Source organism: Desulfonatronovibrio hydrogenovorans DSM 9292 (genome assembly GCF_000686525.1).
In the GTDB taxonomy this organism is placed as follows: Bacteria; Desulfobacterota; Desulfovibrionia; order Desulfovibrionales; family Desulfonatronovibrionaceae; genus Desulfonatronovibrio; species Desulfonatronovibrio hydrogenovorans.
In genome coordinates, this window is record NZ_JMKT01000011.1 from 1 (window position 1) to 57,671 (window position 57,671).

The following is a 57,671-nucleotide window of genomic DNA, read 5'->3' on the forward strand; positions in this document are numbered from 1 at the left end:
CCCCATGTGTCAGGATAGATGTCGTCTTGGATGAAATTTGAGGGAGGGCCAAGAGGAGCCCCCGGGGGGCTCCTCTTGGAACAAAAATCCCTTTCATCCTATCATGTTCAACATAACAAGGGGCAGGAGCTGGTTATAATGTCTTACCCTTTGCAATTTAAAGAAAACGTGGTCAAAATGGTACTTACAGGGACTGACTCTCAAGCCCAGATCGCCAAGGACATGGGAGTTCCAGGTTCAACCATGCGATACTGGCTTAAAAAAGCACAAAGCACTGGAGATACCATTATGGCCAAACATGAGAAACGTCCACAGGACTGGTCCTCAAAAGAAAAGCTCGATGCCCTGCTTGAATCTGCCAAGCTTACAGACGAACAGCTGGGAGCCTGGTGCAGACAAAAAGGAATACATACTCATCATCTGGAGAAATGGAAAAAAGAATTCTCCAAGGATCAATCAAGGAACAAAGGCAATAATGTCCGTCAGCTTAAAAAAGAAGTCAAAGATCTTCAAAAAGAGCTTAACCGCAAGGACAAGGCTTTAGCTGAAACAACGGCCCTTCTGGTGCTCAAAAAAAAAGTGGATGCCCTCTGGGGGGGCAACAGGGACGACTGATCCCGACCCAGAAGAAAAAGCGCATCCTGACACTTATAGACGAAGCCTGCAGTTCAGGAGCCAGGCTGAAAAAAGCTTGTGCCATTACCGGCTTAAGTCCCAGGACCATCCAAAGGTGGAGAAGTCCTGAGAAACTTGAAGACAGACGTAAAGAGTCAAGCCAAACACCAGCCAACAAACTGAGTGAAATGGAACGACAGAAGATTCTGAAGACCATCAACAGTCCTGCATACAGGAACCTGAGTCCGCATCAAATAGTTGCGGATCTGGCTGATCAGGAAACATACCTGGCGTCCGAGGCAACCATGTACCGCATCCTTCGGGAAGAAGGTCAAAACACCCACAGGCAGCCTTCAAAGCCTAAGAGACACAACAGGCCTGAAGAACTGACAGCTGCTGAGCCCAATCAGGTCTGGACCTGGGACATTACATATCTGCCGGGCCCGGTTAGAGGAGTGTTCTTTTATCTGTACATGATCATTGATCTCTACAGCAGAAAGATCATCACCTGGCAGATACACACCCGTGAAGGATCCACTCTGGCCGGAGGCTTGATCAGCGAAGGATGCTATCTGGAAAACATAACCAGAGACCAACTGGTCCTACACTCTGACAACGGTGCTCCCATGAAGGGAGCAACCATGCTGGCCACTTTGCAGCAGCTGGGTGTAATGCCGTCCTTCTCAAGGCCTGGCGTAAGCAATGACAATGCCCATTCAGAAGCCTTATACAAGACTCTGAAATATCGCCCCTGGTATCCTCAAAAGCCTTTTAAAAGCTTAAGTGATGCCAGAACCTGGGTCGAGGGTTTTGTACAGTGGTATAATCATGAGCATCGTCACAGCAGCCTGGCGTATGTAACCCCCAATGATCGGCACACAGGCAGGGACAAAGAAATCCTGGCCAGACGACGAGTTGTTTATCAAAGAGCAAAAATGAAAAACCCGGAACGGTGGTCAGGTCAGATCAGGAAATGGTCTGCACCTTCTGAAGTCACACTGAATAAAAAAAGAACCTCTAATACAGAAAAAATTGCGGCCTAAAGGCGACATCTTTCTTGAAACTTACCGGAACCGTGCAGGAAACCCTTGCTTTTCTCCAGCAGGCGCGTGCAGGCGCAGTCTAACAAGACACTGGTGCGGACACAAAGGTCGCGCCGCTGGGCTTAAACGTTAATAGAAGGAATTGATTATGGCTATCTCAAGAGCGGCTATTGCTTCTGGCAACCTTGTCTGGATCGTGCTGCTGGCCTTGCTTTTCCTCAAACCGTTCATGGTAAGTGCTGATGATTCAAAGCCCATCGAGTGGCGCGAAGCCTTTGTTACTGTTGATGTGGATATTCGAGAAATTGAAGGTCATAAAGGACATGCGGTCGGGCTTATGCAACAGCGAGGTTTCGCCTTCTTCGAAGACTATGAGGTGGCAACAGTAAACGCCTGGATTACGTTCGAGCGATCCGGTGCAGAGACCAGTTATCAAGGATATGCGGTCTACACATTTCCCGATGGCGACACCAAGATCGGCCGCTTTACTGGCACCGGGGATCCACGAGGCGAGCAATCAGGTCAGTTTACTCTGGAGGGTGGAACAGGGCGCTACAAAGGCATCACCGGCCAAGGTCGCTTTTCCGGCCAGGGCTTCCCGCCCCACGGGGATATCTACCTGGATGTCAGCGGAACCTACTCACTGCAATAGTGCGGATTTGCCCAACAATTCCACCTCCTGGTTCTTGACAAACAGCATGCCTGTTGTACAATTGTCATATTAACAAGTGCTGGGGAAAAGCAGTGGACATCGTAATAGACTCTTCTGCATTGATTGCGGTAATTGTCGGTGAGCCGGAACGCAAAAGGATCATCGAAATTACTACAGGAAACACGCTCATAGGGCCGGGCTCTATCCCATGGGAAATTGGCAACGCCTTTTCAGCAATGTTTAAACAAAAAAGGCTGACACTAACAGAGGCTGAAAAAGGAATATCGATTTTTAAAGGAATCCCCATCCGGTATGTTGATCCAGATTTTATCAAGGCATTAAAATTATCAAAGCAGGCCAATATTTACGCATATGATGCCTATTTTTTGGATTGTGCCATCAGATATAAGGCTCCGTTATTGACACTGGACCGAAAGCTGATCGCATCCGCCCAAATTCTCAACGTCGAAACCCTGGGGGTTTAAAATGCAGGTTTATACATATTCTGAAGCACGCCAAAAACTGGCCATGCTTCTTGACCAGGCGGAAAATACAGGCAAAGTGATAATCCGGAGAAAAGACGGCAGGACCTTTGCTCTGGTTCCGGAAAAAGTTGTCTCCTCCCCCTTGGATGTGCCTTCAATTAAAGCAAAAATCACCACACAAGAAATAATGGATATTATTCGGGAAGGAAGGGAGCGGTAGACCCACTCGAAACCATCTGGCGACTGTGTTTTTGGTCTATATGGAATTACGGCTTTTCATCGCTGTACGTTTCCCGCTGGTGAGCTTTTCGTTAAAAGGAGTCCTTGACAATGCGTACGCTATGGCGTACGGTGGAGAAAACTTGAGGTGAAACATGCCTACATTATCAGCAACAGAGGCGCGAACCAAACTGTACCGCCTTATTGATCAAACATCCCAATCTCACGAACCTATTGTTATAACAGGAAAAAGGGGCAACGCAGTTCTTATTTCGGAAGACGACTGGCGCTCAATTCAAGAAACAATATTCCTTTTGAATATTCCGGGCATGCGTAAGTCCATTCGTGAAGGATTAGCGACCCCCATTGAGGATTGTACCGAGGAAATTGATTGGTGAGTTGGCGAATCGTATTTGCGAAGCAGGCTCAAAAAGATGCAAAAAAGTTATCAGCATCTGGACTTAGATCCAAAGCTGAGAAACTGATCAAGATCCTTCGCGATAACCCTTTTCAAGCCCCGCCTTCATATGAAAAGCTTGTCGGTGATTTGGCCGGCGCGTATTCACGGCGGATAAATATTCAACATAGGTTAGTTTACCAGATCATTGAAGATGAAAAAACGGTAAAGATCATTCGCATGTGGACCCATTACGAATAGCTGTGCAGATCCATCGTTTTCAGCGGATCGCGAGGACCATGCGCCCGCTGAAACGCAACGTTGAACTGAAACACCCTGCCCTAGAACACTGCCTCAGCAGCCAGGATAAAGGAGACAGTCCATGCAAACCATATTTTCTCCTGCAGCATCAAGGAAATACCAGGATCATCCCAAATTTGCCGGGGTGGGGATGGCCATGCTGGTGGCCCGGGGCAAGTCAGATCTGGTCAGTGTATCCGAGCTGGTCATTGACCCTGGGGTGGCTGTGCCGGTCCACACCCACGAGATCCAGGCTGATTCCATCTACATAGTATCAGGTCAGGGAGAGGCCCTGGTCAACCAGGACTGGACTGCTGTGGGTCCGGGTGATCATATCCTTGTGCTGCCCGGAATGGAGCATGGCATCCGCAACACTGGAACCAGTCCTTTGAAGTTGTTTATCCATCACACTCCGCCCTTATACTGATGCCTTTTTTAAGGAATCTCATTTATCCGTAACCTTTCAGACAGGACAAATCCTGAGTGAATAAGAATACTCCAGTTATTGAGGCCAGGGGGCTGGTCAAGAAGTTCGGCGCTTTTACTGCTGTGGATGATGTCAGTTTCCAGGTGGAAAAGGGTGAGTTCTTTGGCCTGCTTGGTCCCAACGGCGCAGGCAAGACTTCAGTCATCCGGATGATGTACGGGTTTTCTCCCCTGACTGCCGGGAGCATGAAGGTCTTTGGCCAGGATATACAGACCGGGTGGAGGCAGATCCGCTCCCGGACCGGGGTCTGCCAGCAGGAAAACACCCTGGACCCGGATTTGACAGTTGAACAGAATCTTCTTGTCTTTGCCGGTTATTACCGGATGCCAGGGAAAAGGGCAGTTGAACGGACCAGGGAACTCCTGGACTTTTTTGCCCTCAAGCACAAGAAAAACGCCCAGGTCAGTCAGCTTTCCGGGGGCATGGCCAGGCGGCTCATGCTGGCCAGGTCATTGATCAATGACCCGGGCCTGATCATCCTGGACGAGCCCACCACCGGTCTGGACCCCCAGTCAAGGCACCAGGTCTGGGACAAGCTGCGGGACCTCCAGGCCAGGGGCCTGACCCTGGTCTTGACCACCCATTACATGGAAGAGGCTGCCAGTCTCTGCCACAGACTGGTCATTGTGGACAAAGGAAAAATCCTGGTCCAGGGAACTCCGGAAGCCTTGATCCGGGAACATGCCGGAACAGCAGTCATTGAAGTGGACAATCCCGGTCAGGACCTGCTGGGATTTGTTGAGCAGAATAAACTCCGCCACGAAGTCTTGCCGGACCGGCTGGTTGTTTATACCGACGATCTCAACGGGCTGGGCCAGGCCATCAGGCAGCAGTTCTGTCCGGAAAAGTGTCTGTTTCGCAGCGCCACCCTGGAAGACGTGTTTCTGCGCCTGACCGGCAGGGAGCTCCGGGAATGAAAAGATCAGATCTGACCCTTTTGTTTGTGCCGGTCTGGAAGAGAAATCTTATTGTCTACCGCCGGATCTGGAAGGTCAACTTCATGGTCCCCTTATTCGAGCCCCTTTTTTATCTGGCAGCCTTTGGCGTGGGCTTGAGCGGTCTGATCGGTGATGTCAGCTATGCCGGGCAGGAGTTCAGCTATATCCGGTTCATTGCTCCGGCCCTTCTGGCCACAGCCATGATGTTCAACGCCTTTTTTGAAACAACCTATGCCTCTTTTGTGCGCATGTACTATCAGAAGACCTTTGATGCCATGCTGGCCACGCCTCTGTCCCTGGAAGAGGTCATTACCGCCGAGATAGTCTGGGGAGCCACCAAGTCCATGCTGGCTGCGACCATAATCCTGGGGGTCATTTCAGCCTTTGGCTATGCTGTCTATCCCTGGGCCCTGCTGGTTATTCCCCTGGCATTTCTGGGAGGGATGGCCTTTGGCTCGGTGGGCATGTACTGTACCGGCATCACCCCGAGCATTGACATGTTCAACCTGCCCATGTTCCTGTTTGTAACACCGCTTTTTCTGTTCAGCGGGACATTTTTCCCGGTCTCGGGCCTGCCGGCCTGGGGTCAGTACCTGGCCCTGGTCTCACCTTTGTATCACCTGGTGGAGCTGACCAGATTTGTAACCACCGGTTCCATGGAATCCAGCATTGTGCTCAGCCTGTCCTATCTGGTGGCCTTTGCGGTCCTGTTTTATTTTCTGAGCATCAGGGCCATGCGCCGCAGACTGATTAAATAGGCCGGGAGATGCAGAACCGGTCCAGCCTGGCAGATCAGGTTCTGAGCAGGCTGTGCAGGGTCTCCAGGTTCTGCCGGTCCCATTGGCCGGCTTTGTCCTTGGGGGTCTCCAGGACCATGGGGGTGTTGGCCAGGGCCGGATCATTGAGAACCAGCCTGAATGCTTCCAGGCCCAGTTCTCCTTTTCCAATATGCTCATGCCTGTCCCTGCTGCTGCCCAGGGGAGTCCTGGTGTCGTTTAAATGGACAGCCCGGACCCGGTCCAGCCCCACTGTCCTGTCCAGACTGGCCATGACCTGGAAATAGCTTTTTTCTGTCCGCAGGTCATATCCAGCTGCAAACATGTGGCAGGTATCAAGGCACACCCCCAGGCGGTCCGGGAAGGTGCAGGCCTGAATAATTGCGGCCAGTTCATTGAAGTCCCGGCCCAGGACCGTGCCCTGTCCGGAAGTTGTCTCCAGAAGGACCATGACCCTGGAAGTGTCCGGATGAAGCTCAAGGGCTGTGGCTAATGATTCATCCAGGCTCCGGACATAGGTTTTGATTCCTTTATCCACGCCCTGTCCTTTGTGGGCGCCGGGATGGGTAACGAGCAGATCAATGCCCAAAAGGGCGCAGCGTTCCAGCTCCCTGGCCTGGGCCTTTATGGACCGGGAGCGCATCTGCTCATCTGGATTGGCCAGGTTGATCAGGTAGCTGTCATGGGCCATAACCGGATAGCTGCCCCATAGTTGTCTGGCCTGTTTGAACAGGTCTGTTTCCTGGTCATTCAAAGGTCTGGGGTTCCACTGGCGCTGATTGCGGGTGAAGATCTGCAGGGCCTGGCCGCCCAGGTCCATGATCCGCTGAACAGCCAGGTTCAGGCCGCCGGCTGTGGAGCAGTGGGCTCCTAAAAGGGGTTGTCCGGGCATGCTGTCCTGAAATAGTCCATTGTTCAATAAAAGGGTTTGAGCCAGGCGGGTGCCTGGTCCGAAGCTTGATCCACTTTACAGCATCAGGGGGCCGGATACAACTCCGGGCAGGGGGCCAGAAAGGGTGGGGGCCGGGGTATTTTGCCGGAAAAACGAAAGTTTTCAAGAGCATGGTTGCTTTTCAAGCCTTAAAAGGATATTTCCGGATGAACAGAAAAGACCGGGTTTCCATGTTTACCTGAACCGAGAAAAACCCCCGGTTCAGGGTTCAGTTTAAAGACATCTTTAATCAGCACTTCAGGTGTGCAGAGAGGATCAAGGGAAAAATGGACATCACATGCACCAGAACCGACAAGGCACTGATCATTGAGGTCAGCGGCAGGCTGGATACAACCACAGCTTCGGATTTTGAAGCCAGGAGCCTGGAAGAGATGGCTGACGCCAAGAATATCATTATTGATCTCAAACAGGTGGAATACGTGAGCAGTGCAGGGCTGAGGGGTATTCTGTCTGTAGGCAAGAAGGTCAGGGCTGAAGGCGGGACCCTGGTTTTCTGCAACCTCCAGGGCATGGTCCGGGAGGTTTTTGAGATTTCCGGATTCTCCTCCATATTCACCCTGCACGAGACCAGAGAGAAGGCCCTTGAAGGGTTCTGACGAGCTTGATTTCTCCTGGATCGAGCTTCCTGGAACTGGAGATAATCTGTCCGGATTTCAGGAGTTTGTCCTTGAGCAGGCCTCCCTGGGCAGGATGTCTGCAGGGGTTATCCAGAAAATCGAGCTGGTTGCTGAAGAAATCCTGCTGAATATCATCAGACATGCCTATGGCCGGGAGGGGAGGGCCACAGTCAGGATTGGCTGCGCCGCCTCTGGCAGCGGATCTTTTCACATCAGGTTCATGGACTGGGGTGAGCCTTTCAACCCTCTGGAGCGAACAGACCCGGACACCACCCTGTCGGCTGAAGACCGTCAGGTGGGTGGACTGGGCATTCTGCTGATCAAAAAGATGTCCGATCATGTCAAGTACACCAGGCAAGACAGCACAAATATCCTTGATGTCAGTTTCAGCTGATGTTTTTCAATCAGCAACAAGGGCCTTGCTCAAGTCTTTTAGCCCGGGATAAAAAGAGCCCGGTTTGGGATGGAATTCTGGGATGAGTTTTATTTTGAAGTATACACTGATCTTTATTCTCCTGATACTGGTTTCTGGAATGCAGGTCCAGGCCGGGACCTTGGATGACAATGGTCTGCAGCAGGTCAGGTTTATTCCCCACTGGGTTCCCCAGGCCCAGTTTGCCGGGTATTATGTGGCCAAAGACAAGGGATTTTATGCCAGGCGCGGCCTTGATGTGGAAATCCTGCGGGGCGGACCGGACAGTCCGGCAAGTGAATTCCTGGCCCAGGGCCGGGCTGATTTTGCCTCCATGTTTCTGATCAACGGCCTGATTCTTCGCTCCCAGGGAGTGCCAGTGGTCAATGTCGGGCAGATGGTCCAGCGCTCAGCCCTGATGCTGGTGGCCAAAAAAGATTCAGGCATCCATTCGCCCATTGACCTCCAAGGCAGAAAAATATCTGTCTGGCCGGAGTTTGCAGCCCAGCCCCTGGCGTTTTTCAGCCGCTACCACCTCAATGTCACTACTGTGCATCAGGGCTATACCCTGAACCTGTTGCTCATGGATGGAGTCGATGCTGCCACAGCCATGTGGTATAATGAATACTATGCCCTGATCAATTCCGGTATCAATGCCAATGAACTGACCACATTTTTTTTGGCTGACTATGGCCTGAACTTTCCAGAAGACGGCCTTTACTGCCACGAATCACTGGTCCGAAATGAACCTGACCTGGTCCGGAACTTTGTCCAGGCCTCAATTGAAGGCTGGGAATACGCTTTTAATAATCCTGAACAGGCCCTGGACATGGTCATGGAACGGGTCAATCAGGCCAATCTTCCCACCAACAGGGTCCATCAGAGGTGGATGCTGGACCGGATGAAAGATATCATCCAGCCGGCCGGATCCGACCGTCCTGCAGGATGGCTGGATGAGAGGGATTACGAGCTGGTTGCAGCCGAGCTTTTTGAGAATGAGGTCATCACCCATATAGCGCCCTTCAGGAAATTTTATGTCCCGGATTTCAGCTCACCATAGAAAGCAGCGTCTTTCATTCAGACTGGCTCTTTTTGTCCTGTCCAGTACGGCCCTGTTTTTTCTGGGGGCCTTTGGCTATAATTATCTGTACTCCAAAAAGGTGGTCCTGAAAAACGTCCAGGAAAGCGCTTCCAATCTGACCCACTCCCTGGTGAATCGCCTTGAAGTCAAGGTTCAGGGTGTTGAGCAGATTCCGCGGTATCTGTCCCTGCGCATTGCCCAGTCCCGTCCCCCTGCCCAGGAGCTGGAAGACATGATCAAATCCATGCTTAAGGCCAATCCGGAAATATTCGGAGCAACAGTGGCTTTTGAGCCCTATGCAATGGATCCGGATCAGCATTATTTTGCCCCGTACCTGTTCAGGGACAATGAAGGAGATATTGCTGTTTCAGAACTTGGGGGAGAAGAATACCATTATTTCCACTGGGACTGGTACAGCATTCCCAGACACCTGGAAATTCCGGTCTGGAGCGAGCCCTACTTTGATGAAGGCGGAGGGGGCATTCTCATGTCCACCTATTCAGTACCGTTTTACCGGGAAAACCGGGGCATCAGTCAGTTTCAGGGCGTGGTAACGGCTGATATCTGCCTGGAAGCCCTGGTCCGGCATTTTGCCGATGTACAGCTGTATGACACCGGGTATGCCTTTTTGATCAGCCGCAACGGCACGTTTGTGGCCCATCCGGATCCGGACAGGGTGATGCGCCAGGGCATATTCAGTGTGGCTGAGGAAATGGGCATGCCTGAACTGCGGATCATTGGCCGGGACATGATCCGGGGAGCAAGGGGGTTTGCCCATGTCACCAGCGTTCACACCGGCCAGGACTCCCTGCTTTACTATGACCATGTCAAGTCCACAGGCTGGTCTGTCGGGGTGATGATCCCCAAGGATGAAATATACTCGGACATTGTTGCCCTGAACCACACAGTGGTCCTGATCGGAATGGCCGGGTTTGCCATTCTTTTTCTGGTAATTGTTGCAATTTCCAAGAGTATTACCAGGCCTCTGCACTCCCTGGTCAGCACCACCAGGGAAATCGCCAGGGGTAATCTGGATGTTGACCTGCCCCGGGTCAGGGTAAATGACGAGGTTGGGCAGCTTTCCCGGTCCGTTGACCAGATGCGTCTGGCCTTGAAGGAGTATATTTCAGACCTGACAGAAACCACCCGGGCCAAGGAGCGGATCGAAAGCGAGCTTAAGATCGCCCGGAATATTCAGATGAATTTTTTGCCCAAAAAGTTTCCGCCCTTTCCAAACAGACATGAATTCGACATCTATGCCATGCTGGAGCCGGCCAAGGAGGTGGGGGGGGATCTGTACGACTTTTTCTTCCTGGATGAAGATCATTTGTTTTTTTCAGTGGGCGATGTATCGGACAAGGGAGTGCCTGCAGCCTTGTTCATGGCTGTGACCAAGACCCTGATCAAAGGCATTGCCGAGCAGGGCCTTGAGCCTTCGGACATCCTGGCCCGGGTTAATAATGAACTCTGCCAGGGCAACGATTCATGCATGTTTGTGACTCTGTTCTGCGGAATTCTGGATCTGAGGACCGGAGAGCTGAAATATTCCAGTGCAGGCCATAATCCTCCGCTTTTGCTCAAAAAGGGGCAGGATCCAAAGTGGCTGCCCCTGCCTCAGGGCATGGTCCTTGGAGGCATGGAGGATATGGTGTTTAAAACCATGAAAACCAGTCTTGCCCCTGGAGACAAGCTTCTCATGTATACCGACGGGGTGACTGAGGCCATGGACTCGGATCAGAAGCTGTATTCAGAAAACAGGCTTAAAAGTGAGGCCAGGGCAATGATCCGGGATGAGTCCCAGGATCTGGTCAAGGGCATCCTGAATTCTGTGCACAGATTTGCCAGGAATGTACCCCAGTCTGATGATATCACCCTGATGGTCCTGGCATACAAGGGCAGTTCAGGATCTGCTTCCTGATATTCCCAGCCCCGGGCAGGCTATGATGGTTCAGCCACCAGGACCATTCTGGTGAGCCGCTCCACCAGAAGTCCCTGGGGACGGATCAGAAAGAACATCTCCTGGCCGGGCTCCAGGGAAGTGATCACGGTCCGGCCAATGACCCACCTGCCCGGATCCCGGAAAGGCCTCCAGGTCCTTAAACCCCACATGGAATGATAAGCTGCTATCCGGCCGGTTTCCCGGTCCTGCCCGATGTAAAGCATGACATGCCCGGGCATGTACAGGATGGTCAGCCAGGGTTGACCCTGCTCAGCAATCAGTTCTTTTTTTTGGGCTGGATCAAGTCCGTCCAGTTCAATCACCTGCCCGGCCTCAGCCTGTCCCCTTGAATTCCGGGGCAGAAAAAGGCCGAATCCAGCCAGAAAATCCTTGAGCAGGGCTGAACAGTCCCGGTTTTCATAAAGTCCCCCCCAGCCGTAGGCCTGGCCCATCATGGCATTGGCAATCCTGGAAAAATTGGCCTGAGTTGGCTTGAAAGGCATCCTGTGCAGAGCATGTCTGGGTACGGATGCTGGAATGATTCGGGCGCTGCCGGTATGGTGACGGACTGGGACCAGGACCTGGAAAGAATCTGGGCAGGGCTGGTCCGGGGCCAGGGGCAGGGCCATGCCCACCCGGCCGGAGACAAGGAATGATCCGTTACTGCTGAGCATGGGGATGTCATCAGCTGTGAAACCGGCCAAAGAACCGCTTTGATAGGAACTGATAAAATCGGCATCAACCAGGGCCAGTTCATGCCACCTGATCCAGCCGGCGGCAAAGTCGGTTTCAGCCAGGGCCCATTGCTGATCCCTGCTCACATGGGTGATGAGTACAGGGGTTCCAGCCGGGACCAGGGTGTTCTGCATGTAATCAAAGGGAAAGCCCTGTCCTGGCCGGGATGGATCAAAAAAGACCGGCCGGCTGGTGGGCAATACCCGCATGGATGCATGGACCACGGTGATCCCTGGCTGGTGGGTTGAAGGGTATCCGTCCTGATCAGCTCTGCGTTCCATCTCCTGGATCCAGGTCCGGGGCAGGGGCAGGTTATTTGGACCAAAGAGATCCCTGGATGCGTAGCTGCGCAGTCCCCAGAAGACCTCATGCCCGGAAAATCTTGGATTATCCCGGTGCCAGGGCCGGTAAAACCTGTCCAGAAAATCATGGTAGAACCGGTCCTGGGCCTCCGGGCTGATGAGCAGGCTGTCCGGATGGGACACATACTGGGCTGCATCCTGGGGCAGGACCTCCAGGTCCCGGATCATACCGGGCTGCCTGGCAGCACAGGCCCCTAAAATAAGGCACAGGAGGAGCAGCACTGTTTTGGCCGTGGATGGTAAAATAGCCATGCCTCTGGTCCATTTGATCTGGTTGTGAATCATTTTAACTTATGGCGGCTGCAAGCATGAAGGACTTAATTATTAGCGGTCCTGTCTGGATTGAGCTATTGTGAAACAGTTACAGGCTCATCCAGGATTCCGGCGTAGAATACGATTATTCTGGCGGGTTCCTGGCCCTGACTCAGCCCGTAATGCCATTTGTCCACCACTTCGACAATGGCATCCCCGGGTTCAAGGATCAGGACCTCACCCTGTTCTGTAATAACAGCCAGTTCTCCCTGGAGCAGGACTCCTGCATTGATGACCGGGTGTAAATGCATGGGCAACTCTGTCCCTGCAGGGATGGATATTTCCAGAATGGTTATTTCAGGCTGACCCTTAGGGTATGTTGGCAGGAGCTGTCCGTCCCAGCTTTTGCTGGTCCGGGCCAGGACCCGGACTTGAGGATCTGAGGACTCTGCCCGGGCTGAAAACGGAACAAGTATGATCAGGGCCAGAACCAGACACCAGTATTTCATGAAGATCGGTCTCCTTTTTCTTGAAGGTCCTTTTTGAGTTTGATGATCCGGGCAAAGGACTCGTTAATTCTTTTTTCAGGAATTCTTCCCTGTTTGACCAGCTCCAGGATCACTCCCCCGGCTCGGGCAGCAATATCCTGTTCATAAACCAGGTTGTTTCCAAAAATGATCATGTCGGCACCAGCCATGATGGTCTGTTCCAGGGCGGTTTCCAGGCCGAAATGGTCTGTAATGGCCTTCATCTGCATGTCATCAGAGATGATCACTCCGTCATAACCCATCCTGGTCCGCAACAGGCCGGTCAGGGTGGCATGGGACAGGGTGGCCGGCCATTCAGGGTCCAGATGAGCATTAAACACATGGGCGGTCATGACCATGTCTGCACCGGGTGATTCAAAAAGCAGGGCATAGGGCTCAAGTTCAACTGCAGACCAGGTCTCAGTGACATCAGTAAAGCCCAGATGGGAATCCCGGGTTGAACTGCCGTGACCTGGAAAGTGTTTCAGGGCAGTTAATACCCCCAACTCACGGTGGCTGGCAACAACCCGGTCCGCATGCCGGGCAACCAGGCCTGGATCAGAGGAAAAGCTCCGCTCTAAAAGACCGATGACCGGGTTGTCCGGATTGGTATTAACGTCCACCACCGGGGCCAGATTCAGATTGATGCCCAGGTCCTGCAGGGTGGAAGCGGTTTGAGAAGCATACCTTGAAGTCAGATCCGGGTCATTTTGCAGGCCGAGCCAGGCCTGGGACACTGATTCTGGAAAACCCCGGTCCTGCTTCAGCCTTGCTACTCTCCCCCCTTCCTGGTCCACAGCAATGAACAAGGGGGTGGGGCTGGCCGACTGCAGGGCATTTGTCAGCTCTCTGAGCTGGTCCGGTGAAAGGATGTTTCGGTCCGGACTGCGCTGGGCAACATCGTAATCAAACAGGATCACTCCCCCCACCAGGCCTTGCTGGATATCCCTGATTATGGGGCTTTTTTCATCCACATGAGTACCCCGGAACCCGACCATGAGCATCTGCCCGATCTGCATGGCCAGTTCTTTGTCCTGATCTGGGCCGGCCTGGCAGCTGGCAGCAAATCCAAATGAAACCGCCAGCCAGACCAGGAGGACCGGGATTATTTTTCTGGACTGGAAATGGATCATCTGCACACCCCCATGGAACCAAAGGCGCAGACCCGGCCGTCTGTCCAGATGGCCCTGCTCAGGTCGGCATTGGTCAAGGCTGCTCCTTCCATTCTGGCCCCATACAGATAGGCATGAATAAGCCTGGCATTGGTCAGGTTGGCATTTCTTAGATCTGCGTTTTTGAGATAAGCGCCCTGCAGGTTGATTCCTGCAAGGTTTGCTCCCTGCAGACAGACCCCGGGGCATCTGGTGTAAGGCTGAAGGACGCAGCTGTCCATGACCTGCTGGGCCGGGGCAGGTCCGGATAGAAAAAGCACTGCCAGAAAGAGCATTGATCCAGCAGTGATAAGCATGGTTCTTGAGAGTCTGAACATGTCCATCTCCTTCAGGGTATCAGCCTGATAAGGGCTTTTTCAACACTACTGTCAGGGTCTCCTGGTCATTATCAGGACAAGTTAATGATTTGTCAGGTACATGAGCACAGCCAGGCGTTCCTCCTGGTTCAGCAGGCCATGGCGCTTGGCCTTCATCCGATCCACTGTTCTTTCCCAGAAGGCCAGATTCTGTCCGGTTCGACGGTTAATGCGCTCCAATCCATGGCAACTGCTGCAGCGGTTCTGGACCAGGATTTCTCCCTGTTTCTGCAAAGATCCTGCCTCAATGCTCACAACAGGGTCCAGACCATAAAGGATGGCAACGCAAAAACAGATCCCGATGAAAGTAAAGATTTTTGGCATAGTCAGGGCTCCTGTAAAGAGATTTTTTATTTCAAGGCCTGGAAACTACCAGGAACAGGTCAGGCTGATCCGGGTATCTTTCCTGTCCTTCAATTATTGTGCCTCACTAAGATATTGGCTGCAGACAAGGTTTTTGGCCGGTCATGAGCTAAGGCAGGAAGGGTTGTCTGCCCAAAAAGTCTGCATCATGGCCAACTATGTTGGCCATGGCCAGAGCCCCAGGTAAGTCAATGCAGGGTTCTCCTGGTGTGGTTCAGATTAACAGGTCTGACTATCTTCCAGCCGGTTCACGGATCAGGCTCATTCCGAGCGCAAAGCCTGGATGGGGGTCAGGTTGGCTGCCTGTCTGGCCGGATAATAGCCGAAAAATACCCCCACTGCCGCAGAGACCCCCACACCGATGAACAGGGCTCCGTAGATGATCTGAAATTCCCAGCCGGAAAACCAGGATATGCCGTAAGAAACACCCAGTCCGATGACTATGCCGATAAGTCCGCCCAGAAGGGACAGGATTATGGACTCCATGAGGAACTGCCCCTGGATGTCCATTTTCTGGGCTCCCAGGGCCCGGCGGATTCCGATTTCCTTTCTGCGTTCAGCCACTGAAACCAGCATGACATTCATGACTCCGACTCCGCCCACAATCAGGGAGATACTGCCTATTGCGCCCAGAAGCAGGGTGAACATGCGCATCTGTCTTTCCATATGTTCGATTATCTGCTCTGCACTGCGGACCAGGACCTGCATGGGTCTGGGCAGGTCTGCAAAATAGTCCTGAATGACTGTTTCAGCCTGTTCATGGGATATGCCCCCGGCCTTGACCGCCAGGATGTTGTTGATCCTGTTCTGGGTGTTCATGCGCCCGGCAGTGGAAATGGGAATCAGCAGCCCTTCCGAAGCCTCATAGGGTCGCATTCCGCCCAGGGAGGCAGGGGCAAGTTCGCCGACAATGGTGAATCTGCGGTCCTCAAAGTAGAGGTCCTGGCCCACAAAATCATGGAATCCCTGTTCCCTCATCTTTCTGGCCAGTCCGCCGCTGACAACAGCCTGGTACATGAGGTAGTCAAGGTCGGAAATGAACCTTCCCTCCACCAGACCCAGCTGGTTAATGTGCATAAAGGACCCGGTCACGCCAATGCCCGGAATGGCCATCCTCTCGCCCTGAAAACGCAGGTCCCCATAGACTGAAATATATGGTGCAACATCGGTCACTGCCTGGCCTGCATGGGCCAGGGCCATGACCTCTTCCAGTCTGAAGCCCTGCTCCTGTCCGGAATCTCTTCTGGACCAGCCCAGCTGAATATTCAGGACATCAGTGCCCATTTCCATGAACTGTTTCATGCTTTCGCGCTGGACAATGGTCCCTGTGGAGACCAGGGCGATGACCGAGCCGATCCCAATGACAATGCCCAGCAGGGCCAGGACAGTTCTTTGTTTTGAAGAAGCCAGGCTGCGCAGGGCTTCCCTGATATTGGCCCTGAGCATCATGCTGCACTTCCTGCCCGGTCTTTGACAGTCCCGTCCTGCATGTGCACCTTTCGCTGGCACTGGGCCGCAATTTTGGGATCATGGGTGATGATGACCATGGTGACCTTTTTTTGTCTGTTCAGCTGGAGAAAGAGATCCATGATGTCCTGACCGACCCTGGTATCCAGGGCCCCGGTAGGTTCATCAGCCAGAATGATGGCCGGCTGGCCGCACAGGGCTCTGGCTATGGCCACCCGTTGCTGCTGTCCTCCGGAAAGTTCAGAGGGTTTATGGTGTCTGCGGTCATCCATGTCCACCAGGGCCAGGTTCTCCCTGGCCTTTTCCACCTGTTCTTTTTCCCGGACTCCCCGGTAGATCAGGGGCAGACAGACATTTTCCAGGGCTGTAAGCTTGGGCAGGAGGTTGAACTGCTGAAACACAAAGCCGATCTTCTGGTTGCGGATGGTGGACAGTTCACGGTCGGACAGAGCTGAAGTCTCCTGGCCGTTCAGAAGGTAGCGGCCGGAATCCGGGAGGTCCAGAAAGCCCATGATGTTCATCAGAGTGGATTTGCCGCAGCCTGAAGTACCGACAATGGCCAGAAGTTCTCCAGCCCTGACCTCAAGGTCTACTCCGTTCAGGACGCTGACCTTGACCGGTCCCATCTGATAGGACTTGAAGATCTGTTTCATTGCAATCAGACTCATACTCACCAGCCTGCCAGCCTGTCTCCGGGGTTGACTCCGGACAGGACTTCAACTGAGCGCAGAGTGGTCATTCCTGTTTGGACCCTTTGTTCGGCTATGGAGTTGTCAGGCCCAACCATTCTGACCATGGGAGTTCCCTGGAAGGTGCGTACAAAGGAAATGGGAACCAGCAGGGCATCTTTTTTTTCATAGACCACCACTTCAAGATCAGCTGACATGCCCACCCGGATCAGATCCAGGACCCTTTCCTCTACCTGGGGAAATGTGATCCGGACATCAAATTCAGCTCCATGCCTGCCTGAGCCGGACACGGCCTGGGCTGAAATGTGGGTGACCACACCTTCAAGGGTGATGCCCGGAAAAGCATCGCCCCTGGCCTGGACAGGCTGACCCAGAGAAATTTTATGAACATCTATCTCATCTACCCTGGTGCTGACAGTAACCCCGCTCAGATCACCTACAGCAAGCAGGCTTGCTCCGGAATTTACCATGGAGCCTTTTTCCAGGGATATCTTCTTGTCATCTGCTGCTACCGGCTGGATGACCACCCCGGAGACCGGAGCAGTGATATTTCTGCCTGCCAGTTGTCTTTCCAGGTTTTCCAGATTGACTTTGGCGTTTTCCCTGTCCATTTGAGCCAGCTCAATATTCTCAGGGCCGGCTTTTTCCCGGACTGATTCAAGTTCCTCCAGGGCAGACTGGACATCCTCCTGGGAGCTTTCTTTCTGGCGCCTGGCGCTTTCAAGCTCCTGAGCCGGAATCACACCGCTCTGGTAGAGCAGTTCCGCCTCTTCCAGTTTCCTTTCATTAAGGGCCAGGGTATCTCTGGCCCTGGCCAGGCTTCTGCGGGCCCTGGTCATTTCAGTTCCCGTGTCCCAGTTCAGAAGATTCTGGAGGTGCTGGTTGGCCTTGATAAAGTCACTCCTGGCGTTGCGCAGTTTTATTTCCAGGCCAGAGGGGTCAAGGGCCAGGAGCAGATCGCCCTGTTCAACCATCTGGCCAAAGGAAAAGTTACGCTGGGTGATCATGGCCTCAAAGGGCGCAGTTACAACGATTTCCTCCAGAGGCTCCAGCTGCCCGGACAGGGAGACCGAGGCTGAAAGGGGAGCTGGCTGGACAGTGTGATAAGTTGATTCAGCCTGTCCCGGAGAGGATGTCCGGGCAGATGATTCCTGGATTCTTTTGACCAGGGTGTTGCCCTGGAAGTAGTACAGGCCTATGCCCAGAAAAAGGCAGATGATCAGTATGCTTGAGACTACCCGGACCACCTGGACTTTTTTCAACGCCCGCTGCAAAAGTTCGTTTTTGGCCTCCAGGTCCTGGTAAGCCCGGCCCAGTTTGCGGGCGTCCTCTTCCTGTTTTTTCTGAAGACCCTTGATCTCGGTGATGTCGGAAAAAACCAGGATGACTCCGCTTTTATCCTGGTGCCCGTCTTCCCGGCCCAGGTAGGAGGAGGTTATGGACAGGATGGCGGTTGAGCTGTCAGGCCTGGCAAAGTCCACAGTGGAGGTCAGACCGATGCCCTGCTGATATACGGCATCCAGAACCACCTGATTGAACTGGTCGTTGGTTTCAGCCTGGTCCAGGAAAATCATAGCGAACGGTTTTCCCATGGCCTGCTCAGGATCAAGGCCCAGGATCCGGCCTGCAGCTGAGTTGAACATGATGATCCGGCCCTTGAAATCCAGGGCCATGACCCCGTCAGCCATGTTTTCCAGAATGTTCTGATAAAATGATTCAGCTGGCATTCATCCTGCTCCAGGTGATTTGGTTATATCCTGGGGTTGTTTTCAAGGGCATCCAGACCGGAAGGTTCCTGAATAGCTACGGTTAAATCCGGGTCCAGGCTGCCCTGTTCCAGGGGGCTGATGGATGAAAACACCCCGGCAGCCTCAAAAGCTGCCCAAGTTAATTCCCCAGCATCCAGGTCCTGCGGCCAAGGAGTTCCTCTTCCAGATCGGCCCGGTGGGGAGTGAATTCAATCTCCCAGGTATCAAGGCTGGTGGCCAGCAGCCTGTCAAGATCGGTTAAAACATTTTCATAGGAAATGATGGCCTGGATTTCAGCCAGGCGGTCATCACGCAGTTTATCCTGTTCCCTGATAAAGTCCACGTTGGATATCCTGCCCAGCCTGAATTCCAATTCGCTGACCTCAAAGCTCTGTTCAGAGAGCTGTCTGGTCCGCCTGGCCATCTCCACCTGCCTGTGGGCGGACTGGACCCTGCGCACTTCGTTTCTGACCTGGTTTTCCAGATTTTCTTCGGTGGTCAGGATGTTCATGGCAGCTTTGCGCAAGGCTATCCTGGCCTGGAGCAGAGGGCTTTCACGCTGGTACTTGGCATTCCCGTACAAAGGCAGAGGAATGTTCAGGGACAGGCCCACATTCCATTCATCCCTTCGGTAATCAGGGTCAGGTCCGTGCCGGTCCCGGTTCCAGCCCTGGCTGTATCCTGCGTCCAGGGACAAATCCCACATCTTCTGATTTTCAGCTTCCAGAATGCTCAGCCGGGCCACTTCCTTCTGATTTAATGCGTTCAGATAGCCTGAATTACGGGCAAAAGCGATTTCAAGGCATTGTTCAAGGTCAGGCTCCACGGTCCGGTAGGCTATTTCTTCTGTGGGGATAATGGTGATGTCCCGGCCGATATTCAGGCTGTTCAAAAGGGCCAGATGGGCGTTGTCCAGACTGGACCTGGCGTTTTCCAGGGCGAATTCCTGCCGGGCCACATTGGCCTCGGACTGCAGGATCTCGTTGGCTGCTCTGCGTCCGGTGGTGATGAGCACCCGGGTTAGTTCCATCTGCTGCCTGGCCTGATGCAGGGATTCCTGCTGGACCTTCAGGTCCTGGTAAGCACGCAGCAGATCTCGATAATTCTTAATGACCAGGGTCACGGTATCAATGACAGCATCGCGCATGGAACGGACGGCATTTTCCTCATTAAGCCTGGCCTTGGTCACCGAGGCAGTGCTGTAGGCCCATCCTCCGTCCTTGAGCAGGGGCTGGCTGAATTCAACTCCCCAGCCTGTATCCATGGGCTGTCTTCTGGCTGAAGCGTCACGGGTGGAGGTCCTGGTAGTTCTGGCCCGGTTGTCCCAGACAAAAGACAGCTCAGCCCCGGTGGGTATGTTCTGACTGATCCTGGTGGTGGCATAGGTCCCGGTGCTGCGGGTGGTCACTCTGGAGTCAGGGCGATCATCTCCCTGATAGGTAGTGGACTCTTCTGTGATATCGGTTTCAGCTCCCAGGTCGATCTCCAGGTCCGGATGGAACTTTGTCAGGTCCCGGCGCAGATTGAATCTGGCCAGGACCCTGTCCAGGTAGGCGCTTTCCAGAGAGCGGTTGTGGCGCAGGGCCATGAACACCGCATCAGTCAGGGACAGTTCCATGACCAGTGGGTAGCCTGATGAAGCCGGGGTTTCCCAGGCCTGAGACTGGCCGGGTACAATCAGGATCAGGTAGAGCACAGCGATGGCCGGCAGGAGCCAAGTCTTGTTCAGGACCCTGAGTGTCATAGATTATCTGGGGGGATGAAGTGATGTCATGGGATTATTACCTGATCCAGTTAGAAAAAAAGAAGTTTTTTGTCAACGGATTATTCTGGACACTGCTCCGGGTCAGCCCGGACATGGGTTTTGACCAAAGATGAGGGCTTTACATTTATTATCAGAGTGGGTTAACCGCTCTTGGTCGTAATTTTTTAAAAAAGAATGGATGAACGTGCTATGGACAAGGAAAAAGTATTGACTCCTGAAGTGGACCGGCTGCTGAAAAAAATGGAACAGATCTGTCATGATCTGGCCTGGAACAAATTTGAGCAGGCAGATGATCTTTTTGAGTTGACCAGACAGAAGAGATACCCGGAACGTATTGCCAAACTGGCTGAATCTTTTGGCATGATGCTGGTCAAGGTGGAAGCCAGGGAATACCGCATGGAGGAAATGCTCAAGGAACTGCAGCAGGCCAGAAAGCAGCTGCTCAAAGAGAATGCCGGTCTGAAAAAAGGCCTGCAGGAACGTTTTTCCAGCAAGAAAATCATCGGCCGGAATCCTGAAATGCGAAAAATACTGGATCAGGTGGAACGCATAGCCGACACTTCAGTCAACGTACTCATCACCGGAGAGACCGGGACTGGAAAGGAGCTGATCGCCAAAGCCCTGCATTATAATTCTCTGCGGGGACCTAGTCCGTTTGTGGCGGTCAATTGTTCGGCTGTTCCGGAAACTCTGTTTGAAAGTGAGCTGTTCGGGATTGAAAAGGGGGTGGCCACAGGAGTGGCCATGCGCAAGGGCCTGCTGGAACAGGCCCACAAGGGCACGCTCTTTCTTGACGAAATCGGAGACATGCCCCTGTCCAGCCAGGCCAAGATCCTCCGGGTCCTGGAAGAGCGGGTGATAACCAGGGTCGGCGGCAAAGAGCCTATACCTGTGGACATCCGGGTGGTGGCGGCCACCAACAGGGACCTTAAGGCTGAAACAGCAGCAGCAAGGTTTCGGAGCGATCTTTTTTTCAGGCTGAATGTTGTTTCCCTGTGCCTTCCTCCCCTGGCTGAACGGCCGGAAGATCTGCCCCTGCTGGTGAAAAGATTCATGGATGTCCATTGCCGGAGCATGAACCGGGCATCCATGAAGGTCAGTCCTGAGGCCATGAGGGCTCTTTTCAGCTATTCCTGGCCGGGTAATGTCCGTGAACTGGAAAACGAGGTGGAGCGCTTGGTTGCTTTGGCGTATTCTTCAGTTATCAGGCTGGAGGATCTTTCCTTGAGTATCCGGGAGTCAGCCCGGGCCAGCCGGAAAAGTCCTGCAATCAGCACTGCTCCAGAGACTGGAACAGGAAAAGACCAGGACCTCAAAGACCTTCAGGACAGACCAGAAGCAGAAGTTCAGAGCCTGGCCAAAGCAGAAAAAAAACTTGTGCAAAGGGCCCTGGAGGTCTCTCAGGGCAACAAGACCCAGGCTGCCAGACTTCTGGGCATCAGCCGGGAAGGGCTGCGCAAGAAAATGAAAAGGCTTTTCTGATCAAGCCCTGCAGCAGGCCAGCCAGACTGGGGCCGGATCTGGAAGGAGCAGGCTCAGTCCTGGTCATTGATCCTGCACAGGGGCATAAGATGGCAATACCTGCAGGTTTTATCCCCTGGACGGGGCAGCGGGTCAACCAAAGCCAGCCCGTCCTTTAATTCACCGGCTATGAGCCCGAGTCTTTCTTGCCAGGTGGCCAGGGCCTGTTCCAGGTCTGCCTGGTCCAGTCGGTGTTTTCTGGCCTGGGAATCGTTTTCAAGGATGGGACTGGCATTGTCAACAAGTCCGTGCAGCTTCATTGCTCCGGCATTGATCTGGGCCAGGACTACAGCTGCAGGAGTGGTTTGAGCGGCCTGGGCATAAATGGGCAGCTGGGGTTCAATGATCCGCTCCTGCATCCACATGGCCTCGATCTTTTCCATGGCTGCCCCGGTCTTATAGTCGATGATCACCGGGCGGCCGTTATCCAGTTTGTCCATCCGGTCCAGCCTGGTTTTGATCCGGATCCCGTTTATAACTGCTTCTTCGTTTTTCTCCAGAGCCAGGATTTGAAAGTCTTTCCGTTCCAGCTCAAGATCAAGCCAGTTCTTCAAGTGTGTTTTCAGTCTGAGGACTTCGATATCCATGAATTCAGCTGTAAACAGGACATGTCCATTTCGGGCGAATTCATGCACAGCAATCTCAGCCACCCTGTCCAGGAGGGGCTCAAGGGTGTTCAGCTCTTTTAGTTCCCTGAGTTCCTCCAGAGAATATATCTCCTGCCAGGTGAGCATCAGAGCCCGGTGGATCAGGTTTCCCCGGTCAACCGGTCCCAGGGCGAACAATGGTTCTTCAACAGGCAGGGCACCCAGCCGGTGTATTGCGTATCCTTTAAACGGACACAGGGCCTGGTCCTGAAAGGCCCTGGTCCCTCCGGTCAGCTGGTGGCCCCTGAGGGTCAGTCCGTGGTCGTCAATTATCTCTTCAAGCCGGGAATGCTGCCGGAATAGCCCGGAAACATCCAGGGCCGGCCGGATATCCACTTTTTCCGGCTCAATCAATATGAATTTCTTGATAAAAGGACTTTCCAGAAGGTCCTGGTCATCCTTTTTTACCGAATAGCTGAAGGTTATGTTTGGACATGACTGAAGGATGGAATCCATCAGTTTTTGGGCCAGCTCCAGTTCCCGGGCCGGAGAAGAACCAGGAGTGAAGTTTTTCCGCTGGAGGTCCACCGGCAGAAACGGGTTGGGTTTGCTTGGAGCAGGCAGGACATCTGCGTTCATATTCATGACCCACAGATGGTCAAATTCCAGGCCGGGAATTTCCAGCAGCCCCAGGATCTGGACTGGAACCTGGCCTGATTCGGGCTGAAATATTTCAGTATGGGCCAGGCTGGTCAGCTTGGACAGTGCTTTTGAATAACTGATTTTTTGCAGCACCTTTTCCAGGCCGGACAGTTTGGTGAGCTGGCTGTTAAAGGCTTGAACGGTCTGGAATTCCGGGCTGTTTAAAGCTCTGGCATCAGGCCAGCCAGCCAGTTTCAGGAGCCGGGAAAAGACAGCTGCCCATCTGGCCGGACTTTGAAAGGGGTCCTGGTCCTGAACAAGCTCTTGGGCCTGATGAAATATCCGGACAAGTTCTGGGCAGTGCCACGGTCCAGACTGGTCCGAGGCCAGCTCCAGGACCAGGTCCGGGGTCCTCCAGGGCTGGCCCCCCTGGCGGATCTTTGTATCCAGGGCCGATCTGGCTGGAAATTCATCAGAACCCCCGAAGATAAAGGGAGAATTCAAAAGGACACTCAGTTCCTGAATATCCCACTGGTCACGGACTAAGAAGTCCAGGAACAGAAGTCCGCAGCGGACCAGGGGCCGGGTGGACAGGGGTTCACCCAGGGACAGGTTGAATACCCTGTTTTCCGGTTCAGTCGGAACAGTAAGCTGATCCGGATGAAAAATCCGGTCAAAGGTCCGGACCAGCCGGTTTCGATAATTCTCAAGACCCGGGACCAGGATCCCGATGCTGATTCCGGGATCATTCAGGATCAGGTTCAAGGCCCAGCAGGCGGCAGTTTCTGCTTCCTGGCTGAATTCATTAAAAGCGACCTTATCAATATTCGGAGCAGCAGATTTTTTTTTCAGGACAAACAGGCTGGTCCCCTGCCGGCTGAGGACCCGGAGAAGATCGTTCAGAGCCGGGTCAAATTCATAAAATCCGGCCAGGACCAGTTGTTTGGGGATTTCCAGCCGGTTTTTCTCCCACAGCCGGCTGATAAAATCAGACAGCCCTGCCCGGTACAGAAATTTTTCCTGGGAGCAGACATTCATGAAAGCCCTGGCCCACCCTGCAAAAACTCTGACCTCGCTTTCCAGACAGGTTTCAAGTTCTTCAAGGGAAAACCTGTAGCGGATCATGGTGTCAAAGGCCCTGCCTGCGGCGGCAGCCATTTCTGAATAGCCTGAAAGAGCCAGGTCATGACCGGATTCGGCAATTATTTCCTGCCAGATGGTCTTTTCCTGTTCCGGGGTGAGCAGGCTGGGGTAAGACCGGTCCTTTTGAGCTGAAAAAAAGGCTTTTTCCTGCCAGGAACTCAATGGAAGCAGGGTGGGAGTTTCCCAGACCAGCTGGTTTTTCTGCTGCTGGTACCGGGCAAAGGCCATGTTCAGATGCCTGGAAAGACGCCTGGTGGAAGTGACCAGCTCGCCTTGGGCTTCAAGAATTTTAAATACTTCGCTTTTTTCAGCAGGCTGAAAGTTCATGAATAATCACCGCGTCTTTTTCCGGGATCTGCAGGGCAAGGTCCACCAGGTGCCGGTGGTGGGTGAAAAAAAGGACCTGTGTTTTCCGGGACAGTTCAGCCAGCACGGCCAGGGTGTTCAGGGATCGCTGGTCATCAAAGTGGACCAGGATGTCGTCCACCATAAAGGGAAAGGGAGGATTGTTTTCAAGGTATCTGTATATTCCTCCCAGTCTGAGGGCCAGAAAGAGCTGGTCCCTTGACCCGTCGCTCAAGTCATTCACTCCCAGCTTTTCTCCCTGGACCCTGGCAGCCATGATGACCGGCTCACCTTTTTCATTGAAATCGGTAATGATGGTCTTAAAAGCCCCTGAAGTGATGGTCTGGAAGATATCCCCGGCTGTTCTGAGGACCGGCCCCTGGTTGGCTGATCTGTACCTTTCCACTTCTGCAGCCAGGATGTCAGCGGCCAGACGGAACCGGATGTACTGCTGGACGTTTTCTTCAAGGGAGGCTTTCTGATCCTGGATGGCCTGCTCCACTTCCAGGGCCCTGGAAGTGCCGTCCATATGTTTCAGTTTGAGCTGGAATTCACGCTTTTCTTCAATAATGGCGTCCCGTTCAGTGTTCAGCTCCAGCTTCTGGTTCTTAAGGCTGGAGATTTCTGCCTGGAGCTGGTCCGGATCTGATTGACCTGCCGTGGCCACGAACTGATCCAGGTTCTCTCCAGCAGCAATGCTCTGCAGCTTATCCTGGAGGTGTTCGAATTTTGTCTGGAGCTGGTTTTTTCTTCTGAACTGCTCAATGATATCCGGCAGGAGATCCGGCTCTGCAGCATCTGCTTCCCTGCACAGGTAAGCCAGATCCTTTTCAAGGATTTCAAGTTCGGTTCTGTTTAAATCGATCTTTTCCCTGGTCTCAACAAGGCGCTGCTCAATGCGGTCCTTTTGGTCGGCCTTTTTCTGTTCATCCCTGAGGCGGGCATGGAGTCTGGCAATAATGTCCTCGGGCCGGTCCTGTCCGGTCCGGGTATAATCAAGGCTGGACATAAGATTGATCACCTGGCTTGTGAATTCCCGGCATTTCTTTTCCAAGCTGTTCTTCTGGCCAGCCAGCTTTTCTGCCTGAGCCCGGCTTGAAAGGATATCCTTGATGATCCGGATTTCCTCCAGGGTATCTTCAGGCCTCTGCTCGGGGCTGAGGCCGGTTTCAGCCAGGGCCCTGGTCCATTCAGACTTTGTGCTCTGCAGATCCTGGTTCAGGTCGTTTATTTTCAGTTGGATTTTCTCCAGGACAGATGCGGTCTTTTCCTGCTCAAACTCTAAGCTGGTCCTGGCTTTCAAGAGTTCCGAAGCCTTGTTCAGGGCCTGATCAGTCAGGCTGGAAAGGGTGATCAGGTCTGCATCTCCGGGCAAGGAAAAGCCCTCCCGGGTCAGGATATCCCGGGCTGCAGCCTTTAACTGAGCTGTTTTTTTCCGGATCAGGTCAAGGTCCTGGCTTTCTTGGTCCAGGTTGTCTTCCAGCCGCCGGATTTCATTGACCTTGGCTGTCCAGGCCGACATCTCCCTTGGTGACAGGGGAGATGAATCCAGGCCCGGCCAGAGATGGGCCCACTTTTGGAGGATGGCTGTGTGCTGTCCGGTTCTGGACTCAAGCTCTGCTTCCAGTTCTTCTGTTTTGAGTTCAAGCCCGGCAATCTCCCTGACCAGTCCTGAACTGGCAGCCACCCTTTCAGCATTGGCCAGAAGGTCATCTGCAGCTGCATCAACCTGAGACAAGCTCTTTTCAAAGCCAAGGGCAAGGCTGTCTGATGAAGTCTGAACCAGGAAGGTGCTAATCTGAGATTGATCCTCCTGGTGATCCAGCCAGGCGGTTTTGACCAGAGACCATCCGTGATCTCTCAGGGCCCTGGCCTTTATCAGGTCGTCCGGAGAAGGCAGGGACCGGTCCGGATCAATCCCGTTGAGTTCCCTTTTCCTGGAAGAGATAAGGTTCTGCAGATCCTGGATCTCCTTTTGGATCAAATCAACTCCGTGCCGGGATTCCTGAATTTTCCGGTCAAAGAGGTCAATGGTTTCCTGCAGAGGCAAAACAAGGCTGGAAAGCTCTTTTCTGGAACCCTTCCACAGTCCCAGGGACTGGATCTGCTTGTTGATTTTTGAGGACAGTTCACTGACTTTTCCGGCTGCAGTGCTTTCCTGTTCCATGAGTTCAGGAGACTGGGCCAGCCTTCTTGATAAAATCTCCAGGTTTTTCCGGTCTGGAACCTTTTCAAATTTTGCCAGCCGGTCCTGGGTGGTTGTCAGGTCTTTTTGGGTTTCCCAGAGGTCCCTTTGGGCCTGGGTGATGCTGCTCTGCAATGAATTCAGTTCCCTGGCCAGGGATTCAAGTTTTCTGGTCTGCAGGGTATTCAGCTGGATCTGATCCAGATCCGCCGGGGTGAGGTGGCTGGGAAGCATTTCAGTCTTTTGTTTTATAGAGCCTTGAATCTCCCTGATATCCTGTTCCAGGGCCAGGATATTCTCCCTGGCCTGGGCAACAGCTGAAGCCTTCAAATGAAGCCGGTCGATTTCAGGGGCAAAATCCAGGGCCTTTCCAGAGACAGGGATATCTTTCAGTGCATGGACCAGCTTTGACTCCAGCTGGGACAAGCTGCTTAATTCAGACTTAAGGCGGTTTAAACCGGCCAGGATCTTTTCCCTTTTTTCTGGAAAGTCCGGACTCAGGACCGGTACCTGGCCCAGGGCCTTTAACTGGGATTTGAGTTCCAGGTAGCCCGATATCAGGGGAATGGCCTGGTGAAACCTTGACTTGCGACTGATTTCAGATTCCAAGGATCTGATTTTTCCTTCGATTTCATCCTTGTTCTGAACTGCCTTTTCCAGGCCCTGTCTGAGGGTTTTCCACTGTTCAGGCTTCAGGGCGATTTGCTGAAGCTCTCTGCCCAGCCGGGATATTTCCTGGATATTCTGCCATACAGGCTTGGAATAAGCCCTGGGGGTGAATAATTCATCAGCTCCCTTTCTCAGGTCTTCCAGAGTCAGGCGCAAACTGGTTATTCCGGATGCTGCTGCAAACAGGGTTTCCCCCAGGTGGCCGCCGCCTTCCAGGATTTCCTTTGCACCAAGCCGAAGGCTCTGGTGTCCCAGGCTGAACATATTGGTATACATATCCCTGGTCAGGCCGGTCATGAGCCCATTGAGCACTGCCGGGTCAATTGCCTGCCCAGCCTGATTTACCAGGTCGTTTTTAGCCCGCTTGAACCTGGTCAGGTCCAGGGTCGGACCGGTCTCTGTCTCCAGTTCAGCACCTACAGCCAGGTCCTTGTAGCTGTGCAGGAAGGCATCAGGAGTGGTGTGCCCGAAACCGAAAAAAAACGAGTCCAGGGCCCGCATGGTGGTGCTCTTGCCGGCTTCGTTGGGCCCAAAGATGATCTGCAGTCCGGATTTGGGGCTGGAAAAGTCCAGTGTCTGGTCTGTGAAACAGCCAAAGGCCTTTAAATGAAGTTTTCTGATTTTCATGGCACGGGTCCTGGGTCACCCTGAGTTGATTGTCTTGGACAGGGCAGGGATGATGATTCGGCGTGCTTCTTGAATAAGCTCTCTGCGGACCCGGGCATTGTTCAGATCCGGCAGTTTAAAGCCGGTCCCGGACAGCTTTCCAGCCAGATCATCCAGATTGAAGCCGATTTGTTCAAGGTTCTCAGGGCATTTTTCCAGTTCGTCCAGAAATCTGGCCAGGTCTCCCTGGGGAGACGGGCTTTTTTTGAGTTCTTCGAAATCAATGGCCGGGAAGGTGTTGAGGATTATTTTTTCCACCCAGATCTGCTGTCTTGAAACATCTGTGGCAATCCTGCGGATGGAGGCCTTGAGAAGTTCCCGGTCCTTTTGCAGCTGATCATGGACCGGCCCTGTTCCGGTGAGGACTATTCTGAAGGCCATGGGCCTGCCCTGGGATTCACTGGAAAAGCTCTGCTCGATTTTTATTGCAGCAAGATCCAGGACCCTGGAAAGGGTATCTGACTGAGAGATGTCTATTTCCAGGGTCTTCCAGCGGAATACATCCAGGGCAATGGATTCAGTCCGGACTGAACCGGAATTGTCCACATCCACCCGGACGCAGCCCTTGGGTCCGGGCTCTCTGATGTGCCGGCCCTGAATGCATCCGGAAAAGATCACCGGCGGGTGGCTGTGAACTGTTTCAGGGCGATGGATATGACCCAGGGCCCAGTAATCATAGTTTTTGGCCAGGAGATGGTCCAGGTCGCATGGCGCGTAACCGCTGTGGCCGGGACGGCCGGACAGGGAGGTGTGCAGCAGCCCTATGTTGAAAAGGCCGGGCACAGGTCCGGGAAAGTCAGGCACAAGGTTGTCCAGGACCTCCTGGGATCTGAAGCTCTGCCCATGGACTGCAGTTCCCAGGTCCTTGATGATCCAGGTCTCGGCCCGGGACCAGGAGAAAGTCCTGACGTTGTCCGGCAGCCTCAGGGATCTGGTCATGGAATTGCCTGCGTCGTGGTTGCCGTGGATAAGGGCGACCCTGGTTCCGGCATGCTTGAGTCTGTCCATCTGCATGGAAAAGTGGAGAAGGGTCTGGAAATCAGGACAGTCAGCATCATAAAGATCACCGGCAATGAGCAGCAGGGGAATCTGGTTGTCCAGAATGTACTCAACAAGATTGGCCAGAGCCCGTCGGCCGGCCTGCCTGATTTCCCGGGCCGGGGCTCCTTCGTAACGGTCCAGACCGCGCAGCGGGCTGTCCAGGTGAAAGTCAGCAGCATGAATAAAGGTCAGCATTTATAAAGAATACCAGCTTTAGTCTCAGGCCTCAATAAAGATTTATGCAGACAGTTAATTGAAGATGGATCATTACCAAACCGGCAGTTTAGGTCCAGAGGGACTTGTCAGCGGGTTGTTCTTGATTTTCCCTGGAAAGAAAATTAGGGTTTATTTCTAATCAACAATTCTTGTGTCTCCAGTTATGATGCTGGTTTCAGGATATCAAAGATGACTTCTTCCAAGCCGCTCAGTCCAGGAGAAATGGACACCCTCCTTAAAAGAGCCCCGGTGGGGATTTTCCAGAGCACTCCTGATGGTCGCTACCTCTGGATGAATCAGACTACAGCCAGGATTCACGGCTATGAATCCCCCCAGGAGATGATGGATTCGGTTACGGACATAGCCCGGCAGATATTTGCTGATCCCGGGACCAGGGACCGGCTTCTGGATCTTTTGGAGAAACACGGGGAAGTTCTTGACTTTGAAAGCCGTCAACTCAAGAAGGACGGGACAGTGATCTGGATTTCGGAAAATATCCGGGCTGTCCGGGATGATGAAGGTAGAATCCTGCACTATGAAGGATTTATTACGGATACAACTGAAAAGAAAAACATCCAGTGTTTTCTGCAGGAGAGCGAGTCCAAGGTTCGGAAAAAGCTGAAGACCATTCTTGAACCTGAGGGCGATATTTCGGGTCTGGAACTGACCGACATAATCGACCATCAGGATCTCCAGGCCCTGGTGGACAATCTGTATGGACTGGTCCGGATCGGGATGGCCATTCTGGACTTGAAGGGCAATGTTCTGGTTTCCACCGGCTGGCAGGACATCTGTTCCAAGTTTCACCGAGTGCATCCTGAAACCCTGAATAATTGCAAGGAAAGCGATTTATGCCAGAAAGAAAACCCGGCTCCCGGCCAGTTCAGGCTATACAGGTGCGGCAATGGATTATGGGACATGTCCACCCCCATAATTGTCGGAGGGAAGCATTTGGGGACCCTTTATTCAGGCCAGTGTTTTTTTGAAGATGAAAAGGTTGACCGGGAGTGGTTCAGAGCCAGGGCCCACCGGTTCGGATTTGATGAGCAACAGTACCTGGCCGCCCTGGACAGGGTCCCCAGGCTGGACCGGAAGACGGTCAACACCATCATGTCCTTTTATGCCCGGCTGGGATTGATGATCGCCGAGCTGAGCGAAAGAAACATCAGGCTGTCCAGAATAATCATGGAACGGGACAGGCTGATTGAGTCCCTCAAGGAGAGTGAAGCCAGGTGGCATTTTGCTCTGGAGGGACCAGGAGACGGAGTGTGGGACTGGAATGTCCAGACAAACAGGATCTTTTATTCCCGTCAGTGGAAGACCACTCTGGGGTATAGGGATGATGAGGTCGGCGACACTTACCACGACTGGGAATCCCGGCTGCATCCTGATGATGTCCAGATGGCTGTGAATGAACTGAACAGGCACCTCAAGGGGGAAACCCCTGTGTATAAATGCGAATTCAGGCTGAGGTGCAGAGACGGGTCATACAAATGGATCCTGGACAGAGGAAAGGTTATGGAGCGTTCTCCTGATGGAGAACCAGTGAGGGTCATCGGGACCCACACCGATATAAGTGATCGCAAAGATCTTGAAAACCAGCTGGTCCAGGCCCATAAGATGGAGGCAGTGGGAACTCTGGCAGGGGGGATAGCTCATGATTTCAATAATATACTTCAGGCAATAGTGGGCTATTCCCAGCTTCTTATATCCAGAAAGAATGCCCAGGATCCTGATTTTAATGCCCTGGAGCAGATCAACAGGTCAGGTGAACGGGCTGCCGGTCTGGTCAATCAACTTCTGGCCTTTAGCCGGAAAATGGAATCCCGGCATCAGCCTGTCAACCTGAACCAGGTTGTGCTTGAGTCGGAAAGGCTTCTCAGGAGTACCATCCCGAAAATGGTTTCCATGGAGCTTGATCTGGAAGAATTTCCCCGAACCATCAGTGCAGATCCGGTCCAGATTGAGCAGATCATTTTAAACCTGGTCAATAATTCCGTGGATGCCATGCCCAGAGGGGGGAAGGTTGAAGTCAGGACCCGGAATACAGTCCTGGACGAGGCCTTTTGCCGGGTCCACCCGGAAGTGACTCCAGGGGAATATGTTCTGCTGTTGGTTGCCGACTCAGGGTGCGGCATGGACAGGGAGACACGGAATAAGGTTTTTGAACCTTTTTTCACCACCAAGGAAGTAGGCAAGGGAACCGGGCTGGGTCTGGCTTCAGTATACGGCATTGTCAAGAATCATGGTGGCAACATATTCTGTCGGAGCAGGCCTGGAAAAGGTACTGAATTCAAGATATTTCTTCCGGCCATTAATTCCTCCGGACCAGAAACCGAGGCCAGTGTGGAGGAGCCGGCACCCTCTGGCGGAACCGAGCACATTCTGGTGGTGGATGACGAAGCTGAAATCAGAAAGCTGACCAGAGAGGTCCTGGAAGGCTCGGGGTACAGGATTACTTCGGCTGTGAATGGTGAACAGGCCCTGGAAGTCTTTCAGGGCCGGGGAAAAGATATTGACCTGGTGATTCTTGATCTGAACATGCCGGGCATGGGCGGGTATTCCTGCCTGCATGAACTGAAAAAGATTGATCCCGGGGTCAAGGTGATCATCTCCAGCGGCTACACCTACAGCCTTGATCAAAGCCTGGCCAACGGGGCAGCTGATTTTGTGGCCAAACCTTACCGGATCAGTGATTTTCTGGGCCGGGTCAGGGCTGTCCTGGACAAATAGGATGTTTTTCAGCAGGTCCTGTGCCAGACATTCATGCTTTCAATACTGCCTGCTATATGGGTGTTGTTGGTCAGGGTCCCGGCATACTGAAATCCGGCTCTGGCAAAGGTGATATTCATACCGAATGACCCTGACCTGGCAATGGTGTACAGGGTTTTTATGCCGGCCTTGGTCATGTGAGTACCCATGGCTTCCAGGAGTGCTCCAGCCAGATTCCTGCCCCTGTGCCCGGGCAGGGTGGCGAAGTCAGTCATCTCTGCAGCCAGGCTGGACATATCTTTTTCAGCTGAAGCCAGTCCAGCCAGGTTTTCGCCGCATAAGACCCCGAAATAGGAGACATTGTCCTGCATGGTCTTTTCCAGGTAATCGGGCTGGAAAATAGGGAAGGGATAGGAGTTGAACACCAGGGAATAGAGTTCAGCCATAGCCGGGATATTCTCAGGAGTCATGGCCCTGATCCGGTAGCCCGGGGCAAGACTGGACCCGGATGAGCCCCTTTTTTTATTTGATGTCCTTAGAACTTTCTGGGCAAGTTCTTTGTTCCGGCAGCTGCTGCGCTTTTCCTCCAGATACATTCCCATGAATCTGGCCCCGTCCTGTCTCCGGTAAAATCCAGGTATAAAGGCTTCGGTCTGATATCCGGCTTCAGCAAAAGGTTTGGCCAGACTGTCGGGGACCTTGGCAAATATCTTGGTATAACCCTTTTGAACGGCCAGGTTTTTAAGCCGGGGCGCTATTTCGGGACAATCAGCCGGATCAAGGTCCATGAGGTAGGCCCGGTTGCTCAACGGCCCGTGCTGAACCAGGGATTTGCCGAGCCGGACCATCTTATCAGGCCACATTGTTTCTTCTCTCCATCCGGACATTGTCCATGGGGGTCAGGCTGCAGGTTGTGTCACTGTCTGAAAGAAGCTTTTCAATGCCCACGCACTGCTCCACAGCATCATCCTCTTTAAGCTTAAGGTTGCAGGACTTGCAGTTTCGGTCACAGAACGTGGCCTGATAACTTTCAGGTTCTGAATAGGTGGTAATGACCCCTTCAAAGTTGCGCAGGATCACTTTATTGGCCCCCCAGGAAACAATATAATTGGGCATAATGGGGATTTTGCCTCCTCCTCCCGGAGAATCAATTACATAGGTGGGCACGGCAAAGCCGCTGGTATGCCCCCGCAGGCTTTCAACGATTTCAATTCCCTTGCCCACTGGAGTGCGGAAATGGGTCAGGCCTTCGGAAAGGTCGCACTGGTATATATAGTAAGGCCGGACCCGGTTTTTGACCAGTTTCTGATTCAGGGTCCTGATCAGACGCTGACAGTCGTTCACCCCGGCCAGAAGAACGGTCTGGTTGCCCAGGGGAATGCCGGCATCGGCCAGCCGGGTCAGGGCTGCCCTGGAAGTGGCGGTGATTTCCCTAGGGTGGTTGAAATGAGTGTTGAACCACAGGGGATGATGTTTTTTAAACATATCCACCAGGTCCTGGGTGATCCGGTAGGGCAGGACCACCGGCATCCTTGAGCCGATCCGGACTACTTCAACATGATTTATTTTTCCCAGTTCTCCAAGGATCCAGTCCAGGCGTTCATCAGAAAGCATCAGTGGATCACCTCCAGAAAGAAGCACATCTCTGACCTGGGGGGTATTTCGTATGTATTGTATTCCTTTAAGCATTTCTTTTTTCCCCGGCATGGTGTCCTGGTCCCCCACCTTTCGCTTTCTGGTGCAGTGCCTGCAGTACATGGAGCAGATATTGCTGATATGGAACAGGACCCGGTCGGGATAGCGATGGGTGATGCCCGGGGTGGGGCTGTCTTCTTCCTCATGCAGCGGATCAGACATGTCTGATCGCTCAATGATCAGCTCCTGGGGGGATGGAAAAGACTGGCGGAAAACAGGATCGTTTTCATAATCATCCGGTTCGATAAGAGACAGGTAGTATGGTGTAACAGCCATGGGAAATTTTTCCGTTGTCCTGGCAAAGGCCTTTCTGGTGGTTTCGGAAAATTTCACTCCCAGAAGCCGTTCAAAGCTGTTAATGTCCCGGATGGAATGTCTGATATGCCATTTCCAGTCGGTCCATCCTGATTTCCAGTCCGACCACTGCTTTGAGGATAAATGGAGTTCAGGTCCTGGGCTGGCAACAGACCTTGGGGTGTGGCTGAACCTGTTTTTTGGGTTTCTTGCCAGAATTTTGGCGATTCTTTGGGCTATTTTACGGTGTTTGTCACTTATTTTGGGCATTTTTATCCTGTTTTGTCTTTGGAGCAAGCATTATTGCCTGTCATCCTGGTCATATTCCAACCATTAACTATAATAAATCCAGAAAATAATCAAGTTTTCCTGATTCAGGCTGCTTTTTGCCCTTTTTGAGCTTGATATGGCCAGCCTGGCTTGACTGATTACTGCTCAAATGGTCAATATCAGGCAGCACCTTGGGGACGGTTTTATAAGGCGCCCTGAAACAGCCTGTTTTTTTGTTCAGGACCAGAAAAGACCATCTTCAGGGCTTATGAATTTTTAGATTCCACAGGGTATGTTGACGAGCCGTTTATATTAAAGGAGGGAAGCATGGGAAACGAGCTGGACAAGTTCTGGAGAATAAGGCTTGATCAGGTCAAAGAGAGTCTTGAAGAAAACAACTTCAGCTGTTTTGTGGCCGAAGATCCGGATGAAGCCAGAAAGCTGGTCCTGACTGAGGTTGTAGCCAGGCTCAAGCCTGGGTCGGTGTCCTGGGGAGGTTCGGCAACCTTTAAGGAAACAGGACTTTATGATGCCTTGAAGGACAGGAGTGATATGGAAATACTGGATACTTACGACAAGAGCATCAGTCCTGAAGCCTCCTGGGAACGAAGAAGACAGGCCCTGCTTTGCGACCTGTTCATCACCGGGACCAATGCCCTGACCGAGCAGGGCTTCCTGGTCAACCTGGATATGATCGGCAACCGGGTCGGTGCCCTGACCTTCGGCCCCAGAAATGTCCTTGTCCTTTGCGGGAGGAACAAGGTTGTGGCTGACCTGGATGAGGCCATGGACCGGATCAAGGATATCTCGGCTCCAGCCAATGCCATGCGTCTGAACAAGAAAACACCCTGTGTCAAGACAGCCTACTGCCATGACTGTCAGAGTCCGGACCGGATCTGCAATGTGTGGACCATTACTGAGAAGTCTTTTCCCAAGGCCAGGATAATTGTTGTCTTGATCAACAGGGATATGGGGCTTTGATGCAGGGATGTCCCAGGCACGGTCATTGACTGTGGATCCTGTGCCGGGTCCGGCATTATGCGGACCTTAGGGTATTGGTCAGGCTATATTTGTCTTGAGGAAAAAGCCGGCTCAGGCTATGTTTTTCTGATGCAGAATTGAATCTGCTGCCGGAGTTCAGAGCAGTTTAACAACAAGAGGTTGACCTTGGAAATTCAAAAGACCATCCCTGAAATATTCCAGAAAACCGTGGACAACTACCCGGAAAGGCCGGCCCTGGGGTATGTTGATGATGAACCAATCACCTATGCCCAGCTCAAGGACAGGGTTATGGGGCTGTGTGCCATTCTGGAGGAAGCGGGCATAAAAAAAGGGGACAGGATTGCCATCTTGAGTGAGAATTGTCCTCACTGGGGGCTTGCCTTTCTGGCCGTGACCAGCATGGGTGCTGTTGCTGTTCCTATTCTGACCCAGTTTCATTCCAGTGCTGTGGTGCATATTTTAAAGCATTCAGAGGCCAGGATGGTCTTTGTGTCCAAGGGCCTTTTCCATAAAATAGAAGATGCAGATCTTTTTGAGTCAGATATCCTTTTTGTGGATGATTTTACCCATCCTGAAGCTGATTTAGGGGGCAAGAAAAGGATAAAGAACGCCCTCAGCACAGGGCGTAAGGGTTTTGACAGGCTGAAGCAGGCCGCCTACAAATATGCGGGCTGGGACAGCCTGGGCAGTGTAGCACCGGATGATCTGGCAACTATAGTTTATACCTCCGGGACCACCGGCCATTCCAAAGGAGTGATGCTGACCCACAAAAGCCTGGTCTATGATGCTGAAATGGCAGGAAAGCTGGTTGATGCTGACTCATCGGACCGTTTTCTGTCCATCCTGCCCCTGGCCCATACCTATGAATGCTCCCTGGGCCTGCTGGCCCCGGTCCTGGTAGGGGCTTCTGTGTATTATCTCCAGGAAGCTCCGACTCCCAGAATACTTCTGCCGGCCATGGGCAAAGTCAGGCCGACCATCATGCTCATGGTCCCCCTGGTCATAGAAAAAATATTCAAGACTAAGATCCTGCCTCAGCTGAATAAAAATAGGTTGATGAGGGGGCTTTACGGTTTTTCAGCTGTGCGTAAAAAGCTGCATAAGCTGGCAGGAAAAAAGCTGCTGGAGTCCTTTGGCGGAGAGATCAAGGCCCTGTGCATCGGGGGAGCTGCCCTTGCTCCTGAGGCTGAACGTTTTCTGAGGGATGCCCGGGTCCCGTATTCAGTCGGTTATGGGCTGACCGAGACTGCCCCCCTGGTGGCCGGGTCCAGGCCAGCAGAAACAAGATACACTTCCACCGGGCCGGGTCTGAACGGGCTGGAACTTAGAATCGACAATCCTGATCCGGAAACCGGAATAGGGGAAATTCTGGTCAGAGGACCCAATGTCATGCAGGGGTATTACAAGGCTCCTGAAATCACCAGGGAAGTTATGGCTGATGACGGCTGGCTGAAAACCGGGGATCTGGGTAAGCTGGACAGGGACGGATATCTGTATATCAAGGGCAGGCTGAAGAATGTGATTCTGGGGCCCAGCGGAGAAAACATCTACCCCGAGGAAGTGGAGGCGGTTATCAACCAGTTCGATCATATCCTGGAGTCACTGGTTTATTCCCAGAACAATAAACTGGTGGCCAGGGTTCATCTTAATTATGAAAAGCTGGATGAAGAATTCGGTTTGAGCAGCATCCCTGAATCCCAGGTCCTTTCCAGGGTTAAAAAGCTTTTGGACGACCTTAAGGTCCAGGTCAACTCCCAGGTCTCTGATTTTTCCAGGCTGAGCAGGATAATCGAGCAGACAGAACCTTTTGAAAAGACCCCCACTCAAAAAATAAAAAGATATCTTTATGTTGAGAGCGAATGATGTCTAATTTCACTCATCTGCACTGCCATACTGAATACAGCCTGCTGGATGGAGCCATAAGGATTGACGACCTCTGCTCCAGGGCCGTGGACCTGGGCATGCCTGCAGCAGCCATTACTGATCACGGCAATCTGTTCGGAGCCCTGACCTTTTATCTGACTGCAAAGAAATACGGCATAAAGCCCATTATTGGCTGTGAAGTATATGTGGCCCACCGGAAGCACACAGACCGCGACCAGCTCAGGTACCACCTGGTCCTTTTGGCCATGGACAATGGCGGTTACCAGAACCTGGTCAAGATAGTGACCAAGGGCTGGCTGCAGGGTTTTTATTACAAGCCCCGGGTGGACAAACAGATTCTCAGGGAGCATTCCCAGGGGCTTATAGCCCTGTCCGCCTGCCTGCAGGGTGAAGTGCAGCATGTGATGCGCAGAAAGGGTTTTGAGCAGGCAGAGATATGTGCCAGGGAGTATGCGGATATCTTTCCGGGCAGATTTTATCTTGAGCTGGAGGCCAATGGAATCAGGGAACAGGAAGAGGTCAATGAAAAGCTGATTGAGATGTCTGCAAAGACCAGGCTGCCCCTGGTGGCGACCAATGACTGCCATTACCTGAGTGCCCAGGATGTGGAGGCCCATGATACCCTGTTGTGCATTCAGACCAATTCCAGGATCGATGATGATTCCAGGATGCGCTTTGATACCAGTGAGCTTTACTATAAGTCTCTGGAAGAGATGGAAAAGGAGTTCGGCCATTGTCCTGCGGCCCTGGAAAGCGTTCATGAAATCATCAGCAGGTGTGATCTCCAGCTTGAAATCGGCAGGCATCATTTTCCAAAGTATGAACCCTCCAGGGCCGGGACCCTGGATGAGGAATTCATTACCCTGGCCAGGGAAGGACTTGAACAGAGGATAAAGAGCCTTCCTTATGAGGTTGAAAAGGAGGTCTATTATCAGAGACTGGAGGAGGAAACCGGGATCATCTGTGACAAGGGTTATCCGGGTTATTTTCTGATTGTTCAGGATTTTATCAACTGGGCCAAGGCTCAGGATATCCCGGTCGGACCGGGCAGGGGATCAGCGGCCGGGAGCCTGGCTGCCTATGCCCTGGGGATAACCGATCTTGATCCCATCAGGTATACTTTGCTCTTTGAAAGGTTTCTCAATGTTGAACGGGCCAGCATGCCGGATATTGACGTGGACTTCTGCTATGATCAGAGGGAAAAAGTCATCCGGTATGTATCGGAAAAATACGGTCAGGACAGCGTAGCCCAGATAACCACTTTCGGGACCATGAAGGCCAAGGCCGTGATCAGGGATGTGGGCCGGGCCATGGGGATCAGTCTGGCCCAGGTGGACAAGATCGCCAAGCTCATTCCGGATGAACTGAAGATGACCATTGACAAGGCCCTGGAGAGAGAACCGGATCTGGCCAAGGCCATGGATGAGGATGAGCGCATCGCCAAACTCATAGATATCGGCCGCAGGCTTGAAGGGCTGGTCAGACACGCCTCAACTCATGCTGCCGGGATTGTTATTTCTGATAAGGCAATGGATGAATATCTCCCTCTCTATAAGGGGAAAAAGGGAGAGGTTGTCACCCAGTATGACATGAAACGGGTGGAAAAGGTCGGGCTGATCAAGTTTGATTTTCTGGGTCTCAAGACCCTGACGGTGATCAGTGATACCCTGGGGCTCATCAAGATCAGCAACAAGCCGGTTCCGGACATGAACACCCTTGCCCTGGACGACTCCCGGACCTATGACCTGCTGGGCCAGGGTCTGACCGACGGGGTATTCCAGCTGGAAAGCTCGGGCATGCGTAATGTGCTTACTGATCTGAAGCCGACCTGTTTTGAGGATATCATAGCCCTGCTGGCCCTTTACCGGCCCGGACCCCTGGAGAGCGGGATGGTCAGCGACTTTATCAAGCGGAAACACGGCCGGGTTCCGGTGGAGTATCCTCATCCGGACCTGGAGCCCATCCTCAAGGAGACTTACGGAGTTATCCTGTACCAGGAACAGGTCATGAAGATTGCCCAGGTCCTGGCCGGATACTCCCTGGGAGATGGAGATATGCTTCGCCGGGCCATGGGTAAGAAAGAAGCCGCAGTCATGGCCCAGCAGAGAAGCAAGTTTCTACAGGGAGCAAAGAAGAATGGCGTTCCTCAGGATAGTGCAGAATACATCTTTGACCTGATGGAAAAGTTTGCCGGTTACGGTTTCAACAAATCCCACAGCGCAGCTTATGCCCTCATCTCCTACCAGACAGCCTATCTTAAGGCCCACTATCCCCATGAGTTCATGGCTGCTTTGATCACCTCGGAAGTTAACAATACAGACAAGGTCATTGCTCATGTCAATGCCTGCAGGGATCTGGACATTGAGATCCTCCCGCCATGCATCAACTCCAGTTTGTCCCAGTTCAGCGTGGAACAGGACAGGATCAGGTTCGGCCTTAACGGGATAAAGAATGTTGGCAAGGGGGCCATTGAAAGCATAACCAGAGAACGTGACAAAAACGGTCCCTATAAAAATCTGCTGGACTTCTGCGACCGGGTGAACATGCGCAAAGTGACCAAAAGAGTGGTTGAAATGCTTATTAAGAGCGGGGCCATGGACTGCCTTGGCTGTTCAAGAAAGGGGCTTTTGGAGGGTATGGAACTGGTGGTGGCCAGGTCCCAGCGTAGTGCAAAGCAGAAGAGTCTGGGCCGTCCCTCCCTGCTCAGTCTGGTGAGCAAAGATACTTCGATCATAACCGGATTGGGTATTAATTGTCCTGAAAACACACTGCCTGAGTACCTTGAAGATGAAAAACTCAAGCTGGAAAAGGAATCCCTGGGTTTTTACCTGAGCGGCCACCCCTTGCTTCCCTTTAAAAAGGACATCAAGCGGATGAACCTGAAGAGTATTCAGGAATGCTGCGAGTTGAGTCCCAGCACAGAGATAGAACTGCCAGTGGTGATAGTGGGAAAAAAGGAGATCACCAGCAAAAAAGGCGACAGAATGGCATTTTGCCAGATCGAGGATTTGACCGGATCAGCAGAGGTCACTTTTTTTGGTGATGTTTACGCCAAGTGCAGGACCATGGTTGACAGTGATGAACCCCTGGTGGTCAAGGCCAGGATCAGCAATTACCAGGGAGGGATGCAGGCTGAGAGCAATGATGATGGTGAAACACCGAAAAAGGTGAAATTTACCGCCCTGGAAGTATGTCCTCTTCAGGAAGTGATTGCCTCAGGTTCAGAACCGGTGATGGTCGATCTGTTTGTGGATGGGGACTGCCAGGAGCTGGAGGCTCTGCAGTCTCTGCAGGGGGTGCTGGATAAACACCCGGGCAAGGTGCCTGTGCAGATGAACCTGATGATAAATAAAGAAATCCAGTGCAGACTTCAGCTTGGTCCCAGGTTCAGGATCACTCCCTGCCAGCAGTTCTGGCAGGATCTTTCCGGAGCAGGGTTCAGGCAGACAGGCTAATGGCGAATGGGCATCAGAAGGTAGCATGGTCTAAAAAACAGAACACTTGGGTCAGGATAGTTACTGACTCAAGTGTTTCAAGGCATAACAGGGTGTATTCATGGAAAGAACGGTTTACAGTCTACGGGTCAGCTCGGATTTCAGCTCATCTCACCAGTTGAGAAACTATCAGGGGAGATGTGAGAACCTGCATGGCCATAACTTCCAGGTGGAGGTGGAGATCAGCGGGGCAAACACTGACCCGGAAACAGGAATGCTCATGGATTTCAAGGAACTGAAAGAAAAGCTGGCCCAGGTGCTGGATAAACTGGACCACAGGCATCTGAATGAACTGGAATATTTCAAAGAAGTCAATCCGTCGTCTGAAAACATAGCCAGGTTCATTTACCAGGATTTGAAAGGACTTCTGACCACCCGGGAGGTCAGGCTGGAGTGGGTCATGGTAGCGGAAAAGGATTCTTCAAGGGCCTTTTACAGGGAAGTTCATCCGGCTTATAATCCGGGCAGGACAAGCTGAACATTCCATCAGTTATGCGGTTCCAGGAGCATGGTTTGCCTGGGGAGTGCTTTTTTTCATTTTTTGTTTGACCAGCAGATTTAAAATTATCTTGTTCAGCCTCCTGGTCATTTTGGGATCATATTTGGTGCTGGATTGAATCAGGTATTCCAGGGCCTTTTCCCCAGGAATGGCCTGACTGTTGCGAAGCAGGGTCAGCTCGGAATAGGCATGAACAGTGGAGGTTATTTTTCCAGCCAGGCTTATTTCAGTGCCTTTCAGTCCCCTGGGGATACCTGAACCGTTCATGAGTTCCTTATGATCCAGATGGCAGTTTAAAACGGTTTCCTCAAGCACATCCAGCTTGCGCATTATTCCGGCCCCAGCCATGGGATAATTGGTGAGCTTACTTTGTTCATCCCTGGAAAGATTGGTCTTTTTTTCCAGGATAAAAGCCGGAACCCTGGTCAGGCCCAGGACGTGGGTGAAAAGACCCAGACCGAGCTGGTCAAGGGTTTTCCGTTTCAGTCCCCCGCTCTGAGCGTCGATAAAAATGGCCAGTCCCAGGATTCCTGAATTGTAGGAAAGATTGACCATGGAGTATTCTTCATGGAGAAGCCCTAAAAGGGAATTAATGCGGTGATTGTCCTGCCAGAGGTATTCGGTCAGGACCAGGATATCTGAGTTCAGTTTTTCCAGGGCCGGTTTGACCGGCTGTTCGTAAAACTCCTTTATCCTCTCGGTCAGGGCGTGCCTGAAAATGTAGACAATTTCACCGGTGGTCAGCTTTTTGTCCACCAGGACCAGGTCAAGCTGCTTACTGATATGTTTTGCATAAATCTTGTGATCTGACCTGGCTACAAAGAGCTGTCCCTCTCTACTCAGCCGGGCTATTTCTTTTTGCATGTCCTGATTCAGTCTGGTGTCGGCAAAGTAGTAAGGGATCAGCTGGGCGATGTCCTCTTTGAACTGGTAAAGGTTCAGAGGCAGCCTGAATTTGGGAAAACTGGCCAGGATCTCCGAGGATACCTGGTAAAATTCTTCATTCAAATTTTCCGGATCAATACTTTTTTGAGTCATGGCTATTTTCTGTAAATTTTTAACAGGTTAGTAAGGGATCTTTCCTGTCCTGATTTGGGATGTCCGGCTGTAATGACCAACTTGTCCCCTGGAAGAAAAAAATCAGAGTGTTCAGCAAACATCTCAGTGCGCTGAAGGTGGTCACGGGGCTGTTCTGGAATGTCCACTGATATGACCCCCCATGAGAAATTCATGTATTTCTGCATATTGCTTTGGGGGCTGAGTCCGTAGATGGGCTGACGGGGTCTGCAGGAGCTGATGAGTCTGGCTGTAAAGCCCGAGTCAGTATGGGCCACAAGGGCCTTGGCATCGACCTTCTGGGCCATCAGGCAGGCTGCAAAAGCAAGAAAGCTCTCTCCTCCTTTTTTCTTCGGCTCAACCGGGCTGATACCTTTTTCAAAAAACAAGTCTTCGGCCTGTTCTGCAATTTCAGCCATATATCCGACGCATTCCACCGGGTACTGGCCTATGGCGGTTTCTTCTGAAAGCATGAGACAGTCAGCCCCGTCCAGTACAGCGTTGGCCACATCAGTGGTCTCAGCCCTGGTGGGCATGGGATTGCTGACCATGGACAGCAGCATCTGGGTGGCTACTATGACTGGTTTGGCAGCCTCATTGCAGGCAGAGATTATTCTTTTCTGAAGGGTGGGCAGAGAAGGAAGGGGACATTCCAGGCCCAGGTCGCCCCTGGCCACCATTATGGCATCGGAAATGTCTATGATCTCCTCCAGTCTTTTAAGGGCGATTTCCCGCTCTAGCTTAGCCACAACCGGAATCCAGCTTCCTGATTCCTCAATGATATCCTTGGCCTCGGCAATATCTTCAGGACCCTGAACAAAAGACAGAGCAACAGCGTCTATGCCCATCTCCAGACCGTCCTTCAAGTCTTTCCTGTCTTTATCGGTCAGTGCCGAGATGGAGGTGTGTATTCCTGGAAAGGAAACGCCTTTGCGGGAGGTTATGATCCCTGTGTTCAGGGCTGTGAGCCGGACTTTCCCGCTGCCCCTGGAAGCAACCTGAAATTTCAGCCCGCCGTCACTGACCCTTACCACATCCCCGGTTTTAAGGTCAGACATGATCCGGTCATGATTGAAGGGGATGTACAGGGGATGGTCATCCATGAATTCCGAAGGACCCATGAAGAGTTCATCTCCTGCGTTGACCGACAAAGGAGAGATTTTCAGGTCTCCGGTTCTGATCTTGGGTCCGGAAAGATCCTGGAGAATGGTCAGGCTTGTCTTGGCCTCCTTTTCCACTTTCCGGATCATGCTGATTATATCCAAAAAGTCTCTGGCAGTGCCGTGGGAAAAGTTCAGCCTGAATATCCGGACTCCGGCCCGGACGAGTTTCAGGATCATTTTCTGCTCACTGCAGGCCGGGCCTATGGTGGCTATTATCTTGGTATGCATGTCAGTCCTTAGAAGGGTTTTCAGATTTCTGAGACAGAGGGCATGAAATCAAAAAGGCCCCTTAACTTCTCGAGACAATTATATAATTGCTTGTATCAATTAAAAAATCAATGTTTTTTGCAAAAAAACAGTAAAAAAGACAAAAAAATAAGAAAAAATATTTTGGCATGAAGTTTATTTATAACAAATGGTTATGCTTAAATGTTGCTGATGGCAACCCCCGGGGATGCCTCTTGACAATATTTACCCTTGACTTTTTCTTGCCTAATGTGAAATCGGGTGGTAAAAAGTGGTAAATAGTGGATGGCAAGAAAATGTTCAGAAGTCACAGTCAAAGAAGCATAGATCCCAAGGGCAGACTGATGCTGCCCCCGGAATTCAGGGATATTATCACGGAGAAATCTCCTGAAGGCAAGATAATGCTCACCAATTTTGATGATTGTGTTGCTGCCTATCCCCTGGCTGACTGGGAAGAGATTGAACAGAGTTTTAACCAGCTGAATATGGCCAACCGGAAGTTTAGGGATTTTCACAGGTTTTTCATATCAGGAGCCACTCAGGTCTGCCTGGACAAGCAGGGAAGAATTCTTGTCCCACCGTACCTGCGGACCTATGCCGGTATTACCAAGGAAGTAGTGCTGGCCGGAGTGGGAAGAAAGTTCGAGATCTGGGATATGTCCAGGTTTGAAGCCCAGCGGCGGAAAATGGAGCAGGACTTTGACGGCATAATGGATTCCCTGGCTGATAACGGCTTTGAGCTGAGGTTTTAGCGGGATGCTGCATCAATCCGTCATGTCCGGCGAAGTCCTTGAGTATCTCAAGCCGGTTAAAGGGGGGAGATATCTTGACGGAACCCTGGGTCTTGGAGGTCATACCCTGAAGATTCTTGAGGCCTGCCAGGGAGAGTGCCGGGTTATGGGTATTGACCTGGACCAGGATGCCCTGGATTTGTCCAGGCAAAGACTGGCCGAGTTTGGTGACCGGGTTTTATTTTTTCATGATGCTTATCAGAATTTTGATTCGCATCTTCTTGATCTTGGGTGGCCGGGCCTGGACGGGGCAGTTCTGGATCTTGGAGTGTCTTCTTTGCAGCTGGACAGTCCTGAAAAGGGGTTCAGCTTCATCAGCGACGGACCCCTGGACATGCGCATGGGCAGGGCAGCCGGGCTGGCTCCGGCCTCAGTCCTGCTGGAAAGGGTTTCACTATATGATCTGAAAAAGATTATTGCTCAGTTCGGAGAAGAGCCTCTGGCCGGAAGGATAGCCCGGGCAATCATCCAGGCCAGGGACAAGAAAAAGATCCAGACCACCCTGGAACTGGCCTCCATAGTCGAGGCTGCGTACCCGGCCAAAAGAAGGGCCATGGCCAGAAATCATCCGGCCACCAGAACTTTTCAGGCCCTGCGGATCGCAGTGAACAGGGAGCTGGACAATCTTGAAGAATTTCTGAGGAAAATTCTGATTTACCTCAATCCTGGAGCCAGGCTGGTGATAATTTCATTTCATTCACTGGAGGACAGGGTTGTTAAGCACTTCTTTAAAAAGGAGGCCCAGGGCTGCCTGTGTCCGCCGATGTATCCGGTCTGTAGATGCAACCATGAAAAGAGGCTGACCATTCTGACCAAGAAACCCCTTGTGGCCCGGGAGCAGGAAGTCAGGGAAAATCCCAGAAGCCGGAGTGCCAAGTTAAGGGCAGCGGAAAGGTTTTCTGATCCGGATTCCTGATCCGGGAGTAATCTTTTTTACTCAGGGTCGGCTTTGCTGGAAAAAAGGTTATTATGAGCTTTAAGGAAAAATCCAGGGCATGGGGTTGGCTGGCTGCTGTTCTGACCCTGACTTTTATGGTCGGCCTGGCCAAGGTCTGGGTCAATGTTGAAAGGGTTGACCTGGCCTATCGAATGCAGCGGCTTCAAAGTGAATACAGGGAGAATCAGGAATTAAGGACCAAGCTGACCATTGAAAAGAATAATCTCCTTTCCCCCTACAGGCTCAAAGGGCTGGGACAGGAAAAAGGATTAAAGCCGCCCCGGGACAGTCAGATCAGGAAGATCAGGAACTAAGTATGGTAAAAAGGGTTGTGAACAATAAACCAAAAGACAGGAGCAGACTTAAGATTGTCCTGGTCTTTTGTCTGGTTGTTCTCGCCTGGACCGGACTCTGGAGCAGGGCTTTTTTTGTGCAGGTCATCCAGGGTGATGAACTGGCCGGCATGGCTGACCGGCAGTATTTCAGCCGGGAAAAAATTACTGGCAAACGTGGGGAGATATTTGACAGAAACGGGAATGTCCTGGCCCAGAGCGTACGGAGCAAGTCGATTTACGCCAACCCGTTTCTTGTCCAGGACCCGGACAAGGCAGCCATAAGCCTGGCTGGTGCTCTGGGCGGAGAAGCAGCTCAGATCCGGGCCATGCTGGACAGGCAGGCCGGATTTGTCTGGATCCGCAGAAAAGTCAGTGACCGCCAGGCTTTTGATGTTGCAGGGCAAAACATTCCCGGCGTATTCATCATTGATGAACACTCCAGGGTATACCCCAGAGGACATATGCTGGGGCAGGTTCTTGGCTTTGTCGGGATGGACAACCAGGGTCTGGAAGGTCTGGAAAGATCCCTGAATGACAGACTCACAGGTGCGGAAATGGTCATCGTGACCCAGAAGGATGCTTCAGGTCATGCCATATCCCTGCTGGCCCAGGATCCTACAGCAAAAATCGATGGACAGGATGTAGTCCTGACCATTGATTCAGAAATTCAGTTTACAGCTGAAAAGGCCCTGTCTGAGGCTGTTGAGCGGTTTGGCGGAAGGTACGGTATCTCTTTAGTAGTCCATGTGCCTACCGGGGACATTCTGGCCTGGGCCGGATATCCCTTTTTCAATCCCAACAATTTTCAGAGATCCAATGCTGGTATCTGGAGGAACCGGGCAGCAGTGGATCTTATTGAGCCTGGTTCCACCTTGAAACCCTTTCTTGTAGCTGCAGCTATGGAAGAGGGGGTGGCTAAAAGCGACTCCCTTTATTTTTGTGAAAACGGCAGGTGGAGAATAGGCAGGAACGAAATAAGGGATGTCAGAGAACACGGATGGCTGACTGTAAACCGGGTCCTCAGGTATTCGAGCAATATCTGTTCAGCCAAAATAGGGCTAGATCTGGGGCCGGGGCCGTACTTCAACTATCTACAGGAACTTGGCTTTAATTCAGGTACCAACCTGCCCCTGCCCGGACAGGGAAGGGGCATACTGAGGCCCTATCCCAGCTGGAGCAGGATGGACCTGGCAACAATATCATTTGGTCAGGGCATGGCTGCAACCCCGCTTCAGCTGGCCAGGGCATATTTGGTCCTTGCCAATGAAGGCCGGTTTACAGAACTGAATCTGATCATGGAAGACAGGGTTCAAGAGCCTGACAGGCCCAGGGTCTTTTCCAGGGAAGTCAGCAGACAGGTCCTGTCCATGCTCAGGGATTCAGTGGAAATGGGAGGTACCGGAACCCGGGCCAGGGTGTCCGGAGTGGAAGCCGGAGGAAAGACCGGCACTGCCCAGAAGGCATCAGCCAAAGGCGGATACGGAGACAAGTATGTGGCTTCATTTGTGGGCTTTATTCCGGCCCTGGAGCCTGAGTATATGATCATGGTGGTTATTGACGAGCCTTCTCCCACCCATTATGGCGGCGTCGTTGCTGCGCCGGTTTTTTCCGAGATAGGAACCGGGATCATTTCTTCGGATCAGGGGCTCAGGTTGAGAAACCTGCCACCGGGCCGGGAAGTGGCTGATCAGGAGGTCAGGACCAGGGAAAATTCCAGGTTCAGCGTGAGCCAGCGTCGGGATTTGATGGGATCCGACGGAGAAGTTCCGGACCTGCGCGGGGTCTCATTAAGGGAGGCTGTGGAAAATCTTTTGAGCGCAGGTGTGGTTCCTGTGCTGGAAGGAGCCGGTGTAAGGGTTGAAGATCAGAGCCCATTGCCTGGAGAGCCCTGGGACCAGATGGACAGGAAGATGGTGTTGAGGCTTTGTGAGTCGTAATAAAGAACAGGCAGGATCATGAGTTTTGAACAAGTCATAGACCGGGCTGCCCAGGGCAGCCGCATCAGGATCCATTCAGACCTTGTGGAACAGGGTGAGATTTTTGTGGCCCTGCCAGGGACAAAGGTGGATGGTGCCCGGTTTATTCCTGATGCCCTTAAAAAGGGTGCATCCTGGGTCATAACCAGCCATGAACAGGCAGCCAGATTCAAGCATGAGCAGGTGCTGGGCCACCCCAGTCCGGACCAGGCACTGGGTGATCTTGCCAGGGCCCACTATAAGACTGACCGGTCAGATCTGAAGATCATCGGAATAACCGGGACTAATGGTAAAACAACAACTTCCTATCTGCTGGAACATATTTTTGCCAGCAACGGTTATAAGACCGGGGTCATGGGAACCATCAGCCACCGCTGGGCTGGAATGGTCCTGGAGTCTGGCATGACCACCCCGGACTGCCTGACCATCCATGAGGTTCTGTCCAGAATGGTCCAAGACGGGATCCAGGTGGTGATCATGGAGGTTTCATCTCACGCCCTGGACCAGAACAGGATAGCTGGAATTGATTTTCATGCAGGGGTGTTCACCAACCTGTCTCAGGATCACCTGGATTATCATCAGGACATGGAAGAGTACTTCAGGGCGAAATCAAGACTTTTTAGTGCTGCAGGAGCCAGGGATTTCAAGGCGATAATCAATGCAGATGACGAATATGGAGCAAGGCTGATCAAAAGTCTCCCCAGCTCCATGGGGTTCGGCCTGAAGGCTCAGCCGGGCACTGATCTTCAAGGCAGGCTGTTGCAAAATGATCGGACCGGTCTGACTCTTGAGTGCAGTCTGGGCAGGGAAGAGTGGAGCATCAGGTCCCCCCTGTCCGGAAGACACAACGCTTTCAACCTGCTGGCTGCTCAGGGTGCGGCCCTGGCTCTGGGACTTGAGCCTGGACAGATGTCCTGCCTGGAAAATTCAGGTCAAATACCCGGCCGGCTGGAAAAGATTCAGAACAAGCTGGGTCTTGATGTATATGTGGATTATGCTCATACCCCGGATGCCCTGGAAAACGTCTGCAGTTCCTTAAAGGCCCTCAACCCGGACAGGCTTCTGGTATTGTTCGGATGCGGCGGAAACAGAGATAAAAGCAAAAGGCCGGCCATGGCCAGGGCTGTAGCCAGCCACGCTGACGTGGTTTTTTTGACCTCAGATAACCCCAGAGATGAAGAGCCGTTGGATATAATCGAAGATGTCAGACCTGGTCTGAATGGTTTCAGAGATGTTTTTGTGGAGCCGGACCGGAGCCTGGCCATAACCCAGGCTGTTGAATTCATGGACCCCGGCGACGTACTGGTGGTAGCTGGAAAAGGGCATGAGACATATCAGGAGGTTAAGGGGATCAAACATTCCTTCAGTGATGTTCAGAAGATAGTTGAGGCCCTGGAAAAAAGAGAGTCAGCAGCTGCTTCAGGCAGTTGATGGCAAGAGTACTTTCAATTGCCAGCTGTAGTTTGAGGTGTGCGGATTAATGAACATGACCCTGGAAGAAGTAGCCTCCGCTCTAAAGAGCGTTGGAGATCTGAATGGCGCAGAAAAAGCCATTGTTACGGATATAAGGACCGACAGCAGACTGGTTCGCCCCGGGGATCTCTTTTTATGCTTGTGCGGAAAACGAATGGACGGGCATAACTTTGCAGAACAGGCAGCCAAGAAAGGGGCTCTGGCCGTAGTTTCCCACAATCCCATGCCTGACCTGCAGGTCCCGGTCCTGCTGGTGGATGACACCCTCAAGGCCCTTGGCCGTATGGCCAGGTACTGGAGGCTGAAAAAAGGGAAGATGGTCATGGCGATCACCGGTTCAGTGGGCAAGACCACAACCAAGGAGATGATCTCCTTTGTTCTGGGGACCAGGTTCAGGGTCGGGAAAAATCACCTGAACTGGAACAACCAGGTCGGTCTGCCCCTGTCGATCCTCAAGTTCAGCGGAGAAGAAGACTGCTGGGTCCTGGAGCTCGGGATAAATAATCAGACCGACATGGATGAGCTTGGAGAAATCTGCGTCCCGGACCTGGCTGTGATCATCAATATCGGGCCTTGCCATCTGGAAGGCCTGGGGTCGATTGCAGGGGTGGCCATGGCCAAAAGCAGAATTCTGGACCATCTGCAGGGAGCAGGTCCTGTCCTGGCCAGCAGGGACTATCCTCTTCTGGAAAAGGAGATTGCTTCCAGACCGGATATCAGCCCGGTGTGGTTTTCATGCCGGCAGGCTCAAGCTGATTACAAGACAAATTATCTTGGCGGCAACAGGTTCCAAGTGCAGGAATACGGCCAGGTCTTTGAGATCCAAACCCAACTGAGGGGGGCTCACTACTGCGAGAATATTTCCGCAACCTGGGCCCTGGCCAGGCACCTGGGGATTGAACCAGAACTTATCATCAGAGCCATAAACCAGTTCAAGCCTCCGGAACAGAGGTTTTCCATCGAGGACCTGGGGAAATGGACCATTATTGATGACACCTATAATGCAAATCCCCTGTCCATGAGCAAAGCCATGGCTTCAGCCAAAGGTCTGGCTGGAACCAGACCTTTGTTCCTGATCCTGGGAGACATGGCTGAACTGGGAGAATCCGAAGCCAATGCTCACCTGGAGCTGGGCAGGGAAATAACCCAGCTGGGCTGTCAGGGGGTTTTTTTTCATGGTCGAAATACCCGGAATGTCTTTGATGGGCTGGGCCAGGAGCTGATGAACAGATTCTATTCCATAGCTGACTGTTCTGGGTTTAAAGCTGCTCTGGATCAGATCCGTCCCAGAGAAGGGGTCCTGCTTTTCAAAGGGTCCAGGAGTGCTGGAATGGAAGAATATGTTTCCTGCTTCAAGGAATGGGCTGGAGGTGTTCTTGAATAATAAAACCATGCTGATTCTGGATGTCCACTGGAGACCAGGCCGGGCACGGCTGTAAAGCGAGGACTGAATGCTTTATCATCTGTTGTATCCGCTGAGCGAAGACATAAGCGTATTCAATGTATTCAGGTATATCACCTTCAGGAGCATTTACGCTTTGCTTACAGCCCTGGTCATCAGCCTGTGGCTTGGCCCCAGGTTCATCAAATGGCTGCAGAAAATAAAATGCGGCCAGTACGTTCAGGACGACGGTCCTGAACATCAGTCCAAACAGGGGACACCGACCATGGGAGGGGTCCTTATTGGCTTCAGCATGATTGTGAGCGTTCTTTTGTGGGGTGATCTGACCAATAAGTTTGTCTGGCTGTCCATATTCGTATTCCTGGGTTTTTTCCTGGTGGGTTTTTTTGATGACTATCTCAAGGTAGTGAAAAAACACAATAAAGGGTTAAGTGCCAAGGGCAAGTTTCTTGGGCAGTGCATCATAGCTCTGGGAGCAGTTTCCATCCTGCTGACCCTGCCCGGGTACAGTACTGAGCTGCTGGTTCCGTTTTTCAAGGGGATAAGACCGGATCTGTATCTGTTTTATGTACCGTTTGCCGCTCTGGTCATGGTGGGAGCTTCCAACGGAGTGAACCTGACCGATGGCCTGGACGGTCTGGCCATTGGTCCGTTTATTGTCAGTGCAGCCTGTTTATCAGTTTTTGTTTATGTTTCAGGCCATTATCAGCTGGCCAGTTACCTCCAGGTTCCATACATTCCCAACCTGGGTGAGGTCACGGTCTTCTGTGGAGCCATGGTTGGTGCAGGTTTGGGCTTTCTGTGGTTCAACGCCTATCCGGCCCAGATATTCATGGGGGACACCGGGAGCGTCAGCCTTGGCGGGACTCTGGGGTTTATTGCTGTCCTGTGCAAGCAGGAGCTGCTGCTGATCATCGTAGGCGGGCTTTTTGTAATTGAAACCCTTTCCGTCATTCTGCAGGTGGGCTATTTTAAAATGAGCGGAGGAAAAAGGATCTTTCGTATGGCTCCGCTGCACCACCACTTTGAACTCAAGGGGGTCCCGGAATCCAAAATCATCATCAGGTTCTGGATTCTGTCAATCCTGTTTGCCCTGGCTGCCTTGAGTACTCTTAAACTCAGATAGAGAGCACTGGTAACTATGAAAGAGCTTATCCATAATCAGCAACTCAAGGGCCACAGGGTCGTGGTGGTCGGTGCCGGGCGTTCCGGGCTTGCGGCTGCATCCCTTTTAACGGCTTTGGGGGCTGAAGTTCTGGTGCTGGAAAAGAATGAGCAGTTTAAGGTGGAAAGTCTGGCCCAGGATCTGGTCAAGGCCGAAGTTAGGCTTGGTCTCCACTCCCGGAAAGATTTTGCCGGGGCAGACTTGATTGTGGTCAGCCCTGGTATCCCTTTGCAGGAAATCAGGGCTCTGGCTCCTGCAGGGGTCATGGTTTGTTCAGAGCTGGAACTGGCCTCCTGGTTTGTGCATGAGCCCATAATCGCTGTTACCGGAACCAATGGAAAGACCACCACCACGATGGTTATTGCCCATGCCCTGGAAAAAATGGGCAAGAAGGTTTTTGCCGGGGGCAATCTGGGAACACCTCTTAGCGCATATGTCCTTGGCAGGGATGAGTGCCAGGTCCTGGTTCTGGAAGTGAGCAGCTTTCAGCTTGAGGGCTGCAGCGGTTTTGGCCCCCAGGTGGCGGTTTTTCTGAATTTTTCCCCTAATCATCTTGATCACCATAAGGACAGCCTGGAGTACTTTCAGGCCAAGGTCAGGATCTTTGCCCGGCAGAGGGATCAGGACCTGGCAATAATAGCCCTGGGGCTGCGTGAAGAAGTTGAAAAGACTGGGCTGGTGCAGTCCAAACGGGTTTATTTTGCTCCTTCATCCAGGTTTGCCTGTCCCGCACTGACCGGCCAGCATAACCAGGCCAACCTTGAGGCTGCTTTTCTGGCCTGCAGGTACTTTGGGATGGACCAGGATACTTTTAATTCAGCTCTTAATGATTTCCAGCCTCCTGCCCACCGCCAGGAAGTATTTCTCAAGCACGGAGGCAGGATTTTTGTCAATGATTCCAAAGCCACCACTACAGCAGCTGTAGAAGCGGCCTTGCAGGCCTTTGAACCGCCCATCAGGTTGTTTGCCGGGGGAATATACAAGGGAGGCAATTTTTCAGATCTGTCCAGCCTGGTTCAGGAAAAGGTCAAAAAAGCATATTTATTCGGAGATTCAAGGGAAATATTTGAAAGTGCCTGGCAGGGCAAGACCATGCTGGAGCATTTTACCGGTCTAGAGCAGGCTGTTCAAAAGGCTTTGTCAGAGTCGGAGCCCGGAGACACCATTCTTTTGGCACCTGGTACGGCAAGCTTTGATCTGTTCAGCAACTATCAGGAACGGGGCAATGTGTTTAAAGAGCTGATCAAAAAAAACCTGGGGTTACCCTGGGAAGAAAAAGCCAGGGCTGATTGCAGCTGCCCAGGAAAACAGCTCATGGATAAGGCAGGACACTGAAGCCATGAATGCACAGCGAAAAACCATTCAGTCTGCCGGACCTGACATCTGGCTGTTTTTTGCAGTGATGGTCCTGTGCGGCCTGGGTCTGACCATGATTCTCAGCACCAGCGCCATCATGGCAGAGCGGTTTTATTCGGATAAATACTTTTTTTTCAGGAAACAGCTGATCTTCGTCTGCACTGGGCTGACAGTACTGGCCCTGGTCTACTTTACACCCAGGAATTTTTTCTACCGGCTCAAATATGTGTGGGTCATACTCGCTCTGCTGGCTTTTGGTCTGACAATTTTTTCTCCCCTGGGCATAACTGCCGGAGGGGCAACAAGATGGCTGGATCTGGGCTTCATCAATGTCCAGCCTCTGGAGATGGCCAAGATCTCTCTGGTCATCTATCTGGCCTGCTTTTTTGCCGGTAAACAGGAAATGGTCAAGAGTTTCAGTGTGGGCTTTCTGCCCCCGACCATTATTACCGGCATATTCTGTGTTTTTCTTCTGCTTCAGCCGGATTTTGGGGGAGCAGTGTACATGGCAGCTCTGCTTTTTCTGATGAGCCTGATAGGAGGAACAAGGATCATTTATCTTTTTTCCTCTTCAGTTCTGGCCTTGATTACAGCTGCCATCCTTGTGATGCAGTCGCCGTACAGATTCAGGAGGTGGTTTTCCTTTCTTGATCCATTTAAGGATGCTCAGGACTCTGGATACCAGCTGGTTCAGTCCCTCTATGCCTTTGGTTCCGGTGGAATATGGGGCATGGGACTTGGTGAGGGCCGCCAGAAGCTGTTTTTTCTGCCTGAGGCCCACAATGATTTCATAATGGCGGTTGTCGGGGAAGAACTCGGGTTCATTGGCGTGTCCCTTGTCTTTGTCCTGCTGGGCATCATCATCTGGAGGGTGGTGGCCATATCCATCAGCCAGAATGAGCTGGTTGACAGGTTTGCCGGCTTTGGAATGGGCATGATTCTTATTATCGGCAGCCTGCTGAATCTGGCCGTGGTTCTGGGAATGGTGCCGCCCAAGGGATTGCCCATGCCTTTCATCAGTTACGGAGGGAGCAGTCTGCTTGTTTCCATGTTTTGCGCCGGGTTTTTACTGAACCTGTCAAGGGGACGGTGATGTTGAAGAGGGTTCTTGTTGCCACAGGCGGCACTGGAGGCCATATTTTCCCGGCTCTGGCCGTGGCTCAGAAGATCCTGGAGATGCATCCGGACTGCCGGGTCGTATTTGCAGGCGGCGAGTACGGTCCGGAAAGGGAAATTGTGACCAAGGCAGGGATCACATTCAAGTCATTTCCGGCCCGGGGGGTTCTGGGAAGAGGGTTTAAGTCTCTGGGGTCATTATTCTGGATGAGCAAGAGTCTTGTGCTTTCGCTGTTTTTTTTGCGCTCGTTCAAACCGGAAGTGGTGATCGGATTCGGGGGATATGCCGGATTCATGCCTGTCCTGGCTGCCAGATGGCTGAAGATACCAACGGCTATTCACGAACAGAACAGTCTGCCAGGGGTAACCAACAGGATACTTGGCAAAAAGGCGGACAGGGTGCTGCTCAGTTTTCCTGATGAAAACAGTTTTTTTCCGGCTCTAAAGGTTGTTGAAACCGGAAACCCTGTGCGCAGGGAGATTGTCCAGGGGGTAAAGGGCAATTCATCGATTCTGGGCCGGGTCAGACGGCTGCTGGTTGTTGGAGGAAGCCAGGGTGCAAAGGCCATAAACGATGCCGTACTGGCCAGTATCAAGGAACTCAAAGCCATGGACGTGGAGATATGGCATCAGACAGGACAGGTTGATTTTGAAAGGGTCAGTCAAGTTTATCAAAAAGAATATCCCCAGGCCAGGGTTGAACCTTTTATTGCGGACATGGCTGAAGCGTACAGTTTTGCAACCCTGGTCCTGTGCAGGGCCGGAGCCTCCACCCTGGCTGAACTGTGTGTGACCGGCAGACCGTCGATATTGATTCCTTTTCCCTATGCCACCCACAATCACCAGATGACCAATGCCAGGCATCTGGAACAGCAGGGGGCGGCTCTGGTCCTGGCTCAAAGCTATCTGCACGAGGTTAATCTGGCCAGGGTTGTCGGGGACCTCCTGGCAATGCCGGACAAGCTGAGAAGAATGAGCCGGGCCGCTCTTGAGGCCGGCAGGCCGGATGCGGCCCTGAAAATAGTTCAGGAATTGGAAAAAATAAGAAAAAAATCAAGTAAGTAGAATGAAAGGAAAGATAAACAGAATTCACATGGTCGGCATCGGCGGCTCAGGCATGAGCGGCATAGCCGAAGTCCTGCTCAATCTGGGATATGAGGTCAGCGGTTCAGACCTTTCAACCGGATCTGGAGTGACAAGATTGAAGAACCTGGGGGCCACAGTCTTTTCAGGACACCAGGCTGACAACCTAAAGGATGCCCAGGTACTGGTCAAATCCACGGCTGTTGGTGAGGACAACCCCGAGGTGATGGCTGCCAGGGAAAAAAATATTCCGGTCATCCCCAGGGCTGAGATGCTTGCTGAACTGATGCGTTTGAAGACCGGCATTGCTGTTGCCGGAACCCACGGTAAAACCACCACCACTTCATTTCTGGGTACAATATTTAAAGAGGCCGGGGTGGATCCCACCGTGATCATCGGCGGCCGGCTCAACTCTTACGGGAGTAACGCCCTCCCAGGAACTGGAGAGTACTTTATAGCTGAGGCAGACGAGTCCGACGGATCATTTCTTTGCCTTAAGCCCATCATGAACGTAGTGACCAATGTTGACGCTGACCATCTGGATTTCTACCGGGACCTGGATCAGATAAAGGACAGTTTTGTGACCTTTATGAACAGTGTTCCGTTTTACGGGATGAACGTGGTCTGCGGAGATGATCCCGGAGCAGAGTCATTGCTTCCGGCAGTCAACCGCCCGGTCATGACTTACGGGCTGACTGAGGGGAACAATATCCGGGCCGAGATTATAAATACAGTTTCCGGCTCAGAATTTAATGTCTTTGTTGAAGAACGGTTCTGGTCCAAAGTAAAGCTGAGTCATCCGGGTAAACATAATATTCTCAACAGTCTGGCTGCCATTGGCATATCCATTCATTGCGGACTGGACAAAGAGGACATAGTTTCCGGGCTGGCTTCCTTCGGAGGTGTTGGCCGCAGGTTCGAGATCAAGGGCGTCAGGGATCAGATCATGGTGGTTGACGATTACGGTCATCACCCCACTGAGATCAGGGCCACCATTGAAACGGCCAGGCAGTGCTATCCGGACCGGAGGCTGGTGGTTCTGTTTCAGCCGCACCGGTTTTCCAGGACCAGGGCTTTGTTCGGTGATTTCTGCAAAGTCCTGGCTGAAGCTGACGTCCTGCTTTTGACCGAAATATATCCTGCATCTGAAGCGCCTATTCCCGGAGTCAACAGTCAGAGCCTGGCCCAGGGAATCAAACAGATCAGCAGGACCAGGGTCAGCTTTTTTGAAGACCTGGACGAAGCAGGAGCTGGTTTAAAGGATGTGTTAAGGCCCGGGGATCTGTTCATTACCATGGGTGCAGGAACTGTCTGGAAAGTTGGAGAAAGTTTTTTAGGAAAGCGATGAAGGCAATACAGAACCCTGAACTTGGAACCATGTCCACCTTGAAGATGGGCGGGAAAGCCAGGATGGCTTATTTTCCCCAGGACTTCAGAGACCTGGAGAATCTGGCCAGAATGTGGCCGGAGCTGGGCCCGGAGGTCCTGATTGTGGGCAGGGGCAGCAACATCCTGTTCAGGGATGGTGTCAGGGATCTGGTCCTGGTGGGCTGGCAGGGAAAAGAACCTCCGGCAATGGTCAAGGAAGAAAGGGACAGTGTGCTGATCATGGCAGACGCCGGATCAAGCCTGCCCGGACTTATCAGGTGGTGTGCAGTCCATGGTTTTAGCGGTCTTGAAGGTCTGGCCGGCATTCCTGGAAAAGTGGGCGGGGCAGTAGCAATGAATGCCGGTTCTTATGGTACAGAGATCTGCACCATGCTGGAAAAAGTCACTGTATGGAGTCCAAGCCATGGAGTTGCTGATCTGGAAAAAGATGCCTTCAGCCATGGATACAGGAATTTCAGGCCAAACAGGGCTGAAACCGGGTTCATTATCCTCAAGGTCTGGCTGAGACTGGGCAGGGATGAGGCCGGAGTGATCAAGGAGCGGATCAGAGAATATTATTCCCGGAAAAAGAAGAGCCAGCCAGTTCTCCAGAATACAGCGGGATGTGTCTTTAAGAATCCTGCAGGACATGATCCGGCTGGAATGCTTCTGGAACGGATCGGGTTCCGAGGTAAAATCAGGGGCAAAGTCTGCTTTTCTCGGCTTCATGCCAATTTTCTTGTAAATGCCGGCCAGGGCCGGAGCCAGGACGCCCTGGATCTGATCCAGGAAGCTAAAACCAAGGTCAAGCAGGTTTACGGGGTTGATCTTGAAATGGAAATCAAGGTGATCTGATGGCTTATGCTGCAAGCATCCGTACAGGCCTCAAAGCCACCAGGTACACCAGGTCCAGGGAAAAGGGCCGGATCAGAAGATTTTTCAGTGTGCTGAGCAGGGTCCTGGGCATGTCATTGATGCTGGTCATGAGTC

Annotated in this window: 50 protein-coding genes (1 of these 50 running past the window's edge); 33 read left to right on the top strand and 17 right to left on the bottom strand. The window is 52.3% G+C overall.

Annotated features, from left to right (window positions below; all coding sequences use genetic code 11):
• The first annotated feature begins 138 nt into the window (after window positions 1-138).
• From P771_RS0109260 to P771_RS0109305, 10 genes are all read left to right on the top strand, one after another.
• On the top strand, window positions 139-615 hold the full coding sequence (locus tag P771_RS0109260) for a transposase (RefSeq protein ID WP_028573613.1): 477 nt from the start codon (window positions 139-141) through the stop codon (window positions 613-615).
• The gene (locus P771_RS0109265; protein ID WP_028573612.1) at window positions 615-1,658 is read left to right on the top strand and encodes an IS3 family transposase; all 1,044 of its coding nucleotides are present in this window, start codon (window positions 615-617) and stop codon (window positions 1,656-1,658) included. Before P771_RS0109260 ends, P771_RS0109265 begins: the two co-directional genes overlap by 1 nt.
• A 148-nt stretch (window positions 1,659-1,806) precedes the next feature.
• Window positions 1,807-2,310 (top strand): hypothetical protein, encoded by a 504-nt coding sequence (locus tag P771_RS0109270; protein ID WP_028574931.1) that lies wholly within the window; start codon window positions 1,807-1,809, stop codon window positions 2,308-2,310.
• Window positions 2,311-2,402: 92 nt separating this feature from the next.
• Entirely contained in the window at window positions 2,403-2,795 is a 393-nt protein-coding gene (locus P771_RS0109275) for a type II toxin-antitoxin system VapC family toxin (RefSeq protein ID WP_028574932.1), read from the top strand.
• Window position 2,796: 1 nt separating this feature from the next.
• On the top strand, window positions 2,797-3,015 hold the full coding sequence (locus tag P771_RS0109280) for a type II toxin-antitoxin system Phd/YefM family antitoxin (protein ID WP_028574933.1): 219 nt from the start codon (window positions 2,797-2,799) through the stop codon (window positions 3,013-3,015).
• A 154-nt stretch (window positions 3,016-3,169) separates the two neighbouring features.
• On the top strand, window positions 3,170-3,412 hold the full coding sequence (locus P771_RS0109285) for a type II toxin-antitoxin system Phd/YefM family antitoxin (protein ID WP_028574934.1): 243 nt from the start codon (window positions 3,170-3,172) through the stop codon (window positions 3,410-3,412).
• Window positions 3,409-3,672 (top strand): Txe/YoeB family addiction module toxin, encoded by a 264-nt coding sequence (locus P771_RS0109290; protein WP_028574935.1) that lies wholly within the window; start codon window positions 3,409-3,411, stop codon window positions 3,670-3,672. The genes P771_RS0109285 and P771_RS0109290 overlap by 4 nt, the downstream gene beginning before the upstream one ends.
• Window positions 3,673-3,793: 121 nt before the next feature.
• The gene (locus P771_RS0109295; RefSeq protein WP_028574936.1) at window positions 3,794-4,138 is read left to right on the top strand and encodes a cupin domain-containing protein; all 345 of its coding nucleotides are present in this window, start codon (window positions 3,794-3,796) and stop codon (window positions 4,136-4,138) included.
• Between the two features lie 56 nt (window positions 4,139-4,194).
• On the top strand, window positions 4,195-5,115 hold the full coding sequence (locus P771_RS0109300) for an ABC transporter ATP-binding protein (RefSeq protein ID WP_028574937.1): 921 nt from the start codon (window positions 4,195-4,197) through the stop codon (window positions 5,113-5,115).
• Complete coding sequence (locus P771_RS0109305) at window positions 5,112-5,894, top strand: ABC transporter permease (RefSeq protein ID WP_035244256.1); 783 nt, start codon at window positions 5,112-5,114, stop codon at window positions 5,892-5,894. The genes P771_RS0109300 and P771_RS0109305 overlap by 4 nt, the downstream gene beginning before the upstream one ends.
• A 34-nt stretch (window positions 5,895-5,928) precedes the next feature.
• Here the strand turns inward: P771_RS0109305 and P771_RS0109310 are convergent, their stop codons facing one another.
• Entirely contained in the window at window positions 5,929-6,804 is an 876-nt protein-coding gene (locus P771_RS0109310; RefSeq protein ID WP_028574939.1) for a deoxyribonuclease IV, read from the bottom strand.
• Window positions 6,805-7,130: 326 nt separating this feature from the next.
• On the opposite strand from P771_RS0109310, the gene P771_RS0109320 reads away from it, so the two are divergent.
• The 4 genes from P771_RS0109320 to P771_RS0109335 all read left to right on the top strand — a co-directional run bounded on the left by P771_RS0109320 (window position 7,131) and on the right by P771_RS0109335 (window position 10,892).
• Window positions 7,131-7,460, top strand: coding sequence for an STAS domain-containing protein (locus tag P771_RS0109320; protein ID WP_028574941.1), 330 nt, complete (start codon window positions 7,131-7,133; stop codon window positions 7,458-7,460).
• Window positions 7,447-7,875 carry an ATP-binding protein gene (locus P771_RS0109325; RefSeq protein ID WP_028574942.1) on the top strand — a complete coding sequence of 143 codons (429 nt, stop codon included), beginning with the start codon at window positions 7,447-7,449 and terminating at the stop codon, window positions 7,873-7,875. The genes P771_RS0109320 and P771_RS0109325 overlap by 14 nt, the downstream gene beginning before the upstream one ends.
• 82 nt (window positions 7,876-7,957) lie before the next feature.
• A complete protein-coding gene (locus P771_RS17080; RefSeq protein ID WP_035244257.1) occupies window positions 7,958-8,953 on the top strand; it encodes an ABC transporter substrate-binding protein in 996 nt (331 codons plus the stop codon).
• Window positions 8,928-10,892, top strand: coding sequence for a SpoIIE family protein phosphatase (locus P771_RS0109335; RefSeq protein WP_028574943.1), 1,965 nt, complete (start codon window positions 8,928-8,930; stop codon window positions 10,890-10,892). Before P771_RS17080 ends, P771_RS0109335 begins: the two co-directional genes overlap by 26 nt.
• A 20-nt stretch (window positions 10,893-10,912) precedes the next feature.
• Here the strand turns inward: P771_RS0109335 and P771_RS17085 are convergent, their stop codons facing one another.
• From P771_RS17085 to P771_RS0109390, 9 genes are all read right to left on the bottom strand, one after another.
• Entirely contained in the window at window positions 10,913-12,262 is a 1,350-nt protein-coding gene (locus tag P771_RS17085) for an NlpC/P60 family N-terminal domain-containing protein (protein ID WP_161635959.1), read from the bottom strand.
• A 95-nt stretch (window positions 12,263-12,357) separates the two neighbouring features.
• On the bottom strand, window positions 12,358-12,771 hold the full coding sequence (locus tag P771_RS0109345; protein WP_028574945.1) for a cupin domain-containing protein: 414 nt from the start codon (window positions 12,769-12,771) through the stop codon (window positions 12,358-12,360).
• Window positions 12,768-13,922, bottom strand: coding sequence for a glycoside hydrolase family 3 protein (locus tag P771_RS17090; protein ID WP_035244258.1), 1,155 nt, complete (start codon window positions 13,920-13,922; stop codon window positions 12,768-12,770). Before P771_RS17090 ends, P771_RS0109345 begins: the two co-directional genes overlap by 4 nt.
• Window positions 13,919-14,278, bottom strand: coding sequence for a pentapeptide repeat-containing protein (locus P771_RS18330; protein WP_028574946.1), 360 nt, complete (start codon window positions 14,276-14,278; stop codon window positions 13,919-13,921). The genes P771_RS17090 and P771_RS18330 overlap by 4 nt, the downstream gene beginning before the upstream one ends.
• Before the next feature lie 81 nt (window positions 14,279-14,359).
• A complete protein-coding gene (locus P771_RS0109360; RefSeq protein ID WP_150112169.1) occupies window positions 14,360-14,641 on the bottom strand; it encodes a hypothetical protein in 282 nt (93 codons plus the stop codon).
• A gap of 300 nt (window positions 14,642-14,941) precedes the next feature.
• Entirely contained in the window at window positions 14,942-16,129 is a 1,188-nt protein-coding gene (locus P771_RS0109370; protein ID WP_028574949.1) for an ABC transporter permease, read from the bottom strand.
• A complete protein-coding gene (locus tag P771_RS0109375) occupies window positions 16,126-16,815 on the bottom strand; it encodes an ABC transporter ATP-binding protein (protein WP_244147314.1) in 690 nt (229 codons plus the stop codon). Before P771_RS0109375 ends, P771_RS0109370 begins: the two co-directional genes overlap by 4 nt.
• 2 nt (window positions 16,816-16,817) lie before the next feature.
• On the bottom strand, window positions 16,818-18,563 hold the full coding sequence (locus P771_RS0109380; RefSeq protein WP_028574951.1) for an efflux RND transporter periplasmic adaptor subunit: 1,746 nt from the start codon (window positions 18,561-18,563) through the stop codon (window positions 16,818-16,820).
• A 160-nt stretch (window positions 18,564-18,723) separates the two neighbouring features.
• A complete protein-coding gene (locus P771_RS0109390) occupies window positions 18,724-20,328 on the bottom strand; it encodes a TolC family protein (protein WP_028574952.1) in 1,605 nt (534 codons plus the stop codon).
• Between the two features lie 210 nt (window positions 20,329-20,538).
• Here P771_RS0109390 and P771_RS0109400 point away from each other — a divergent pair, with 210 nt between their 5' ends.
• Window positions 20,539-21,831, top strand: coding sequence for a sigma-54 interaction domain-containing protein (locus P771_RS0109400; RefSeq protein ID WP_051617240.1), 1,293 nt, complete (start codon window positions 20,539-20,541; stop codon window positions 21,829-21,831).
• A gap of 53 nt (window positions 21,832-21,884) precedes the next feature.
• Here P771_RS0109400 and P771_RS0109405 read toward each other — a convergent pair whose 3' ends face one another.
• The 3 genes from P771_RS0109405 to P771_RS0109415 are packed head-to-tail and all read right to left on the bottom strand — an operon-like array spanning window position 21,885 to window position 29,343.
• Window positions 21,885-24,569 carry a PD-(D/E)XK nuclease family protein gene (locus P771_RS0109405; protein ID WP_028574954.1) on the bottom strand — a complete coding sequence of 895 codons (2,685 nt, stop codon included), beginning with the start codon at window positions 24,567-24,569 and terminating at the stop codon, window positions 21,885-21,887.
• Window positions 24,550-28,068 carry a YhaN family protein gene (locus P771_RS0109410; protein ID WP_028574955.1) on the bottom strand — a complete coding sequence of 1,173 codons (3,519 nt, stop codon included), beginning with the start codon at window positions 28,066-28,068 and terminating at the stop codon, window positions 24,550-24,552. The genes P771_RS0109405 and P771_RS0109410 overlap by 20 nt, the downstream gene beginning before the upstream one ends.
• Before the next feature lie 15 nt (window positions 28,069-28,083).
• Window positions 28,084-29,343 carry a metallophosphoesterase family protein gene (locus tag P771_RS0109415; RefSeq protein ID WP_028574956.1) on the bottom strand — a complete coding sequence of 420 codons (1,260 nt, stop codon included), beginning with the start codon at window positions 29,341-29,343 and terminating at the stop codon, window positions 28,084-28,086.
• A gap of 210 nt (window positions 29,344-29,553) precedes the next feature.
• On the opposite strand from P771_RS0109415, the gene P771_RS18335 reads away from it, so the two are divergent.
• Window positions 29,554-32,097 (top strand): PocR ligand-binding domain-containing protein, encoded by a 2,544-nt coding sequence (locus tag P771_RS18335; protein WP_051617241.1) that lies wholly within the window; start codon window positions 29,554-29,556, stop codon window positions 32,095-32,097.
• 8 nt (window positions 32,098-32,105) lie between these two features.
• On the opposite strand, the gene ablB is transcribed toward P771_RS18335, so the two are convergent.
• Together ablB and kamA are read right to left on the bottom strand one after the other, a co-directional pair.
• Window positions 32,106-32,939, bottom strand: a complete 834-nt coding sequence (ablB, locus tag P771_RS0109425) for a putative beta-lysine N-acetyltransferase (RefSeq protein ID WP_028574957.1) — start codon at window positions 32,937-32,939, stop codon at window positions 32,106-32,108.
• On the bottom strand, window positions 32,929-34,335 hold the full coding sequence (gene kamA, locus P771_RS17105) for a lysine 2,3-aminomutase (protein WP_084301807.1): 1,407 nt from the start codon (window positions 34,333-34,335) through the stop codon (window positions 32,929-32,931). The genes ablB and kamA overlap by 11 nt, the downstream gene beginning before the upstream one ends.
• A gap of 327 nt (window positions 34,336-34,662) precedes the next feature.
• Between kamA and P771_RS0109445 the strand changes: the two genes are divergently transcribed.
• The 4 genes from P771_RS0109445 (at window position 34,663) to queD (ending at window position 41,193) form a co-directional block, all read left to right on the top strand.
• Window positions 34,663-35,316, top strand: coding sequence for a lactate utilization protein (locus P771_RS0109445; protein ID WP_028574958.1), 654 nt, complete (start codon window positions 34,663-34,665; stop codon window positions 35,314-35,316).
• Between the two features lie 186 nt (window positions 35,317-35,502).
• A complete protein-coding gene (locus P771_RS0109450) occupies window positions 35,503-37,200 on the top strand; it encodes an AMP-binding protein (protein WP_028574959.1) in 1,698 nt (565 codons plus the stop codon).
• Window positions 37,200-40,676, top strand: a complete 3,477-nt coding sequence (gene dnaE, locus P771_RS0109455; protein WP_028574960.1) for a DNA polymerase III subunit alpha — start codon at window positions 37,200-37,202, stop codon at window positions 40,674-40,676. The genes P771_RS0109450 and dnaE overlap by 1 nt, the downstream gene beginning before the upstream one ends.
• Window positions 40,677-40,776: 100 nt before the next feature.
• Complete coding sequence (gene queD, locus P771_RS0109460) at window positions 40,777-41,193, top strand: 6-carboxytetrahydropterin synthase QueD (RefSeq protein ID WP_028574961.1); 417 nt, start codon at window positions 40,777-40,779, stop codon at window positions 41,191-41,193.
• A 12-nt stretch (window positions 41,194-41,205) separates the two neighbouring features.
• On the opposite strand, the gene P771_RS17110 is transcribed toward queD, so the two are convergent.
• Both P771_RS17110 and pyk read right to left on the bottom strand, forming a co-directional pair.
• Window positions 41,206-42,252, bottom strand: a complete 1,047-nt coding sequence (locus P771_RS17110; protein WP_051617242.1) for an HD-GYP domain-containing protein — start codon at window positions 42,250-42,252, stop codon at window positions 41,206-41,208.
• Window positions 42,253-42,254: 2 nt separating this feature from the next.
• Complete coding sequence (gene pyk, locus P771_RS0109470; RefSeq protein ID WP_028574962.1) at window positions 42,255-43,661, bottom strand: pyruvate kinase; 1,407 nt, start codon at window positions 43,659-43,661, stop codon at window positions 42,255-42,257.
• Window positions 43,662-43,975: 314 nt separating this feature from the next.
• Here pyk and mraZ point away from each other — a divergent pair, with 314 nt between their 5' ends.
• The 13 genes from mraZ to P771_RS0109535 form a co-directional block, all read left to right on the top strand.
• Complete coding sequence (gene mraZ / locus P771_RS0109475) at window positions 43,976-44,431, top strand: division/cell wall cluster transcriptional repressor MraZ (protein WP_028574963.1); 456 nt, start codon at window positions 43,976-43,978, stop codon at window positions 44,429-44,431.
• Between the two features lie 4 nt (window positions 44,432-44,435).
• A complete protein-coding gene (rsmH, locus tag P771_RS0109480; protein ID WP_028574964.1) occupies window positions 44,436-45,386 on the top strand; it encodes a 16S rRNA (cytosine(1402)-N(4))-methyltransferase RsmH in 951 nt (316 codons plus the stop codon).
• Window positions 45,387-45,439: 53 nt separating this feature from the next.
• Window positions 45,440-45,721 (top strand): hypothetical protein, encoded by a 282-nt coding sequence (locus P771_RS0109485; protein ID WP_035244259.1) that lies wholly within the window; start codon window positions 45,440-45,442, stop codon window positions 45,719-45,721.
• A 2-nt stretch (window positions 45,722-45,723) separates the two neighbouring features.
• The gene (locus tag P771_RS0109490) at window positions 45,724-47,679 is read left to right on the top strand and encodes a penicillin-binding transpeptidase domain-containing protein (RefSeq protein WP_035244262.1); all 1,956 of its coding nucleotides are present in this window, start codon (window positions 45,724-45,726) and stop codon (window positions 47,677-47,679) included.
• An 18-nt stretch (window positions 47,680-47,697) separates the two neighbouring features.
• Window positions 47,698-49,149, top strand: coding sequence for a UDP-N-acetylmuramoyl-L-alanyl-D-glutamate--2,6-diaminopimelate ligase (locus tag P771_RS17115; RefSeq protein ID WP_035244263.1), 1,452 nt, complete (start codon window positions 47,698-47,700; stop codon window positions 49,147-49,149).
• 49 nt (window positions 49,150-49,198) lie between these two features.
• A complete protein-coding gene (locus P771_RS0109500) occupies window positions 49,199-50,575 on the top strand; it encodes a UDP-N-acetylmuramoyl-tripeptide--D-alanyl-D-alanine ligase (protein ID WP_028574967.1) in 1,377 nt (458 codons plus the stop codon).
• Window positions 50,576-50,642: 67 nt separating this feature from the next.
• Window positions 50,643-51,719, top strand: a complete 1,077-nt coding sequence (gene mraY, locus P771_RS0109505) for a phospho-N-acetylmuramoyl-pentapeptide-transferase (protein ID WP_028574968.1) — start codon at window positions 50,643-50,645, stop codon at window positions 51,717-51,719.
• Window positions 51,720-51,734: 15 nt separating this feature from the next.
• Window positions 51,735-53,093 carry a UDP-N-acetylmuramoyl-L-alanine--D-glutamate ligase gene (gene murD / locus P771_RS17120; RefSeq protein ID WP_084301809.1) on the top strand — a complete coding sequence of 453 codons (1,359 nt, stop codon included), beginning with the start codon at window positions 51,735-51,737 and terminating at the stop codon, window positions 53,091-53,093.
• A 4-nt stretch (window positions 53,094-53,097) separates the two neighbouring features.
• Complete coding sequence (ftsW, locus tag P771_RS0109515; protein WP_035244264.1) at window positions 53,098-54,207, top strand: putative lipid II flippase FtsW; 1,110 nt, start codon at window positions 53,098-53,100, stop codon at window positions 54,205-54,207.
• Window positions 54,207-55,295 (top strand): undecaprenyldiphospho-muramoylpentapeptide beta-N-acetylglucosaminyltransferase, encoded by a 1,089-nt coding sequence (gene murG / locus P771_RS0109520; protein WP_035244265.1) that lies wholly within the window; start codon window positions 54,207-54,209, stop codon window positions 55,293-55,295. The genes ftsW and murG overlap by 1 nt, the downstream gene beginning before the upstream one ends.
• 1 nt (window position 55,296) lies before the next feature.
• On the top strand, window positions 55,297-56,661 hold the full coding sequence (gene murC / locus P771_RS0109525; RefSeq protein ID WP_028574971.1) for a UDP-N-acetylmuramate--L-alanine ligase: 1,365 nt from the start codon (window positions 55,297-55,299) through the stop codon (window positions 56,659-56,661).
• On the top strand, window positions 56,658-57,536 hold the full coding sequence (gene murB / locus P771_RS0109530) for a UDP-N-acetylmuramate dehydrogenase (protein ID WP_028574972.1): 879 nt from the start codon (window positions 56,658-56,660) through the stop codon (window positions 57,534-57,536). The genes murC and murB overlap by 4 nt, the downstream gene beginning before the upstream one ends.
• On the top strand, window positions 57,536-57,671 hold the start of the coding sequence (locus P771_RS0109535; protein WP_028574973.1) for a cell division protein FtsQ/DivIB. 680 nt of this gene lie beyond the right edge of the window; the window shows 136 of its 816 coding nt (coding positions 1-136); it begins with the start codon at window positions 57,536-57,538; its stop codon lies beyond the right edge, outside the window. Before murB ends, P771_RS0109535 begins: the two co-directional genes overlap by 1 nt.

Excerpts from the sequence above, each read along its gene's own strand:
- ablB (WP_028574957.1), bottom strand. The coding sequence starts at position 32,939 with ATGTGGCCTGATAAGATGGTCCGGCTCGGCAAATCCCTGGTTCAGCAC.
- murB (WP_028574972.1), top strand. The coding sequence starts at position 56,658 with ATGAAGGCAATACAGAACCCTGAACTTGGAACCATGTCCACCTTGAAG.
- pyk (WP_028574962.1), bottom strand. The coding sequence starts at position 43,661 with ATGCATACCAAGATAATAGCCACCATAGGCCCGGCCTGCAGTGAGCAG.
- P771_RS0109335 (WP_028574943.1), top strand. The coding sequence starts at position 8,928 with ATGTCCCGGATTTCAGCTCACCATAGAAAGCAGCGTCTTTCATTCAGA.
- P771_RS0109500 (WP_028574967.1), top strand. The coding sequence starts at position 49,199 with ATGAACATGACCCTGGAAGAAGTAGCCTCCGCTCTAAAGAGCGTTGGA.
- P771_RS0109370 (WP_028574949.1), bottom strand. The coding sequence starts at position 16,129 with ATGATGCTCAGGGCCAATATCAGGGAAGCCCTGCGCAGCCTGGCTTCT.
- murG (WP_035244265.1), top strand. The coding sequence starts at position 54,207 with ATGTTGAAGAGGGTTCTTGTTGCCACAGGCGGCACTGGAGGCCATATT.
- mraZ (WP_028574963.1), top strand. The coding sequence starts at position 43,976 with ATGTTCAGAAGTCACAGTCAAAGAAGCATAGATCCCAAGGGCAGACTG.
- P771_RS0109490 (WP_035244262.1), top strand. The coding sequence starts at position 45,724 with ATGGTAAAAAGGGTTGTGAACAATAAACCAAAAGACAGGAGCAGACTT.
- P771_RS0109280 (WP_028574933.1), top strand. The coding sequence starts at position 2,797 with ATGCAGGTTTATACATATTCTGAAGCACGCCAAAAACTGGCCATGCTT.
- rsmH (WP_028574964.1), top strand. The coding sequence starts at position 44,436 with ATGCTGCATCAATCCGTCATGTCCGGCGAAGTCCTTGAGTATCTCAAG.
- mraY (WP_028574968.1), top strand. The coding sequence starts at position 50,643 with ATGCTTTATCATCTGTTGTATCCGCTGAGCGAAGACATAAGCGTATTC.
- P771_RS0109295 (WP_028574936.1), top strand. The coding sequence starts at position 3,794 with ATGCAAACCATATTTTCTCCTGCAGCATCAAGGAAATACCAGGATCAT.
- P771_RS0109380 (WP_028574951.1), bottom strand. The coding sequence starts at position 18,563 with ATGCCAGCTGAATCATTTTATCAGAACATTCTGGAAAACATGGCTGAC.
- P771_RS0109305 (WP_035244256.1), top strand. The coding sequence starts at position 5,112 with ATGAAAAGATCAGATCTGACCCTTTTGTTTGTGCCGGTCTGGAAGAGA.
- P771_RS17110 (WP_051617242.1), bottom strand. The coding sequence starts at position 42,252 with ATGACTCAAAAAAGTATTGATCCGGAAAATTTGAATGAAGAATTTTAC.
- ftsW (WP_035244264.1), top strand. The coding sequence starts at position 53,098 with ATGAATGCACAGCGAAAAACCATTCAGTCTGCCGGACCTGACATCTGG.
- P771_RS0109390 (WP_028574952.1), bottom strand. The coding sequence starts at position 20,328 with ATGACACTCAGGGTCCTGAACAAGACTTGGCTCCTGCCGGCCATCGCT.
- P771_RS0109445 (WP_028574958.1), top strand. The coding sequence starts at position 34,663 with ATGGGAAACGAGCTGGACAAGTTCTGGAGAATAAGGCTTGATCAGGTC.
- P771_RS0109415 (WP_028574956.1), bottom strand. The coding sequence starts at position 29,343 with ATGCTGACCTTTATTCATGCTGCTGACTTTCACCTGGACAGCCCGCTG.
- P771_RS0109320 (WP_028574941.1), top strand. The coding sequence starts at position 7,131 with ATGGACATCACATGCACCAGAACCGACAAGGCACTGATCATTGAGGTC.
- P771_RS0109360 (WP_150112169.1), bottom strand. The coding sequence starts at position 14,641 with ATGCCAAAAATCTTTACTTTCATCGGGATCTGTTTTTGCGTTGCCATC.
- P771_RS17115 (WP_035244263.1), top strand. The coding sequence starts at position 47,698 with ATGAGTTTTGAACAAGTCATAGACCGGGCTGCCCAGGGCAGCCGCATC.
- P771_RS0109345 (WP_028574945.1), bottom strand. The coding sequence starts at position 12,771 with ATGAAATACTGGTGTCTGGTTCTGGCCCTGATCATACTTGTTCCGTTT.
- P771_RS0109400 (WP_051617240.1), top strand. The coding sequence starts at position 20,539 with ATGGACAAGGAAAAAGTATTGACTCCTGAAGTGGACCGGCTGCTGAAA.
- queD (WP_028574961.1), top strand. The coding sequence starts at position 40,777 with ATGGAAAGAACGGTTTACAGTCTACGGGTCAGCTCGGATTTCAGCTCA.
- P771_RS0109310 (WP_028574939.1), bottom strand. The coding sequence starts at position 6,804 with ATGCCCGGACAACCCCTTTTAGGAGCCCACTGCTCCACAGCCGGCGGC.
- dnaE (WP_028574960.1), top strand. The coding sequence starts at position 37,200 with ATGTCTAATTTCACTCATCTGCACTGCCATACTGAATACAGCCTGCTG.
- P771_RS0109260 (WP_028573613.1), top strand. The coding sequence starts at position 139 with ATGTCTTACCCTTTGCAATTTAAAGAAAACGTGGTCAAAATGGTACTT.
- P771_RS0109405 (WP_028574954.1), bottom strand. The coding sequence starts at position 24,569 with ATGAACTTTCAGCCTGCTGAAAAAAGCGAAGTATTTAAAATTCTTGAA.
- P771_RS18335 (WP_051617241.1), top strand. The coding sequence starts at position 29,554 with ATGACTTCTTCCAAGCCGCTCAGTCCAGGAGAAATGGACACCCTCCTT.
- murD (WP_084301809.1), top strand. The coding sequence starts at position 51,735 with ATGAAAGAGCTTATCCATAATCAGCAACTCAAGGGCCACAGGGTCGTG.
- P771_RS0109485 (WP_035244259.1), top strand. The coding sequence starts at position 45,440 with ATGAGCTTTAAGGAAAAATCCAGGGCATGGGGTTGGCTGGCTGCTGTT.
- P771_RS18330 (WP_028574946.1), bottom strand. The coding sequence starts at position 14,278 with ATGTTCAGACTCTCAAGAACCATGCTTATCACTGCTGGATCAATGCTC.
- P771_RS0109270 (WP_028574931.1), top strand. The coding sequence starts at position 1,807 with ATGGCTATCTCAAGAGCGGCTATTGCTTCTGGCAACCTTGTCTGGATC.
- kamA (WP_084301807.1), bottom strand. The coding sequence starts at position 34,335 with ATGCCCAAAATAAGTGACAAACACCGTAAAATAGCCCAAAGAATCGCC.
- P771_RS0109375 (WP_244147314.1), bottom strand. The coding sequence starts at position 16,815 with ATGAGTCTGATTGCAATGAAACAGATCTTCAAGTCCTATCAGATGGGA.
- P771_RS17085 (WP_161635959.1), bottom strand. The coding sequence starts at position 12,262 with ATGGCTATTTTACCATCCACGGCCAAAACAGTGCTGCTCCTCCTGTGC.
- P771_RS17080 (WP_035244257.1), top strand. The coding sequence starts at position 7,958 with ATGAGTTTTATTTTGAAGTATACACTGATCTTTATTCTCCTGATACTG.
- P771_RS0109410 (WP_028574955.1), bottom strand. The coding sequence starts at position 28,068 with ATGAAAATCAGAAAACTTCATTTAAAGGCCTTTGGCTGTTTCACAGAC.
- P771_RS0109285 (WP_028574934.1), top strand. The coding sequence starts at position 3,170 with ATGCCTACATTATCAGCAACAGAGGCGCGAACCAAACTGTACCGCCTT.
- P771_RS17090 (WP_035244258.1), bottom strand. The coding sequence starts at position 13,922 with ATGATCCATTTCCAGTCCAGAAAAATAATCCCGGTCCTCCTGGTCTGG.
- murC (WP_028574971.1), top strand. The coding sequence starts at position 55,297 with ATGAAAGGAAAGATAAACAGAATTCACATGGTCGGCATCGGCGGCTCA.